Raw genomic sequence first — 56,526 nt, forward strand, 5'->3', positions numbered from 1 at the left:
GCCACCGCGACCGCGAAGGCACGCCCAGTGCAGTCCGTCGTGCTGGCATCGGGTGCGTCGCTCGACCAGCCGCGCTTCGTGCCGTGCGGGGACAAGCCCTTGGCCGCCGTGTTCGATGTCGATGAAACCGTGCTGCTCAATATCGGCTATGAATATCATGATGCGCGGTCGGGCAAAGGCTTTGACGAAGCGGCATGGGATGCGTGGGAGCGCACCGGCGCAGGCGCGGTCAGCCCGGTGCCTGGCGCGGTCGCGGCGCTGGCGCAATTGCGGGCGGCGGGCGTGACCGTGGTCTTCAACACCAATCGTTCTGCCGCCAACGCAGCGGCAACGGCGCAGGCGATCCGCACGGCTGGCCTTGGCGAGGCGGTGCATGGCGAGACGCTTTTTCTCAAAGGCGACGATGCGATGGGATCGGGCAAGGATGCCCGCCGCGCGACGATCGCGGCACGCTATTGCGTTATAGCGCTGGGCGGCGACCAACTCGGCGATTTTTCCGACTTGTTCAACGCCGGCCAGCAGGTCGCTGCCCGACGTGCGGCGACGGAAGCCACTTCGATTGCGGCCTTGTGGGGCAGGGGCTGGTTCGTCCTGCCGAACCCCGTCTATGGCAGCGGTCTCAAAGGCGGATTTGACGATGTTTTTCCAATGGATAAAAGGTGGGCCTTGCCCATCGATGGGGAGAAGAACTGATGCCCTGGACTCGTGACGAAATGGCCGCGCGCGCGGCGAAGGAACTCAAGGACGGCTTTTACGTCAACCTTGGCATCGGCATTCCGACGCTGGTGGCCAATCATATCCCCGTTGGCGTGGAAGTAACGCTCCAGTCCGAAAATGGCATGCTAGGAATCGGTCCCTTCCCGTTCGAGGGTGAGGAGGATGCGACCTGATCAACGCAGGTAAGCAGACGATCAGCGAATTGCCTCAGACCGCTTATTTCTCTTCTGCCGATAGTTTTGCGATGATCCGTGGCGGGCATATCGACTTGACCGTGCTGGGCGCGATGGAGGTTGCGGAAAACGGCGACATCGCTAACTGGATGATTCCGGGCAAGATGATCAAGGGCATGGGCGGCGCGATGGACCTGGTCGCTGGCGTCAAGAAGATCATCGTGGTCATGGAGCATACGTCCAAGAATGGTGATCCTAAGTTCATCCCGTCCTGTACCCTGCCGCTGACCGGCAAGAATGTGGTCGACATGATCGTGACGGATTTGTGCGTGTTCCGTCGTCGTGATCATGACAGCCCGTTCAAGCTCGTTGAACTGGCCCCGGGTGTTACGGCGGAGGACATCGCCGCCAAGACAACCGCGCATTTTATACAGTAAGGACGCCAGATGAGCCTGGATGGAACTTATGATGCAGGCAATCCCTTCGCCCTCATCATTGCGGGAAAAATCCCGGCGACCAAGCTGTATGAGGATGAGCATGTGCTTGCTTTCCTGGATATACAGCCGCAGTCAAAGGGGCATGCCTTGGTGATTTCCAAATGGTCCAAGGCGCGCAACATCTTGGAAATCGAACCTGATGCCTTGGCGCAGGTAATGGCAACGGTGCAGAATGTGGCTGTCGCCATCCGCAAGGCGTTCAATCCCGACGGCTTGCATATCGCCCAGTTCAATGGCGCTTCAGCCGGGCAGACGGTGTTCCATCTGCATGTCCATATCGTGCCGCGCTGGAATGGGCAGGCCGCCCGGTTTGCGGCTCATGGGCAGGGTGCGTTCGCCGATGGGCACGCGCTGGGAGCGCTTGCGGATGAGATTCGCGCGCAGCTTTGATGGCCAAGCCCTTGATCATTGGCGCGCGCTGATATGGTGCTGCGCCCCTTCAATGCACCTGGCGCGCGTCTAGCGCTGCGGTCGAAGCGTGCCAGCCCCAACCTTGTGGGCGGGGCGGGCGATAGCGAGATCATCCTTGATCTGTCGCGGTTGCTCTCGCGCTCCTTTCACCCAGCGCCGACCGGCATCGACCGGGTCGAATATGTGTATGCGCGTGAATTGCTGGAGCGGATGCCAGACCGGCTCTGCTTTGCCGCGGTGCATCCGGCGGGTGGCTATTATGGGCGGCTGAACAGCGCGGCGGTGCGCCAGTTCCTGGCCTCTACGGCGGCCAAATGGCGTAACCCCGGCTCATATGATGCGGCCGAGGGCAAGGCGGCCGCAATCCGCCATATGTTCGCCACGCGGCCACGCGCTGTACCCCGAGCGACCCGGCCGCGGATATACCTGCAGGTATCTCCGCATCATCTGGATGACCCGGCGCAGGTGGGCGCGATCTTGCGGGCCGAGGGCGCGAAATTCGTGACGCTTGTGCATGACGTGATCCCGCTCAGCCACCCCGAATTCGCCCGGCCGCAGGGCGCTGCCGAGCATTTGCGGCGGGTGCGGTCGATCGATGCCTTCGCGCATGGCATCATCGGCAACAGCCAAGCGACGATCGATGCATTGGCCCCGCACATGCGCAGGGGGCTGGAAGGACGGGCAATCCGTGTCGCGCATTTTGGCGCGGACAAGCCTGATGTTTTCGGAGCTTCATCGGAGGAGGTGCCAGACCGGCCCTATTTCGTCTATATTGCTACCATCGAGCCGCGTAAAAACCACTTGCTGCTGCTCAATATTTGGCGGCGGCTGATCGAGACGTTGGGCGACGAGGCACCCATGCTGGTACTGATCGGTCGGCGCGGCTGGGAAAATGAGAATGTCATCGACATGCTGGAGCGGGGCGAAGTGCTGCGCGGCCATGTCATCGAGGCGGGTGAGGTCTCCGACAATCGCATGCAGGCGTTGCTTGGCCATGCCCGCGCGATGTTGATGCCGTCCTTCATCGAGGGGTTCGGCATGCCGGTGGTCGAAGCGCTGGCGGCGGGCGTACCGGTGATCTGCAGCGACATCATCGCCCATCGGGAGGTGGGTGGTGATGCGCCCGATTATCTCGACCCCCTCGACGGGCTGGGCTGGATGCGGATGATCCGCGCCTATGGTGCCGAAAATTCGCCCGAACGCGCGGCGCAATGCGCACGCATCGCGCAATGGCGTGCGCCGACATGGCGCGACTATTTCGACGTGATTACGGGGCTGCTGGAAGAAGTGACAGAGTCTGTTTCTTGACCTTGGGTTGACCGCCGCGCATGGGTGAGCCGGTGAAGCCATCGCCATCGGATATGATAGAAGAAAACGGGACCCCGCCCTTTGGTTCGCCGCCATTCCTGCGGTCGCCGCCTTTTCCTGGCATTGCGCCATCGGTCGCTGCGATCAGCGAGCCGGCGACGCACGTTGATAGGGATATTTCCGATGATCTGTTCGACCTGATCCGCGATGCGCGCGTGGTGGGGCTTTCTGGGCGGGCTCTGAGGACCCCTGGACGCGGTTGGCACAGGCGCAGAGCGTCGAGGCGGGGATCGAGGACGAACTGGCGCTGGTCGCGGGGTTGCTTGAGGTGCCGGTGATTGGCCCGGACGGTGTGCGGATCAATCCCGACTTGCTTCGTGCAACTCTCAAGCACCGTATTGGCGCTGCGCATTATCGGGACTGTTTCACCGGCGAGCCGGTTGGCGCTGAGCATGCCGTTGCCCAGCTTGCCGATTGGCGACGGCATCTGGACGGCAATCAGGGTATTGCCGCTGCGACCGGTATGGCTTTTTGGAAGCGCGAGGCAATCCGCCATTTCTTATGGGACGGGCAGCGTTCGCCGCCTTTCCTGTCCCCACGGAGAGGGTTGCGACGCGCCCGCTATGGGCAGGGTGCATTGGCCATCTGGCCTTCGCGCGTGCCGCCGACGTTGGTGGCCCAAGCGCAGGCGCAGGGCGTGGCGCTGGCGCGCGTGGAGGATGGCTTTCTGCGCTCGCGCGGGCTGGGAGCGGCGCTACATCCGCCCGGGTCGATCGTCGTGGACCGCAGTGGCATCTATTATAATGCACTGGCTGCCAATGATTTGGAGACATTGCTGGCAACACAGGATTTCCCACCTGCTTTAGTGGAGCGTGCCGCGCGCCTGCGCGGGCGCATCTGTGCAAGTGGGGTGACGAAATATGGGCAGGACGCTGGGCAGATGCTCGACCTGCCTACCGGGCGACGCACGGTGTTGGCCATCGGCCAGGTCGATGATGACCTTTCGGTGCAGCTGGGCGGGGCGGGGGTGGCGGATAACCTCGATTTTCTCGCGCGAGTGCGGCGCGCCGAGCCGGATGCTTGGATCATCTATCGCCCGCATCCCGATGTGCAGGCCGGGCACCGCAAGGGGCATCTGGCCGATGCTACGGTGCTTGCCCATGCCAATGCCATCGATAGCGGCTCGCCGCTGATGGCGCTGGTGCAAGCGGTCGATGAAGTGCATGTGCTATCATCGCTGACCGGGTTCGAAGCGCTGATGCGTGGCTGCCGGGTGACGGTCCATGGGATGCCCTTTTATGCAGGATGGGGCTTGACCCGTGACCTTGCGGAGCCGGTTGGGCGGCGTGGTCGGCGATTGTTGCTGGACGAACTTGTGGCAGCCGCCCTGATTCTCTATCCACGCTATCTGGATCCGGTCACCCGGCTGCCTTGCGGACCCGAAGTGATGACGGATCGCCTGGCGAGCGGCACCATGGAACCAACGACATGGCTTATCAGGTTGCGTTCAGTGCAAGGGAAGTTGCGACGTTTTATGACTTTGACGGCTGAGTATGTCCATGGCTGACGCGCCGACCAAAACTTTCCTGTTTCTGCAAGGACCACATGGCCCCTATTTCGCGATGCTGGCCGAGGCCTTGCGGACGCGGGGCCATCATGCCTTGCGGATCAACATCAACGGTGGCGATAAGATCGACTGGCCGGGCGACGCGACGGACTATCGCGGTACATTTCGCAACTGGCCGCTATTCTTTGACGATTTTGTCGTCAATAATGGTGTCACGGATTTGATCCTCTATGGCGACTGCCGTCCTTATCATGCGTCAGCCCATGGCATGGCGCGGTTACGCGGGTTGCGCGTCCATGTCATGGAAGAGGGGTATATTCGGCCTGACTTCCTGACCCTGCAGGATGACGGGGTGAATGGCAATTCGACCCTGCCGCTCGACCCGCAATGGTATCTGGCCGAGGCGGAGCGCCTGTCGCCATATGAAGACGATCAGCAGTCGATCCCAGCGACCTTTAGGGTTCGTGCGCGCAATACCATGCGTAACGGAATCGCTTCAGCTTTGATGCGGCCCTATTTCCCTTATTATCAAACGCATCGTCCCCACAGCTTCCTGCTTGAGTCCATAGCCTGGTGCTATAAATTGTTGACGCGGCAGACCGAGACAAAGCGGTCGCTGTCGGTTTGGGAAGAGATTAAGGGCAAGCCCTATTTCACACTGCCGCTCCAACTCAATTCCGATTATCAGATCCGCATCCACTCGCCTTTCGGAAATATGCGGGCTGCGCTGCGCTTCGTGATCAAGAGTTTTGCACGGCATGCGCCCGAAGGCGTTTTCCTACTCGTGAAGCGTCATCCGCTGGACCCCGGCCTTGTCGCATGGCGGCAACTGACCCGCAGGATCGCCGCGCATTATGGCGTTGGAGACCGGGTATTATATCTGCCAGACTGGGACATTGCCGAGGTGGTCAGCAAGTCGCTGGGCGTCGTGACGGTGAATAGTACGGTGGGGACTTTAGCGCTCAACAGCGGCAAACCGGTCGTCGTGCTGGGCCATGCTGTGTATAAGGTGCCAGGCGTCGTCCACCAGAGCAGCCTGGATGATTTTTGGGCCGCCCCGCGTCAGCCGGACCTGAAGCTCTATGCGGCGTTCCGCCGCGTGTTGGTGGACCGCTGCCTAATTCGTGGCGGGTTGCTGAGCGATGAGGGGTTGGCACTGCTCGTGGCCAATGCGGTCGAGCGGCTGGAGAAGGATCCGTCCGAAGTCCTCGCTCTTCCGCGCTCGCCCCGCCGCCGTCAGCGCGCAATGAAAATAGTGCGCGGTGACGCCGCCTGATCTGAAGCAGCGGCGCTGCCGGCCAGTTAAACGCTGGAGAAGGGAAGTGTGGATGCCCGACGAGGATTCGAACCTCGATTAACGGAGTCAGAGTCCGTTGTCTTACCTTTAGACGATCGGGCATCAGGGAGGCCGTCAGGCCGCCGGAGACGCGCAGATAGGCGGGGTTTTTCGCGCGGTCAAGAGCTTCTCGATCGGACACGTCTACTTTTTGGGGGGGCGGTTGAAACCGCCAAAACCAGATGTTCAGGTCAAAGATGCGACATATATTGCCATTCGTCCCAAGCTGACTTCCGCTAAAAACTGCATGCCACGCACCGCTAACCAGCGGCAAATGGACCAATGCGTCAAGTAGCAGCGGTCCAGTACATCGCCGGCGCGCCCATACCCATGTCAGAGCGAAGGTAATTGGCAAATGGAGTGGACCAGGACTGCGCTTACCAAGAGCGAGAGGATGATGACCGACCAGTCGTCCGGCGACAGGGAGGCATCGACGCGGCCGCTTGATGCGGGATAGGGAGGCTGACATCGATGGGCCCGACGCCGTTGATGAACCCTGTCTTCCAGCGTTAGGATTTGCCCTTGAGTGCGGCAGCCAACGAGACCGTGGCGCTGCCACGTCGGGCAGGGGCGGCCTGGCTGGGGTCGGGTTTCCAGCCGGACAGATAGACGATCGCCATTTGTTCGGCCGTTCGTCCATCCGAGTCCGCCGCTTGCGCAAAATGGGCACCCGCGCGCATCAGCGTTTCGCGCGTCAGCACGGGCGGTGGCTCTGCCAATCGGTTGCCTGCGCCCATGCCGCGCAGATCATGCATCAGTCGCATCACGTCCCCATAGCGGACGTCGAGCGTCTCGCCATCGGCCACCGGCATCGCAAAGCCTGCGCGGCTGAGCAGATCACCCGCCGCGCGGACGTCGACCTGGGGATGGATGTGCTGACCGGGGCGGTCGCCTTCGCCCGCCAGTAGCGCGGCCTTTAGTCGGGGCAGACTTCCCGCGCCGGTGAGGGCGGCGAGCATCAGGCCGTCGGGCCTGAGGATGCGGCGCATCAGGATCAAGGCGCCGGGCAGGTCGTTGACGCTGTCGAGCGTACCGCAGGCGATGATGAGGTCGAAACTGTCATCGGCAAAGGGCAGGGCATCCTCGTCGCCCTGCACCCCGCTTGCGCCTCGTGCAGCAAGGAAGCCCGGATCCGCGCAGGCGACGCGCCTGCCCATCGCTTCCAGCGCCGCCTTCGCGCTACCGTCAGGGCAGCCGATCACCAGCGCTTCGGGCAGGTCGCGCTGCACGTCGGCCAGCCGGTCGAGCAATTCATCCAGCATGGCGCGATACAGAAAGTCGTGATCGGCAAAGCGAGCGATCATGCGGTCGCGGCCATGGGCACGGCGCGATCGGTCGAATATGTCGGGGGCGGTCATGGTGGGCCTTGTGCATCGGGCGGCGAGCGGGGACAAGCAGATGATGTCCGTCTTGCCGCTTCTCAAGGGCGCGATCCGTCCGTTAGTCGATTATGCGCTGCCACCCCGCTGCCCCGGCTGTGGCGCGATCGTGCAGGAGGATTTTGCCTTTTGCCTCGATTGCTGGGGCGGGATGGAATTGTTGGGCGAACCGTGTTGCGCGCGCTGCGGCCTGCCCTTTCCCCATGACATGGGGGAGGGAGCGGAGTGCGCGCGGTGCCTTGCCGATCCACCGCCCTTCGACAGCGCGCGGGCGGTGCTGGCCTATGGCGATGTCGCGCGCACCGTTGCGCTGCGACTCAAATATGGGCGGCGTATCGGCCTGGCGCGGCTGATTGCGCGACAGATGGTACGCCATGTGCCCGATAGTGGCGATGATCCGCCGCTGATCGTGCCAGTACCGCTGCATCGCTGGCGATTATGGGGGCGGGGGTTTAACCAGTCGGCGCTGATCGCCGATCATCTGGGCCGCCTAACCGGGTTGCAGGTCGAAAAACATCTGCTGCTGCGGACCCGGCGGACCCAGCCTTTGCGGGGCATGAACCCGGCGGCGCGGGCGAAGACGGTGCGTGGTGCTTTTGCGCTGACGGATGGGCATGGGGTGAAGGGCCAGCGCATCTTGTTGATCGACGATGTTCACACCAGCGGCGCGACAGCTGGAGCCTGCGCAAGGGTTCTACATCGTGGCGGGGCGAGTCATGTGCGTTTATTGTGCTGGGCACGGGCCTTGCCGCGCGACGCTGCGGATTGACAAAGCGGCGCGCACGCCCAATTTCGAACGCTAAGGAGTATGACAGGCATATGGCGAAGGTCGAAATCTATACCAAGGCATTTTGTGGCTATTGCGCGCGCGCCAAGGCGTTGTTCCGCGACAAGGGCGTCACGTTCGAAGAATATGATATCAGCATGGGCGGCCCCAAGCGCGAGGAAATGCTTGCGCGTAGCAATGGCGGGATGACCGTGCCGCAAATCTTCATCGACGGCGCGCATATTGGTGGCAGCGACGACATGGCGGCGCTCAACCGACAGGGCAAGCTCGACGCTTTGCTCGGCCTCTGACCGAAATGCGCGCCGCGCTGTTCCAGATGACCAGCGGGATCGACCCCGCCGCCAATGCTGCCGCGATCGTGGAGATGATCGCGCGCGCCAAGGGTGAGGGGGCAGACATGCTTTTCACGCCCGAAATGGCGGGCTATCTCGACCGCGATCGGACGCGCGCAGCGGCGACGTTGCGCTGTCAGGCGGACGATGGCGTGCTGGCAGCGGTCCGAGATGCTGCGGCGCGCGAAGGGCTGTGGGTGCATATCGGCTCGCTGCCGCTCAAGGACGAGCGCGCCGACGGCCGCTGGGCCAATCGTAGTTTCTTGATCGACGATACAGGTGCGATCCGCGCGACCTATGACAAGATCCATTTGTTCGATGTCGATCTGGCGACCGGGGAAAGCTGGCGCGAATCGTCGGTCTATGGGCCGGGGGAGCAAGTGGTCGCGGCCGATACGCCCTGGGGACGGATGGGCTTTTCGATCTGCTATGACATGCGCTTTCCAGATTTGTATCGCGCGCTTACCAATGCAGGGGCGACGATCCTGCTGGCACCGGCCGCCTTTACCGTGCCGACGGGACAGGCGCATTGGCATGTACTGTTGCGCGCGCGCGCGATTGAGGCGGGTTGTTTCATGATCGCGACAGCGCAGGTGGGGGACCATGCGGATGGCCGGACGACCTATGGCCATAGTCTGGTGGTTGATCCCTGGGGCGATGTGCTGCTCGACATGGGCGAGACGTCTGGGCTGGCGCTCGTCGATCTGGATCTGTCGCGGATCGAGGCGATGCGGGGGCGGGTGCCCGCCATTGCCAACCGCCGCCCGATCCCGGCGCAGGTGACGCTCGCATGATCGTGTTCGACCTCAAATGCGAAGGGCAGGGCCATGTATTCGAAGCCTGGTTCGGTTCCAGCGACGACTATGCCGACCAACAGGCGCGCGGCCTGATCGCCTGCCCGCTCTGCGGCGATGCGCGCGTGATGAAAGCGGTGATGGCCCCCGCCGTCGCGGCCAAGGGCAATAGCCGCGCCGTGATGGCGTCCGCCGAAGCCACGATCCCGGTGGTCGCCAACGGCGGCGACGAGGCCAAGATGCGGGCATTGGTCGATGCACTGGCCAAGGCGCAAAGCAAGGCGCTGGAGGGATCAACCTGGGTCGGCCGCGGCTTTGCCGAACAGGCGCGCGCCATGCATTATGGCGAGCAGGATCGCGCCAGCATCCATGGCGAAGTCGCGCCGCAGGAGGCCAAGGCGCTCATCGCCGAGGGCGTGGAGGTGGCGCCGCTACCCTTCCCCGTCATCCCGCCCGAAGCGAAGAATTGACCGCACCGTTCGCGCATAATAGAGCGACTTTGGTGTGCACCCGTAGCTCAGCAGGATAGAGCATTAGATTCCTAATCTAAGGGCCATGGGTTCGAATCCCGTCGGGTGCACCATATTGCTACAGCCATTTAAGTTTACGGAAGCGGGTGTAGAGCAGGCTGCAGATGACCGTGATCACCCCCAGCACGACAAAATACCCGTAGCGGGTTCGCAGTTCGGGCATATTGTTGAAATTCATGCCGTATATGCCCGCGATGGCGGTTGGTACTGCCAGGATCGCCGCCCAGGCGGCCAGTTGGCGCGTGATCGCACCGGTGCGTTGTTGTTCCAGTAAGTTGCTGAATTCAAACACCGACATTAAAATTTCGCGCAGGTCATCGACCATTGTCTGTACCCGGCGGACATGGTCGCGCACATCGCTGAAATATGGTTTCGCGTCCACATCAATACAGGGCAGGTCCAGCTTCACCAGCTTGTTCGCGACTTCATGCATCGGCGTCAGAATGCGTTGAAACCGCAATACCTGACGACGCAGGTTGAATATCCGAGTGATATCTTCGCGGCCAAGGAACTGATCGACGGTCTGCTGTTCCATCGCCAATACTTCGTCCTCAATGCCTTCGATGACCGGCAGATAGCCGTCGACGATGAAGTCGAGTACGGCATGCAGCACATAGTCCACGCCCTGGGCCAACCGGTCGGGCACCGCCTCCAGTTCCTGCCGCAGGGCACGATGGGCGCGGGCCGATCCATGGCGCACGCTGATGATATGGCTATGCCCTACGAAGATCGCGGTTTCGCCGTAGCAGATGCTGCCTTCCTCCACATGGGCGGTGCGTGCGACGATAAACAATTGGTCCCCATAGATGTCGATCTTGGGCAACTGGTTTGCCTTGATCGCATCTTCGATCGCTAGCGGGTGGAGATCGTAGCTGTGCCGGAGTGTTTCCATCTCCGCGGTTGTCGGTTCGGCCATGCCGATCCAGACAAATTCCGATTTGTCGTGCGCACAATCGATCTTTTCGTCGATCGTTACCGGGCGGACGCGGGCACCGTTGCGATACAGATAGGCGGCGATGACGGTCATGGTTGATCCTGCGTGTGGAGTCGGACTTGCCGATTAGCAGATGGCTATATTGCCGTCCTCCACGCAGCCTAAACCGTTCGTCGTTCGAGAGCCTCACTCGGTGCAATATTCTGCGGAACTATCGGCATCTGACTTCGCTCTGACACAGTCGAACGCGAAAGGAATGTATCGATGCGGGCGGCCAGGCCGGAATCATCGGGGCCATGCGCAGAGCGGAGCCACACCCTTGTCTATCCTGACTATTGATTTTGAAGCCTCCTGTCTGCCGCGCCATGGCCGTTCTTTCCCGATCGAGGTTGGCGTGGCGGTGGAAGGCTGGTCATGCAGTTGGCTGATTCGCCCCCATAATGATTGGGCCGATTGGACCTGGACGCAGGAAGCGCAGGCATTGCATGGCCTTGACCGGACGGCGATCGCGCAAAAGGGACTGGACGCCGATATCGTGCTGGCACTGCTAAGCGATGCGGCAGTCGGGCGGCGTGTGGTAGCTGACAGCCGAATCGATCAGCAATGGCTGGATACGCTAGCGGCCGCTGCGGGGCGGCCCACGCCTTTCGTAATCGAGCATGTCTCGACGATTGTGACGGAGCGGGGAACGACTGATATGCAGATACGTCAGGCTATGGCGGTGGCTGATCGCCGGTGTCCTACGCGCCATCGGGCAGGGACAGATGCCTTGTGGCTGGCAACAATGTTGGCGCACTTGCCCCTTGATGCCTCTGGGCGGCTGGAGCCAGTTTTGTCCGAATTATTGTCGGTCTGAGGCTGCGATGTCGCCTGCGCAATAATTTGTAACATTCGGCAAATTTCGGAGACATTCAGGCGATCTAAGCCCGGCGCTGATATACGGCTCTTGGGCGCGCCTGCCTGTTCGAGGAGATGCGCGAATGACGATCAACCAGGACTATCTTGGATGGTATGCTCCTTGAGCATGACCCCACCGCTGGTCCTGGTGACCGAAACGGAAGCTGCGCAGCAGCACGCAATCCGCATGCATTTGGAGGAGAGCGGTTTTCGCGTTGTGCCAAGTGGTGGTGCCACACAGATTTTTCATGCACTGGCGACCATGCCGGTCGGCGTGATCGTTCTGGATGCAGCGCTGCGTGGGCCGGACGGTATGGACCTGTGCCGCGACGTGCGCGCGCGAAGCGAAGTGCCGGTCATATTGGTGGGTGCCAATAGTTCGGAGGTTGATCGCGTCGTCGCCCTGGAACTTGGTGCCGACGATTATATCAACAAGCCCTATTCAGCGAGGGAATTAGCCGCCCGCCTGCGCGCCGTGCTCCGTAGGGGGCGGGGCGAGCGCGCCGTTGCTGCCGCGTCAGGCCAAGGTCTTTTTTCGACGGATGGACAGCGGACTTTGCCCGTCGGTCCCTGGTGAACCCGGCCGGGGAATCGATCGATCTGACGGCGGCGGAGTTCGCACTCCTTGGCGTATTGTTAGATCATCCTCAGATTGTGATCGCGCGGGGACGGTTGATGGAATTGGCGGGCGTACGCAACGCGCCCTCGTCCGATCGCAGCATCGACGTGCTGATCAGCCGTCTGCGCCGCAAGCTGCGTCATGGGTCCGAACCAGCACCAATTGTTACAGTGCGCCGCGTCGGATATATGTTCAGTTCGGCGGTAGAGCGGCGCTAAACATAAGAAATATAGTGATTTATTGCTATTATGACTGCATCGTAACGATTATGCTGTTCAGACATGTTTTTTAACAAAGCCGCTGCGACGCAGCAAAACGCGATCTCTATTGTGGGAAATGAGCCGGTCCGCCCCCCGACTGGCATAGCAATAGAAGGATAGTCCCTATGAACGAGCTTCTAGGTCGCGTCTTCAGCTTCGAAAAGCATGTGTTTCCTAACGAAAGCGCGCTTTACAATCGGCTGGCCAGCGACGGGCAAAGCCCCAAGGCACTGATGATTTCCTGCGCCGACTCGCGGATCGTGCCCGAACACATCATGCAAGCGCAGCCCGGTGACCTGTTCGTATGTCGCAATGCGGGCAACATCGTGCCTCCGCATGCAACGCAGAATGGCGGCGTAACTTCGACCGTCGAATATGCCGTGATGGTTCTGGGCGTGCGCGACATCATCGTGTGCGGCCATAGCGATTGCGGGGCGATGAAGGCGATGTCGACCAATGCCGACCTGACCAAGATGCCCAACGTTGCAGCTTGGCTTCGTCACGCTCACGCCGCGCAGCAGGTGTGCAGTGAAAGCTATCCCGATACGCTGACGGACGCGGAAAAGCTGCGGAACATGGCGCTCGAAAATGTCGTCGTTCAGTTGGCCCATCTGCGCACCCATCCGTCGGTTGCTTCGGGCATCGCGCGTGGCGACATCGCGCTGCATGGCTGGTATGTCGACATCCATGCCGGGCAGGTCCTGGGCCTTGACGGTGAGACCGGCCGCTTCCTGCCGCTCCGCGAGGATCAGCCGATGCCGATCGCGCTTCCCCATGCGCGTCGCCTGGCCGGTGATAGCGAATTTGCCCTGGCGGCGGAGTAAATCATGCTGAAAGCCTTTTCCGGCGGCACATTCGGCCGCGACTTCACGGCGTCCATCGTCGTCTTTCTGGTGGCAATGCCGCTTTGTATGGGCATTGCCATTGCATCCGGGGTTCCGCCGGAAAAGGGTCTGATTACCGGCATTATCGGCGGCATCGTCGTTGGCATGCTGGCGGGTTCCCCGCTCCAGGTCAGTGGTCCAGCCGCTGGCCTTGCTGTTATCGTCTTTGAAATTGTTCGCGAACAAGGCTTGTCCGCATTGGGGCCAATCCTCATTCTTGCCGGCGCAATTCAGGTCATTGCTGGTTTGATGCGCGTGGGAGGATGGTTTCGGGCGATCTCCCCGGCGGTCGTTCACGGTATGTTGGCCGGTATCGGCGTGCTGATCGTCGTCGGCCAGTTCCATGTTTTGTTCGATGATACGCCGCTTTCAAGCGGCCTAGCCAACCTGCTGGCGATGCCCGCGCAACTGTTTGGCCTGTCCACCGGAGACACGGTAACGGCCTTTACGGTCGGCATGGTCACGATCGGCGGCATGCTCGGCTGGGAAAAGTTCCGCCCGGCGTCGCTGAAGCTGGTTCCAGGTGCGCTTGTCGGAGTGCTGTTGGCAACATTGGTTGCCTTCTTCCTCGCCCTTCCTGTTGCGCGTGTCGTGGTGCCTGAATCAATTGTGGCGGCTGTGACATTGCCGGAGGCGGGACTGTTCGCAACGATGATGGATCCAGCGGTCATCACCATCGCCATTGCCATCGCCTTTATCGCCAGCGCCGAAACGCTGCTGTCGGCCGCTGCCGTGGACCGGATGCATGACGGTGTCCGCACCGACTATAACCGGGAACTCAGCGCTCAGGGTGTCGGCAACCTGCTTTGCGGCTTTGCCGGTGCGTTGCCCATGACCGGTGTTATCGTCCGCAGTTCGGCAAACGTACAGGCAGGCGCCAAGACTCGCATGTCGGCTGTGCTTCATGGCGTCTGGATCTTGGGCTTTGTGGCGTTGCTCCCTTGGTTGTTGCGGGAAATCCCGATGGCGGCCTTGGCTGGCATTCTGGTCGTGACCGGTGTGCGGTTGGTCAGCGTCGATCATGTCCGACACTTGCTTAATCGCTACGGCCCACTACCCGCCATTGTTTGGGCTGCGACGCTGATCTGTGTCGTGACTACCGATCTGCTGACCGGCGTCCTGGTTGGTATTGGCCTTTCGATGCTGGAACTCATCCCTCACCTCAGCCGTCTGCGCCTGAAGCTTGAAGATGAAAGCCGAGGCGACGCGCATGAAGTGGCGTTGCGTGGGAGTGCGACTTTCCTGACCCTGCCAAAATTGTCGGCCAAGCTCGATTCGCTGCCGAGTGGTGGACTGGTGATCCTTAACGTCGAGCGTTTGGGCCATATCGACCATACGACGGCGGAAATGGTTCGCGAATGGGTGGAACGGCGCCGTGGCAATGGTTCGCCCGTCGAATTGTTCGGCGCAACCGGACGGATGCGCCAACTGGTCGCCTGACCCCCCAAAAAATCAGGCGACACAAGGTGCCGTCGTGCCATTTCCCCCGGCACGGCGGCATTTTTCTGTCTTTTTATTGACATAATTCAGCAATAAACTGTGGTTCTGATGTCACGGTCTACGTCAGTATCTCGCATCTGCGAACAAAAGCTGTTTGACTGGCGAGCCAATATGAATAGGCAAAGGGCATCCGCCGACACTGGAAGCGCCAGCAACAGACTTTCGGGTTGCGTGGAAGCAGGACGGAACATTCTTTCGTAAAGGGGAATGTTCATGAAGTATAAGATCGCCTGTGCCGCCCTCGCGCTGATGACCAGCGTTCCGGCCTTTGCACAGGAAGCACCCACCAGCCCTGTCACCGTTTCCGGCAGCGTCGCGATGGTTTCTGACTATCGTTTCCGCGGTGTCTCCATGACGGACAAAGGTATGGCCATTCAAGGTGGCCTGACCGTGGCCCATGAATCTGGCGCTTATGCCGGTGCCTGGGGTTCCAATCTTTCGGGTTGGGGCACATTTGGCGGCGCGAACATGGAACTCGACCTGTTCGCCGGCTACGCTATTCCGCTCAATGAAACGACGACGCTCGATGTCGGTCTGACCTGGTATATGTATCCCAGCGGTCTCGACATCACTGATTTTGCGGAGCCCTATGTCAAGCTTTCGAGCCAACTCGGTCCAGTGAAAGGTTTGGTTGGCGTCGCTTATGCTCCCAAGCAGGAAGCGCTGGGCAACTGGTCTAATACGCCGCAGAGCCGTGTCGGCGACAAGGAAGACAATCTTTACGTCTGGGCCGATGTAAGCGGTTCGGTGCCGAATACGCCAGTCACCCTGAAAGCGCATTTGGGATATTCCAACGGTAACCCTGGCCTTGGCCCGAATGGCACGTCTCTGGCTCCGACCGGCAAATATATCGACTGGCTGGTCGGCGCAGATGTCGCCGTACCGGGCACGCCGCTAACCGTTGGTATTGCCTATGTCGATACCGACATTGCGCGCGTCGAGGAAAATTATCTTCGCCCGAATTTCTCGGATGCCGATGGTTCGTCGATTGCCCGCAGCCAGGTCGTTTTCTCGATTTCGGCCGCCTTCTAATACCGTCAAAGACACCGGGGCCAGTAATCGGTCCCGGTGTTTTCGCATCTGCGTACAGCGCATTTGCGCATGACAAATTGTTGCTGATGCGCTGGCGCGCGCCCAGCCCGTGCGATCCGGTTGACCCTAGAAACGGTCGGCCCTATCTCATCGCCATGACATCACGCGCATTGCAGCATTCATGACCGCTCCGTCGATCATTCTCGTCGAAGACGACCCGCCGCTCCGCACGCTGACCGCTCGCGCCTTGCAAGAGCACGGATATGAGGTGCGACCTGCCTCGTCCGGGCCGGAAATGTGGGTAGCGTTCGATGCTGGCCCCGTGGACCTGGTCGTGCTCGACGTCATGCTGCCTGGCACCAACGGCATCGATCTGTGCCGCCAGATCCGGCGGAAGAGCGATGTGCCCATTATCTTCATTAGCGCCAAGGGCAGCGAGACCGACCGGATCGTGGGCCTGGAATTGGGCGCGGACGATTATCTGCCCAAGCCTTTTGGTACTCGAGAACTGATTGCCCGCATCCGTGCTATCCTGCGCCGCGTAGGGCTTGAGCGTGGTCCCGACGAACATCGCGAGAATGAAGCCCGTTTCGACGGCTGGGTCGTCAATTTTCCACGTCGGGAGCTTCGCTCTCCTACCGGCGGGCTGGTGGATCTGACGGGTGCGGAATTCGACCTGCTCGGCAGTTTCCTTAGTCATCCCCAGCGCGTCATCGCCCGCGAACGTCTCATCGAACTGTCCCGCACGCGGATGGGTGACAGCAGCGATCGGAGTATTGATGTGCTGGTAAGCCGACTGCGCCGCAAATTATCGACGGAGGAGCGCGGCGCACCAATTACGACTGTGCGCGGCGTTGGCTATATGTTCAATGCAGAGGTCAGCCGCGCTTGAAGCGGCATATGCACGGATCGCTGGGGCTGGTTGGTCGCCTCTTCGCGATCCTGCTGCTGACAGTTACGCTGGAATTTGCTGTTGGTACGCTCATTTACGAGCGGGCCAGCCAGATATCGCTTCAGGATGACGAGGCGCGTCGGCTGGCCGAACATCTTGTTATTGCTCGCAAATTGCTGACCGAACAGCCGCCTGGTGAGCGTCGCGCCATGGGCGTTCGATTGACCACGGATCGCTACGACGTTCACTGGTCGGCCGCCTCGCCGCCGCCACCGCCACTGTCACCCGAACTGGAGCGTATGCGGCAGCAGATCGTTGCGTGGGAACCTACGCTGGAACGATCGCGTCTGTGGCTGCGCCTAACATCGCCCAGCCGTCATTCGGAAATCAACGGTGGATTGCAGCTGCCCGATGGCAGCTGGCTTTATTTCGGTATGCATCATAGCGGCGGCAAATGGGCCTTCACCATTGGTCGGATGGGCCTTGCGCTAATCCCCGTGCTGGCGCTGTTGATTGCAGGGTGGATATTGATCCGACGCACATTGGCACCCTTGCGTGAACTGACGCGCGCGACCGAGAAGATCGGCCTGGGTGCCGAAGTCATCTTGCCTGAAGCGGGGACCAGCGATGTCCGTGACCTGATCCGCGCATTCAATGCGATGCAGACCCGGATCCATCGCTTGATCAACGAACGCACTGAAACGCTGGCAGCGGTTGGCCATGACCTGCGCACCCCTCTTTCCCGCCTGCAACTGCGGTTGGAAACGGTACAACAAGACGATGTCCGTGAAGCTATGGACGGGGATCTGGAAGAGATGGGGGCTATGATCGAGTCGCTGCTCGATTTTCTGGGCGGTGAGAAAAATCCAGAACCCCTAGTGCGTGCGGATTTGGCGGTTACGATCACCACTGTGGTTGATGCGTTTCAGGATCATGGGCAGAATGTCGACTATCGCGGGCCGGATCATCTGGAGATGGAAATCCATGCGCTTTCGCTGCGTCGCGCCATCCGCAACCTTATAGAAAATGCGCTACACTATGGCCAGCGTGCCCGCGTCTCGCTGCTGCGGGTGGGGGACGAAGTGCTGATCCGTATCGACGATGACGGGCCGGGCATTCCGCGCGACCAGATCGGCGAAGTGCTCAAGCCGTTCGCCCGGCTCGATACCGCACGGCAACGCAATACCCGCGGACTGGGTCTAGGGCTGGCCATCGTCCAAAAAGCGGTGGAATTGGAGCGCGCGCAACTGACCCTTGTCAATCGACCCGAAGGAGGGTTGCGCGCGGAAATCTGTCTGCCCCGGCCAAAAAGTTCGCGACGCTAGCGCTGCTTTATCGTCCCGCGCAGCTATCTCCGTCGCCCGCGACCAGATCAAGACAGCGGCCGTCGATCTGATCTTTCCCGATTGATAGGCCGATCAATGCGGCCAGACTGGGCATGATGTCCACGGTTTCGACACCCGATGGTTGTTCGAAGCCCCGGATGCCTTTGCGCCAGAACAGGATAGGGACGCGGCGGTCGCTATCCCAGGGGCTGCCATGGGTAGCGACATATCCCATCACCGCCTGTTCGGGAATCGACATGACCCGTGGCTTGAGCAGGAGGAGCAGATCGCCCGACCGCGTCGGATCGAAGCTGGCACGTGCCTTCTGTATCAAAGTCCAGTTTTCGGGTGGACCGATAGGGGAAGGCGTGGCTGCGATTTCGGCCTTGGTAAAGGCAGCGGCGACCTGTGGATGTGCGCGCAACAGCCTGAGCGTTTCGTTCTCTACCTTGGCGCGCTGGGTAGGCGTCAGTCCCTTGTCGAAATAAAGGTCGCCCGATGGGCCATCGCCCCAGATTAGTGTCTGGCCTGCCAAGCCAGTGCGTTGCGCTATGGCGGCGTCGAGCGCCTTGGGCGTGAGCGCCATATCGACCCGGCTTTCCATCGGCATGGCGTTTAGACGATGTCGTTCGGGCAGGTCATGCCCGCCATGATCCGCTGTCAGCACCACGACATAGTCGATGCCATCCTTGTCCAGCCGGTCGAAAAACGCACCCAGTTCACGGTCCAGACGATCGACCTGGATACAGCTTTCCGTGCCTTCGGTGCCGTAGCTGTGGCCGATATAGTCGGTGGCCGACAGGCCAATGGATATGATGTCTGTCTGCGCCTGTTGGCCCAGTGCCATCGTCTCGATCGCAGCGGCGGCAAAGGCGAGCGTCATCGCATCCTGTTCTGGTGAGACACGGAAGCTCTTATAATCACCTGCGGCGCGCGCGAAACGGCCGGTACCCAAAGTACGGTTACCCGCGCGCACCGCAAAATCCTTGGCCACGCATTGGGCGGGCAGATCGAAACCGGGATTGGGTTGCGCCAGTTGCCGCACCATCGCCGCATTGACCTTGGCGACGAGCGGCGGGTTGGCGACGCCCTTGTAACTGACATAGCCCTGCGGTCCACCGAGCCACCAGACCTGGTCGGCGGTTGCCCCACCCATCATGATCGCGGCCCGATCCTTGCCTGAAATCGACACAACGCGCGTCGCGGGATTGGCGACCTTCATTCGTCCGCCCAATGTGGGCACCTTGAGATGCACCGGGGACGCGAGATAGGCGTCGCTGCTGCTGCCGGGCTGTGTTTCATCCTCGGCGCAGTAGATCGCCTTGTCCGGGCGGGCTGTGGTCAGGTCGAACCAGCTATTGGCGATGATGCCGGTGCGCGACGGGCGGCTGCCGGTCAGGATGGTGCTGTGGCCGGGGCACGTTTCCGTTGCGGCATGGCTTTGAAAGCCGTTGGGGAAGACTGCGCCTTGGGTCAGGCGCTTAAGGCCGCCGCTGTAATATTGGCGATATTCGCTGAACAGATCGGCGGAAAATTGATCGACGCTGATCGCGACGATCAGCTTTGGCGGCGCGGCGGGGGCAGCTAGTGCTGGCGTCTGCGCCGCAATCGGCATGGCGGTGGCCAACAGCAGGGCGGCGGCGACGTGTCTCAACATTTCCTGTACCTTCTCCAGCCTTGACGGCGAACCCCGCCGGACCTAGCCCGCTGTCACTCACTCGACCAGAGGCCCGATGCGGATTTTTCATGCCATATTGATGACGTTGGCGTTGCTGTTCGCCGCACCCGTCGCGCTGGCCCAGGGCGCATTCGGGAGCGGGGCACCGCATATCGCCGCGCGTCTTGTGGCCGAAAGCGCCGCGCCGGAGCCCGGCAAGGGCACGACCATCGCTTTTGCCATGACCCCGGAGGCGGGCTGGCACGGCTATTGGGAAAATCCGGGCGACGCCGGACTGGGGATGAGCGTCGAATGGACGCTGCCCAAGGGCGTCAGCGTCGGTGCGCTGCGCTATCCGGTGCCAGAAACATTGTTGATCTCCGGCCTGATGAACCATGTTTATGAAGGCCCCTATGGCCTATTGGCGAACCTGACCGTCGCGCCCGATGTCGCACGCGGCACACGCCTGCCGGTGCGGGTGAAGGCGCAATGGCTTGCCTGTACCGACAAGGTATGTGTGCCTGAAAGCGGCGAAATGGCGCTCGACCTGGTGGCGGGCGAGGGACAAGCCAGCGCTGCCGATCGCGCTCGGTTCGATGCCTGGCGCACGCATCTGCCCCGGCCTTTGGGCAGTATGGCGACCTATGCCATCGCCGACGGCAAGTTGCGCCTTTCGGTGCCCTTTCCGGCGGATGCGCAGGCGCGTGATGTCCATCTTTTTCCGCTGGCAGAAGGTCTTACCCGCTACGCCGCACCGCAGAGCGTTGCTCGTGATGGTGACAGACTGCTCATCGAGACCGATGCGGGCGAAGGCGGCAAGGGCGGGAACGTGCAGGCCGTGCTGAGAACCGGCGATCATGTCGGCTTCCTGTTGACGGCACAGCCCGGCGCGGTTGCCGCATCGCCGGGCGGGGAGCAGGCGGGGGCGATCCTTGCCGCACTCGGTGGGGCCTTGCTCGGCGGCTTGTTGCTTAACATCATGCCCTGCGTCTTTCCGATCCTGGGCCTCAAGGTCATGAAGCTGGCCAAGGCAGGGGGTGATGAGCGCGTGGTCCGGCGGGAGGCGTTGGCCTATACGGCGGGTGTGATCATGACCTGTCTTGCTCTGGGCGGAGCTTTGCTCGCCTTGCGTGCAGCGGGAACGGCGGCGGGCTGGGCGTTCCAGCTGCAGGATCCGCGTATCATCCTCGGCCTGTTGCTGCTGGTGACGCTGATCGCCTTCAATCTGGCGGGCCTGTTCGATTTCCGCGCCATTGGTGGCGGCGATCAGCTGGCGGGCAAAGGGGGCTTGGTTGGCTCGTTCTGGACCGGCGCGCTGGTGGCCTTCGTCGCGACGCCGTGCACCGGCCCGTTCATGGCGGCTGCCATGGGCGCGGCGCTGTTGCTGCCGCTAGCCGCCGCGCTGGCGGTTTTCGCCGGGTTGGGACTAGGGCTGGCGCTGCCCTTCCTGCTGCTCGCCTATCTTCCCGCCCTGCGACGGCGTTTGCCCAAGCCCGGCGCATGGATGGGCCGCCTGCAGAAAACCCTCGCCATCCCGATGTTTTTGACCGCGCTTGGCCTCGCCTGGCTTTTGGGCCAACAGCGTGGCGTTTCGGGTATGACCATTGGGTTGGGGGCGGCGCTCACATTGGCGCTGTTACTCTGGTGGCTTGGCATGCGGCAGCGCGCCGGCCGGGGCGGTGGACTGGTTACCGCCTTGCTCGGCGTGGGATTGCTCGTCGGCGCGGTGTTCACCTTGCCAACGCAGGCCCCTGCCGCAGTAGCAAGTTCCAATCATATCGCCTTCGATGCGGCAAAACTCGCTAGCCTGCGCGCAGCTAACAAGCCGGTCTTCCTCTATTTCACCGCTGATTGGTGCCTGACCTGTAAGGCGAATGAAGCCGCAGCCATCGACCGGGCCGAAACCCGCGGCGCGTTCGAGCAGGCCGACGTAACGGTGATGGTCGGCGACTGGACCAATGCCGATCCCGCCATAACCCGTTTCCTTGAAGCGCAAGGCCGTTCGGGCGTGCCGCTCTACCTTTGGTATGCGCCGGGGCGGGAGGCGCGAATACTACCGCAATTGCTGAGCGTCGCGACGCTAACCGACTTGGTACGGTGATGGCCAAGATGCGCGCCGACCAATTGCTCGTCGATCTGGGCCTGGCCGAAAGCCGTGCCCGCGCGCAGGCGCTGATCCTGGCAGGCCATGTCTTTTTAGGTGATCGCAAAGTCGAGAAGGCAGGCCAGCAAGTCGCCCCCGACGCTGCGATCGACGTGCGCGGTCGAGACCATCCCTGGGTGTCGCGCGGGGGGATCAAGCTTGCCCATGCGCTTGACGCATTCGGTATCGATGTGACGGGGCAGGTCGCGATGGATGTCGGCAGTTCGACTGGCGGCTTTACCGATGTGCTGCTGACTCATGGCGCAGCAAGGGTTTATGCGGTCGATAGCGGCACCAACCAGCTTGCCTGGAAATTACGCTCGGACGATCGCGTGATCGTTCATGAGCAGACCAGCGCGCGCATCCTGACCGAGACGCATATCCCCGAGCCTGTCGATTGCATCGTCTGCGACGCGAGCTTCATAGCCTTGTCCAAGGTGCTGGAACGGCCAATGACCTTCGCCCGCCACGGCGCGTTGCTGGTGGCGCTGATTAAGCCCCAGTTCGAGGCTGGCCGTGCCGAAGTGGGCAAGGGGGGTGTGGTGCGTGACCCGGCCATTCATGATCGGGTGTGCGCGGAGGTTCGCACATGGATTGATGCGCAGGGCTGGACTGTTATCGGCCTGACACAAAGCCCGATTACGGGGCCTCAAGGCAATATCGAATTTCTGATCTACGCCCGGCTTGGTGGATAAACGCCCCATGTTCGTTTCTCGCCAGTAAGTTCATTCAGCGGCAAAAGGTCATGTTGTGCCGCTTGCAAAGGCCCGTTAGCCCCCCGTCATGCGAATTTTCCTTCCCCTTGTCTTTACAGCGCTTTGCTTGGCCGGTTGCGGCGGGGAAAAGGCGCAGGCACCCCGCGCGGTCCCGTTGATCGAGGCGGCACCGGTTGCCACGGCGACCTTTACCGATCGGCTGGAGGCAGTCGGGACCGCGCTTGCCAATGAACAGGTGGTCCTGTCCGCGCCCGTCACGGAGCGGATCACATCGATCAATTTTGCCGATGGCGAATATGTCAAAAATGGGCAGGTGATTGCGACATTGGCAGTCGGCCAGGAGAAGGCCGAACTGGCCGCTGCCGAGGCGCAGGCATTGCAGGCGCGGCAGCAACTTGATCGCGTCCAATCGCTCAAGACGCGCGGCTTTGCGACGGCGTCCTCGCTGGACCAGCAACTCGCTCTCGCCAATGCCGCCCGCGCCAGCGCCGATCAGGCACGCGCATCGATCGGCGACCGGGTGATCCGCGCGCCTTTCGCTGGATGGGCAAGTTTGCGGACGGTTTCGCCCGGGTCGATCGTATCGGCGGGCACGGCCATCGCTACGGTTAGTGATGTATCGCGCATCAAACTGGATTTCACCATACCAGAAACGCGCTTGTCTTCGATCCAGGCCGGACAGCCGATCAAAGCCATATCCGCGGCTTGGCCCGACCGGCCCTATAATGGCACGATCGCGACGATCGATCCGGTCATCGACCCGGCGACCCGCGCAGTGCGGGTCCGCGCCATATTGCCCAATCCCGATCGGACGCTGAAACCCGGCATGCTGCTGACCGTCAGCGTCGCGTCGCGCCAGCGCCAGTCGCTCGCGTTGCCGGAACTGGCGATCGTCGGCGATGGCGAAGACCGTTTCGTCTTTGTCTTGGGTGATCGCAAAGTGAAGCGGATTAAGGTTGAAACCGGCATTCGCCAGGATGGCAAGGTTGAGATATTGAGCGGCCTCAAAGCCGGGCAGCAGGTGGTGACCGAAGGTGTCGTGAAGTTGAGCGACGGGATCACGGTCCGTCTGGCCGGCGATAAGCCAGCGCCTTCGTCCAAACGCGCAGGCTAACGCCAGTCATGCAACTGTCCGACCTGTCCGTCCGCCGCCCGGTTTTCGCCGCCGTTATCGCGATATTGCTCTGCATCGTCGGGGTCGTTGGTTATCTTAGCCTGTCGGTGCGCGAATATCCCGACACTGATCCACCGATCGTTTCAGTGGAAACCGCCTATACTGGTGCCGCCGCTTCGGTCGTCGAAACCCGTATAACCCAATTGATCGAGGATGCGGTTGCGGGCGTGCAGGGGATCAGGACGATCACCTCTCGGTCGCAGGACGGCACGTCGGACATCAGTATCGAATTTGATCCGTCGCGCGATATCGATACGGCAGCGAACGACGTTCGGGATCGCGTTGGATCGGTGGTGGAGGATCTGCCTGAAGATGCGCTGGCCCCAGAAATCCGCAAGGTCGATGCTGATGCCCGACCGATTCTGTATCTCGCTTTCTCCCGCCCCGGATGGACGTCGATTCAGCTAAGCGATTATATCGACCGCAACGTCGCGGACCGATTTTCCGCCATTGACGGCGTTGCGCGCGTCACCATCGGTGGCGAAGCGCGTCCTTCGACCCGCGTATGGTTGGATGCCGAACGGCTTGCGGCTTTCAGCCTCACCCCCGCTGACATCGAAAACGCGCTGCGTGCGCAGAATGTCGAGCTACCGGCGGGACGATTCGAATCCAAGGATCAGAACCAGACTTTGCGGGTCGAACGTGCCTTTGCCACGGCAGAAGAGTTCGACCGGCTTGTGGTTGGGCGGGGTGCTGATGGGTATCAGGTCAAGCTAGGGGATGTCGCGCGGATCGAGGAAAGCGCCGAAAATCCCTATAATAGTTTTCGCTCAAATGCGGGCACGGCGGTTGGTCTGGGAATCGTGCGCCAGTCGGGAGCCAACACGCTGGACGTCGCCGATAAGGCCAAGGCGCTGGTGGAGCAATTGCGGCCGACCTTGCCCGAAGGGATGCGCGTTGCCATCGGATCGGACGAGTCGCTTTTCATCAGCCGAGCGATCGAGAATGTCTATGACACGCTGATCGAAGCCGCCTTGCTCGTCATCCTGGTAATCTTCCTGTTTTTGGGGTCGGTCCGGGCGACGATCATACCAGCCATCACCGTGCCGATCTGCTTGCTATCAACGTGCGCGGTGATGTGGCTGTTGGGCCTGTCGATCAACCTGTTGACGCTGCTTGCCTTTGTGTTGGCGATCGGCTTGGTCGTTGACGACGCGATCGTCGTGCTGGAAAATGTGTATCACCGTATCGAGCAGGGTGAGGATCCGCTCGTCGCGGCTTATCTTGGCACACGGCAGGTCGGCTTTGCCATTATTTCAACGACGCTGGTCGTTTGCGCCGTGTTCGTCCCGGTTATGTTCCTCGCGGGGCAGACTGGCCTCCTGTTTCGCGAACTGGCGGTTGCGATGGTCGCCGCGATCGCTTTTTCCGGCTTCATATCGCTCAGCCTTGCACCGATGCTTTGCTCCAAATTGCTCAACAATGCGGAACGCGGGCGCTTGGCACGCTGGATCGACGCCCGTTTCCAGCGGTTAGAAAATGGCTATAGCAAATCGCTGGACCGGGTGTTGAACAAGCCGTTGATCCCACTGATCGGGGTCGGCTTGTTTCTCGCCTGTGCGGCATTTTTCTTTACCTTATTGCCCAGCGAACTTGCCCCGGCCGAAGATACCGGCGTCGTCGAAAGCCAGATCAGCGCGCCAGAAGGCACCGGCTATGAGCGAATGCTAAGCTATATGCGCAAGATCGAGGACGAATTGGCCCCGCTGCGCGAGGATGGTACGCTTCAGAACCTTATTATCCGCACTCCCAGCGGCTTTGGCACGACCGACGATTTTAACGGCGGCAACGTCATTGCCTTTCTGCGCCCCTGGGAAGATCGCACGATTACGACGGCGGAGGTTGCGACGATCATCAATAAGGTGATCGCCAACCAGTCCGGTGTGCGCGGAAACGCCTCGCCACGGTCCGGCCTGGGGAGAGGGCGTGGCCTGCCTGTCAATCTCGTGCTCGCCGGGTCGACCTATGAGGGGCTTGTTGCGGCCCGCGACCGGATCACCGCGGCGGCTGACAACTATCCCGGTCTCATCAATCTCGACAGCGACTATAAAGAAACAAAGCCGCAGATGCGGATCGAGACCAATTTGCAACGGGCGGGCGATCTGGGCATTTCAGTCAACGACATCAGCCAGGCTTTGCAAAGCCTGCTCGGATCGCGCCGCGTGACGACCTATGTCGATCGCGGTGAAGAGTATCGAGTTATCGTTCAGGCAGAGGATGAGGGGCGAGAATCCCTGGCCGATCTTGAGCGCATCAATGTCCGCACCCGTACCGGCGCGCTGGTGCCTTTATCGTCCGTAGTGACGGTGCGGGAAGTCGCTGGACCACGCCAGCTCAACCGCTTCAACAAGCTGCGCGCCATCACTCTGACCGCAGCGCTCGCACCCGGAACATCGCTCGGCGACGCGCTGGCATTCCTGGAAAATGAAGCACGGCAGGCACCTGAAGTGCTGGCCATCGGCTATCGCGGCGAAAGCCAGTCGTTGCGCGAGACGGGTGGGTCCATCTGGCTGATCTTCGGGCTTACCATCGTGATCGTCTTTCTGTTGCTTGCAGCCCAGTTTGAAAGTTTCATCCATCCCGGCGTGATCATCGCCACCGTGCCTTTGGCGGTGGCAGGCGGGGTGATCGGGCTGATCCTCACGGGCGGCACGATCAATCTCTATAGCCAGATCGGAATTGTCATGCTGGTGGGGCTGGCCGCAAAGAATGGCATTCTGATCGTCGAATTCGCCAATCAGTTGCGCGATGAAGGCATGGAGGTGGGGCAGGCTATTCGGGAGGCGGCGACCCGCCGTCTGCGGCCCATTCTGATGACCTCGATCGCGACGGTCATTGGCGCAGTGCCGCTGGTCATCCGCGGCGGGGCAGGGGCGGCGGCGCGCCAGTCGATCGGCGTCGTGATCGTATCGGGTGTCAGCCTGGCCACCCTAATCACATTGTTCTTGATTCCGATCTTCTATTCGCGCGTTGCCAAGCGCACGGTTTCCCCGCAAACCGTCGGCCGCAAGCTGGATTCGGCGCTGAAGGATTCGCCTGAACCGGCGGAATGACGTTTTTTTATGGAGAAGCGTTGCCGATGAACGAGATCGCGTCCCCAGGCCAGTTGCGCCTCGCTTATCTGCGTTGGGCATTGCTTACCGTTCCAGTCATCGTAGTTTTGGGCTTTCTGTCGGGGCGGCTGGCCAATAGCGGCTATGGCAACCGGTGGTTCGACGCGCTCGAAAAGCCCGCGCTTATGCCGCCGGGGTGGCTGTTCGGCGTTGCCTGGACGATCCTCTACGTGCTGATGGCCCTGGCGCTGGCGATTGTTCTCCATGCGCGCGGTGCCAAGGGGCGTGGACCGGCAATTGCGTTGTTCCTGCTTCAATTGCTCATGAACCTCGCTTGGTCACCGCTGTTTTTTCGCGCACATCAGGTCGGCAGCGCGCTTATGCTGATAGTGGCGCTTATCATCGTCGTGGCGATAACGACCTGGCTGTTCGGCCGGGTACGGCGTATCGCAGGCCTGCTCCTGCTGCCCTATCTTGCCTGGCTCGCCTTCGCCTCATTCCTCAATTATGAGATTGGGCGGCTCAATCCCGACGCCGAGACCCTTGTCGCACCGGCGCTCAGCACCCAGATATGATTTTTGGCGCGGGTTCCATCGCGCGCCGCAAAGGACATGAGCAATGCAGAGCGAAAACCGCTTTTTCGACGATCTGGCCAAGCTGGTGAACGGCGCTGCCGGGACGGTGGCGGGCATGAGCCGCGAGTTCGAGACCAACGCTCGCGAAAAGGCGAAGGAATGGATCGGCGGCATGGAGTTCGTGTCGCGCGAGGAATTTGATGCGGTCAAGGCCATGGCCGCCGCCGCGCGCGAAGAGGTCGAATTGCTGAAAGCCCGGCTCGACGCGCTGGAGGGGCGGACGTCTGAACCCGTTACCAAGACAGTCAAGGCGAGCAAGCCCAAGGGAAGCGACGCGAACTGATCCTGTCTGTCCTTTCGCCGCATGCGGTGATAAGGCGCGCCGATGATGGATAGTGACGAGTTTGAACATGGCGGTCAGGAGGCCGCCCCGATCGATATGCTGGCGGCCTTTTATGAGGCCCATGGCTGGAGCTACGAGCAGGTTAGCGAGGATGAGATCGTCGCCAATACCCAAGGGTCGTGGGCGCAATATGAACTGCGTGGCATCTGGCGCGACGAGGACCAGGTCTTGCAGTTGCTGGCTATGCCTGACATCCGCGTTACCGATGAGAAGCGCGGCGTCATTTATGAAACGCTGGGCCTGATCAACGAACAGCTCTGGCTCGGCCATTTCGAACTCTGGTCGTCCAGCGGAATCATTCTCTTCCGCCATGGTGCGTTGCTAGGGGCGGGTGGAACGCTCACGCTCGATCAAGCACAATTGCTGGTTGAAACCGCTATCGACGAATGCGAGCGCTTCTATCCGGTGTTTCAGTTCGTATTATGGGGCGGAAAATCGCCGTCGGAGGCGATATCCGCCAGCCTGATCGAAACCCGCGGCGAAGCCTGAGTTATCACCAATGACGATTTGGCCTGACCATCTCTTTCTCGTTGGCTGCGGCAATATGGCGGGGCAGATGCTGTCGCGCTGGCTCGTTTGCGGGCTCGATCCGGCAAAGGTCATGGTGCTGCGGCCGAGCGGCAAGCCGGTCGCCGACGGTGTGCGCGTGGTGACCGACTATCCGGCCGCACTGCCCGCCGGGACGACTGTGTTGCTGGGCATGAAGCCCTATCAGATTGGCGATGTGGCGGCAGCGCTTGCACCGCTTTGCAAGGGTGACACGAGGATCATGTCGATTCTGGCGGGGACGCTTTTGGGAGACCTGCGCGCGCGTTTTCCGCAGGTTCGGGATGTGGTGCGCGCGATGCCCAATCTGCCGGTGGGGTTGGGTAAGGGCGTGACCGCGCTTTTTACGGATGCCCGGACTGAACCGGCCGCAAGAGACGCCGTCAATGGGTTGATCTGTCCGCTGGGCCTTGCTGAATGGGTGGAGGACGAAGCGCTATTCAATCAAGTAACGGCCCTGTCCGGCTGTGGCCCTGCGTTCGTTTTCCGCTTCATCGATGCACTGGCACGCGCCGGGGAGACACTGGGCATTCCCGCTGATCAGGCAGCGCGGATGGCTCTGGCGACGGTACAGGGGGCAGCGAGCATGGCCGCGGGCGCAAGCGACAGCCCGGCCCTGCTGGCCGATCGGGTGGCCAGTCCCGGCGGCATGACGCGGGAGGGGATGAACGTCCTCGATGCTGACGATCGGCTGCTCAGTCTGCTAATCGACACATTGACGGCAGCACGGGATCGCGGCGAAGCGATGGCGCGGGGGGAATAGGCCGGTTCCGGCACGGGATGATTTGCGCTAGGAGCGTGCCTTCCCTGTCTGGAGCCTTGCCATGTTGTCCGCCGATACCCCGATCCTGCTGCTGACCACCGGCGGCACGATCGACAAAGTCTATTTCGACGCGCTGTCCGACTATCAGGTGGGCGAGACTGTGATGGCCAAGCTGCTGGACGTGGCACGGGTCAAGCGACCCTTTCGTATCGAGGAGGTTACCCGCAAGGACAGCCTGGAACTGGATGATCGCGATCGGGCGCTGATCTACGCCCGGGTGGCGGCTGCCGCGGAAAAGCATATCATTATTACGCATGGCACCGACACGATGACGGATACGGCCAAGGCGCTGGCGGGCATCGAAGGCAAGACGATCGTGCTCGTCGGCGCGCTCGCGCCCGCGCGCTTTGGCGAGAGCGATGCGAGCTTCAATCTCGGCATGGCTTTTGCCACGGCGCAGGTGGCGGAAGCGGGCGTCTATATCACCATGAGCGGTTCGGTGTTCCGGGCCGACCATGTGATAAAGGACCGGGCGAAGGGCGCGTTCGTGCCGCTACCATGAAAAAGGGGCGCTCCGGCCATGCCGAGCGCCCCTTTTTACTTTAGGCCTATGCTTGCCGGACGAAGGCGCGTCAGCCTTCGACCTTGACATATTTGGGCGCGGCTTCGTTGAGGATCGCGAGGATCTTCTTGAGCGCGGTGGGCTCGTCGGTTTCTTCCATCGCAGCCAGTTCGCGGGCGAGGCGGCTGGAGGCGGCTTCGAAAATCTGACGCTCGGAATAGCTTTGTTCGGGCTGGTCATCGGCGCGGAACAGGTCGCGGGTCACTTCGGCGATCGACACCAGGTCACCCGAATTGATCTTCGCTTCATATTCCTGGGCACGGCGCGACCACATGGTGCGCTTGACTTTGGGCTTGCCCTTGAGGGTTTCCATCGACTCTTCGAGCGTCTTGTTCGAAGACAGCTTGCGCATACCGACGCCTTCGGCCTTGTTGGTCGGTACGCGGAGCGTCATGCGCTCTTTTTCGAAACGGAGCACATAGAGCTCCAAATCCATACCGGCGATCTGCTCTTTTTGCAGTTCAATTACACGACCGACACCGTGCTTGGGATAAACGACATAATCACCAACGTCAAAGGACAGCGCTTTGGCAGCCATTTGCAACCTTTCCAATTCAACCGGGGAACGGGGCCGACGCAGGACGCATGCGATAGGGGTCACATGCCGGGAGGACCGCGGCGTCACCGTCAAGACATGAAGCAATTACTCCAGGGGCGAGCGCATATGCCCGTCCGTTACGATGCTATTTAGCAGATTCGTAACAAAATTACCACCCCCGGACATAAACGCCGGGCGCGCGGTGTAAAATGGGATGGTTAGCAGCGCCGAATGGGCGCTGCCATCAGCTGCCTGTACCAGGTTCGGGCGAAAAGAACTGCTCCAGCTTTTTCTCGACGCCCTTCATCGCGTCTGCGTCGGTAGGGGCATCGCCCTTGACGGTAATGTTGGGCCATTCGGCCGAATATTTGGTATTCAGCTCCAGCCATTTTTCCAGGCCATTTTCGGTATCGGGCAGGATCGCTTCGGCTGGGCATTCGGGCTCGCACACGCCGCAATCGATACATTCGCTCGGGTTGATGACCAGCATATTCTCACCCTCGTAGAAACAATCCACGGGGCAGACCTCGACGCAATCCATATATTTGCAGCGGATGCAGTTGTCGGTCACGACATAGGTCATTGTCTGGTCACTCTTGGTTGGAAAAGCGCGGTCCTGCTATGCGCAGGCACGTCCAAGGTCAATGAGGATAATGTTGCCGGGGGTTTAGGGCCGGTTTGCAGCGGCGCGTCTGGAAAGTTCACACCGTCGCTGAGATGGATTGGGCAGGAATGCATGCGGCGAAGTTCACACCGTTGCAGAGGTTCGAAAATCAGGGCGCACCGTCGGCTTCTGCCGGTGGCTCCGTGGGAGTTATGCGGGGTGGAGGGATGTCAGCTGGCGCGGGTTCATCAATCGGAAGGCGGATCTGGCTGCCGCCGATATTGACGGTCATCCCGCCATCATCGACGCCCACCCCGACATTGCCAAGGCCGGTTTCCACCGTGATGTTGGCGATGGCGTTGACGAGATCGGCGTCCTGGGTTTCTTCCGGCGCATCTTCGACGGGTTCGTTGATCGCGCCGCTCATGAAATTGCGCCAGATGCGCGCAGGCATGCCACCGCCCGCCGCGCCGCCGGGGAGCGGTTTGTTGTCGTCATTGCCGACCCAGACAGCGGTGACCAAGCCGCCCGCATAGCCCACGAAAATGGCGTCGCGACTGTCCTGCGTCGTGCCCGTCTTGCCGAAGGTGCTGGTACGCAGCGCCGCCGCGCTGCCCGTGCCGCGATTGGCGGCGGAGGAGAGGAGATCACGGATCATCGCCAGTTCGTCGTCATCGAAGGACCGCTGGCGCTCCATGATCCGGTCGAACCAGCCCCGTTCTTCGGGCGGCAGGCCATGGGCGAGGACGGGATAGGCTCCGGCTGCGACCGCCGCATAGGCTTCGGCCAGTTCGATCAGCGGAATTTCGGACGTGCCGAGCGCGAGGCTGAGATCCTCGGTCAAGGGCGCGGTGATACCCAGGTCGCGCGCGACCTTGATGACGGCATCGACGCCGACCTTTTGCGTCAGGCGGATGGCGGCGACATTGCTCGACGCGGCGAAGGCCTGGCGCAGGCTGATGCGGCCGCGATATTTGCCACCATGGTTGGCCGGGCGATAGCTGCCGGTGGTGATCGGCGTGTCGTCAATCATGTCCTCGGGCGTCATCCCGGCGCGGAAAGCCGCGAGATAGACGAACAGCTTGAAGGTCGATCCGGGCTGGCGCTTGGCCTGCACCGCGCGGTTGAAGGCGCTTTTGCCGTAATTTTTGCCGCCCACCATAGCGACGACGCTGCCGTCGGGCTTCATCGCGACGAGTGCGGCCTGCGCGCCGCCCAGGGGCGCACGGCGGACAGCGGCTTCGGCGAGGCGCTGGATACGCCAGTCGAGCGTCGTTTCGATCTTTTGCTCGCCATAGACGGCACCGGCCCGATCGCGCGCCTGGGGCAGCACCCAGTCGGCGAAATAGGTGCCGGTGGTGGCGTCGGGCACATCGTGGACATTGAGGCGGGCGGGGGGCAGGGCGTTGCGCTCGCCCTGGGTCAGATAGCCCGCATCGACCATCGCCTGCGTGACCAAGGCGGCGCGGGCGCGAGCGCCTTTGAGGTTGCTGGTAGGGGCAAGGCGCGAGGGTGCCTTGAGCAGGCCCGCCAGCATCGCGGCCTGCGGGACAGTGAGGCGGTCGGGCGAGCGGTTGAAATAATGGCGGGCGGCACCGCGCAGGCCATAGACATTATCGCCGAAATAGACGTTCGACAGATAGCGTTCCATGATCTGATCCTTGGTCAGCCAGGCCTCCAGCCAGAGCGCGATCATGGCCTCGCGCGCCTTGCGCCCCATGGTGCGGTCGCTGGACAGGAAGACGCCTTTGGCGAGTTGCTGGGTGATCGTGCTGCCCCCCTGCGACGAGCCGTCCGACCAGAGATTATGCCAAGCCGCGCGCGCGATGCCGCGTGGATCGATGCCCCAATGGCTGGCGAAGCGGCGATCCTCAATCGCCATGAAGGCCTGGGGCACGTGGGCGGGGAGCTCTGCCATCGTCACCGGCGTGTCGATCACCGCGCCGCGCCGGGCGATGAGGTGGCCGTCTGCCGACATCAGGCTGAGGCTGGGCGGAGCGATCGGCTTGAGCGATTGCGACAGCGGGGCAGTGACCGCGAGCCAGGCGATAGCGATCATCAGCAGGGCGAGGCCCGCTGCCATGATCCAGCCCATGATCTGCAGCCGCCGTCGCCAAGGCGTGGGTGGCGCAAAGGCGCTGGGCGGGCCGGCACCGAATTCGCGGGGCGGCGCTGGCGGATCGGCAGGGGCGGACTCGGTCATCGGTGCAGCCATGCTGTGTTATTAAAGTGATACAGTCAAGTCTGTCCCGTGGCGGGACAGGCGGAAATCAGCGCGCAAAAGCGATAGCCCAAAAGGTAAATAATGCGTTAACTTGCCATCATGAGAAACCGAATCCTCGTCCTCACCACCGAATCGGCCCGCCATCCCTTTCGCCAGCGGCTGCCCGCCCATGTGCTGCGCGTCATGGACAAAGCACCCAAGACGAAGGCGCGGGCGGTGGACGATGACAGCGACTGGAAGCTGTTCGGTTTGAGCTTCTGCGCCTTCTTCACCGCTTTCTATAGCTTCATTTCCTGAGCCGCTGAAGGCCATGCCAGGCTGGACACCGGCGTGTGCCGGTGTTCCGCCTTGGTCAATGGCACAACGGGCCGTCGCAGGCCTTGTGCAGTTTCCACGCCATCGCCGCGCAAGGCAGGGTGAGAACCGCGACGAGCAGCAATTGCATCACCACCGACATGCCAGCGATGCTGAGGCCGATCGCGCACAGCGATCCGATCACCATCGCGCCGGAATTGACGATATTATTGGCTGCTACGGTACGCGCGGCTTCGCATTTTTCCACCGTGGTGGTGAGGAAAGCGTAGAGCGGCACGACGAACATGCCCCCGAAGGTCGCAACGCCGAGCAGGCAAAGCGAAAGCGGAATGGCCAATTGATGCGCCATGAAGTCGCTCAACGAGAGCATCTGGCCATCGGGCGCGGGTGGCCACATGGCGCAGACAAAGTGGAAGGCCACGATGCACAGCCCCATGCCGATAACCGAGGCAGGCGCATATTTGGCCGAAACATGCCCCTGAAGCAGGCGGTTGATCGCGATCGAGCCGATGGCGATGCCGATCGAGAAGATGGCGAGGAACAGGCTGGCGACTGATTTGTCGGCGGTCAGGACATTCTTCACCAGTGGCGGAAACTGGATGAACAGGATCGAGCCGACCGCCCAGAAAAGGCTGATCGACATGATCGCCAGGAAGAGCCGACGGATATGCATCGTCCCGCGCACCAGCGCGATCGAGGAGCGAAGGATATGATAGTCGATCGGCTGCGCCTGAAGCATTGACGGCGCCGAGGGGACGGCGCGTCCGGCGATATAACCAATTAGCGCGGTGATGATGATGCAGACGGCCGCGACCTCCACCGGGATGAGGCCCGCGAGAATCGTGCCAGCGAGAATCGCGATATAGGTGCCCGCTTCGACCAGGCCGGTGCCGCCCAGCACTTCGTCGTCATGAAGATGTTGAGGCAGGATCGCATATTTGATCGGGCCGAAGAAGGTGGAGTGGATACCCATGGCAAACAAGGCGGCGAGCAGCAGCGGTATGGCGAGCGTATGGACGCCTATGCCGCTCCAGATCAGGCCCAGGCCAACGGCACCGACGAGCATGATGAGGATTTCAGCCGCTTTGACGTAGCGGATGATGACCGCCTTGTCGCGCTGATCGGCCAGTTGCCCCGAGAGCGCGGAGAGCAGGAAAAAGGGCAGGATGAACAGCCCCGTCGCCAACGCGCTGAACCAGGTTTCGGACCGTTCGTCATTATAGACTGATAGACGACGAACAGCACCATCGCGTTCTTGAACAGATTGTCGTTGAACGCGCCGAGGAGCTGGGTGACGAACAGCGGCAGGAAGCGGCGCTTGTTCAAGAGCCTGAGAGAGGCTTGCATGGATAGGGGCGTCTTCTTTCCCGTTAGCGACCGGGGCGGGGTCTAGCCGTTGGCGACGTCCCTGTCCAATGCCCCTTGCGTGGAGATCGACATGCCGTCTCGCTTGTGCGTCGCGTCCGACTGTGGCAGGCGGCAGCTATGCTGACGCTGCCCAATCTGCTCACGCTTTCGCGTATCGTCACGGTGCCGTTGCTCGTCGCGCTGCTTTGGCCAGCGGAAATGGGCGCGCGCTGGACTACCGGCTATGCACTGGCCTTCGTGCTCTACTGTCTGATGGGCGTAACCGACTATTTCGACGGCTATCTGGCGCGCGCGCAGGGCACGGTATCGAAACTGGGCGTGTTCCTCGATCCCATCGCCGACAAGATCATGGTCGCCGCCGTCATCCTGATGCTGAGCGCGACGCGCGACATCACCGGGCCGCATATCATTGCCGCGATGGTCATTTTGCTGCGCGAGATCGCGGTGTCGGGGTTGCGCGAATTTCTGGCCGGGTTGCAAGTGTCGATGCCGGTGTCGCAGCTCGCCAAGTGGAAGACGACCTGTCAGATCGTGGCGCTGGGCGCGCTGATCCTGGCGGGGGCGGTGCCGCATTTCGCCTTTGTGCAGATGGTCGGCATCGTAACCTTGTGGGCGGCCGCCATTTTGACGCTGATCACGGGTTGGGATTATCTGCGCGTCGGCATTCGGCATATGGACTGAGGCGATGGCGATGCTGACCATCGTCTACTTTGCCTGGGTGCGCGAGGCCATCGGGCGTGATGAGGAGCAGGTCGATCGACCGGGGCCGGCTATGACGGTTGCAGGTTTGGTGGCGACATTGGCGGCGAGGGGCGGCGGCTACGCCGAAGCGCTGGGCGATCCGGCGCGGCTGCGCGCGGCGGTCGATCAGCGATTCGTGCCGATGGACACTATGATCGGTGACGCGAAGGAAGTGGCGCTGTTCCCGCCAGTGACCGGCGGATGAAGCGGGTCGCGATCCAGGCGGACGATTTCGATGTGGGCTGCGAACTGGCGGCGCTCGAAGCCTTGGGCGGCGGCGGGGTGGCGAGCTTTACCGGCGTGGTGCGCGGCGGCGACGGGCTGGTCGCGCTGGAACTGGAACATTATCCGGCAATGACGCAGGCGCAGGTTGGGCGGATCGTCGATGAGGCGATGGGGCGCTGGCCGCTGCTGGGCGTGAGCGTCATCCACCGCTACGGACGGCTGGAGCCGGGCGCGCGGATCGTGTTCGTCGGCACGGCGTCGCGCCATCGCACCGCGGCGCTGGAAAGCTGCGCCTTCCTGATCGACTGGATGAAGTCCGATGCGCCCTTCTGGAAGAAGGAGCATTTTGCGGGCGGTGCGACGCAATGGGTGGCAGCGCGCGACGAGGATGCGGTGAAAGCGCAGGGCTGGGACAGTTAGGCGGCTTCGGGCAGGCGGCAGTTGAGTGCGGCGGCGTCGCGGAGGATTTCGGAAAGCAAGTGAAATTCCTTTTCGCGCGGGCTGTTCTTGCGCCAGACCAAGGCGATGTCGCGCCAGGCGCGTTCGGATTTGAGCGGGCGGGCGGCGATGCGGGTATGTTCCAATATGCCCGCCGCGATCGCCATTTCGGGGATCATGGTGACGCCCAGGCCATTATCGACCATCTGGATGAGGGTGTGGAGCGAAGTGCCCATCATCGTCGCGCTGGCGCGCAGTTCGGGGCGGTTGCAGGCGGCGAGCGCATGATCCTTGAGGCAATGGCCATCTTCCAGCAGCAATAATTTGCTTTCGTCGATCATGTCCGGGCCGATCCAGTCCGGCGGATCGATCGGTTCGTCATGCGGGAAGGCGACATAGAGCCGGTCCTGGAACAGGATTTCGCTGTCGAGTTCGCCGGTCGGAAAGGGCAACGCCATCAGCACGCAATCGACATTGCCGTGGCGCAGCGATTCGATGCCGGCCTGGGTCGTTTCCTCGCGCAGATAGAGTTTGAGTTCGGGCCGGTCGGCGCGCAGCCGAGGGAGGAGGCGGGGGAGCAGGAAGGGAGCGATGGTGGGAATGACGCTCATGCGCAATTCGCCAGTCAGCGGCTTGCCCGATGCCTCGGCGATGGCGGAGAGTTCCTCCGCCTCCCGCAGGACGCGGTGGGCTTTGGCGACGATGCGGTCGCCCAGCGCCGTGAAGCGGACGACGCGGCGGGTGCGCTCCACCAAGGTCACGCCGACCAACGATTCCAGTTCCCGGATGCCTGCCGACAGGGTGGATTGGGTGACGTAGCAGCTTTCGGCGGCCTTGCCGAAATGCCCCTGTTCCTTGAGCGCGACAAGATATTGCAGCTGTTTGAGGGTGGGCAGGTAACTGGACATTTATCGGCTTCCTCGATCAGAAACCCGAATATAAGTTCCTTAGCCGATAAATCCAAGCCATTTGGCGACGCCAAAGAGCGACGTCAGGGTCAGAATGATCCCTACCGCCGTGAAGAGGACGCGGGGGGCGACGCGGCGAGCGAGGATCGCGCCGAAGGGAGCCGCCACCACGCCGCCGATCAGCAATCCGACCGTATAGGTGGTGAAGGTTTCCCAGCCGAGATGGAATAGGAAGGTGATGCTGATCGAGAGAGTCAGGATGAATTCGACGCTGTTCACCGTGCCGATGGTATGGCGCGGGCTGGCCCCTTGCAGCAGCAAGTTGGACGTGACGACCGGCCCCCAGCCACCGCCACCGGTCGCGTCCATGAAGCCGCCGACCAGACCCAGCGGGGCTACCCATTTGGGATCGCGCGCCTTGGGCGGCAGGTGAAAGCCCCGCCAGATAAGATAGACGCCGATCGATGCGAGATAGACCTGGACGAAGGGCTTGATAATCGCCCCGTCGATATTGGAGAGGAGATAGGCACCGGCCACGCCGCCGACGATGCCAGGAATGATGAGGCGTGCGAACAATCGCCAATCGACATTCTTGTGCAGGATATGGCTGATCGCCGACACGCCGGTCGTGAAGGTTTCGGCGGCGTGGACGCTGGCCGAGGCACGGCTGGGGGGCACGCCAAGCGCCAGCAGCAGGGTGCTGGAAATCACGCCATAGGCCATGCCGAGCGCGCCATCGATCATCTGCGCGCCGAATCCGATCAGGATGAAGGGCAAAATGTCGCCGAAATTGGCGATGAAGGCGTCGATCATCTCTGTCCCCTGATCCTATTCTCTACCATAATGATAGGCATATCGGCGGAGGTAAAGCAAGTTCCCGTTTGGCGGCCGATACCGGCTCTTTCGGGCGTCACTGGAAAAAAGGGTGGCCCTCCTCTATATTGGGGAAAGACTAGTTTTTATCAGGCAGGGGCGCGTCGATGCTGCGCAATCTTATTTCCTATCTGGATTCGGTGAAAAGCCGCGATCCTGCGCCCCGCTCCCGCGCGGAAATCCTGCTCTATCCGGGCGTCTGGTCGCTGGCCTATCATCGCGTGGCGCATCGCCTCTATGGTGCGCGACTCTATTTTCTCGCGCGCCTGGTCAACCATCTGTCGCGCTTCCTGACGGGTAACGACATTCACCCCGGCGCGAAGATCGGCAAACGCTTCTTCATCGACCATGGTTTTACCGTGATCGGCGAGACGGCGGAGATCGGCGACGATGTGACGCTTTACCAGAATGTGACGTTGGGCGGGACCGATCCTGCCAACGGCATTGCGGGCAAGCGGCACCCGACGCTGGGCGACGGCGTGATCATCGGATCGGGCGCGCAGGTGTTGGGGCCGGTGACCGTCGGCGCGCGGGCGCGCGTCGGCGCCAATGCCGTTGTCACCAAGAATGTGGCCGAAGGCGCGACCATGGTCGGCATTCCGGCGCGTGCCATGTTGGTGGATGTCACGGCCTATCAGCGCGATTTCATGCCCTATGGCACGCCCTGTTCCGACTGTTTCGATCCGGAAAAGCAGAAATTGGAACTGCTTCAGTGCGAAGTCGAACAGTTGCAGAAGCGGTTGGCCGAATTGATGGTCGAAAAGCAGCGGCCGTCCCTGCCGGATGAAGCCACGCTGTTTCAGGAGCGCGACCGGGCCTGATGACCAATGTGACGCCGTTTCCCCATCCAGGAACGGGGCCGGGCGAGCGCCAGATAGGGTTCGAACGGCTGGAGTTGCAGCGGATCATGGATCTGTACGGCCGAATGGTCGCGGCCGGGCATTGGCGCGACTATGCGATGGACATGGGGCGGGACGCCGCCATCTTCAGCGCCTTTCGTCGTACCGCCGAGCGACCCGAATATCGCATCGAGAAACACCCCGCGCTGCGCCATCGCCAAGGCATGTGGGTGCTGGTGGGAGAGGGCGGCCAAATCCTCAAGCGCGGACAGGATTTGCAGAATGTGCTGGCCCCGGTCGAGCGGAAATTGCTGCGGGTCGTGGAGGGGTAAGGCGGAAGTCAGTGGAGCGCCCGCCCGTTGCGCTGGCCCACCCCGCTGGCGGGAGGGGGATGGATTAAGCGTAGGGGAGGCGGTTGGTCAGGGACGGCGGCAAGGCGCCCACCACCAGCATGCGGGCATGGTGCCAGAGCGCCGAGAGCAGCAGCAGCGACGAACCGATCACCAGCGCCGTGAAGGCGGCTGATAGTTCGACCGCGCCAGCCTGCTTGAACAGGGCGTAGAGGGCGAAGAGGACATAGGCGAGGCTGGACACAAGCAGCGCGCGCCGGTCGACCGCCAGGCCGACCAGACCGAAGGCGATGTAGAGCAGGATCACCACGACCGCTTTGCCGATGCTGATGTCGTCGCCCCGGAACACGCCGAGTAGGTTGAACAGCGAATGGGCGATCATCGGCGCGGCGGTCAGGTGCAGCCAGAAGGCTACATCGGCGCGGCGCGTGGTGCGTGTTCGATCGCTCATGTCCCAGCGCATGGCGAGCGCGAAGATGGCAAGGCCACCGACCAGCAGCAGCAGATAGGCCAGCCTGATATCGCCGGGGAAGGCAGCAAGGACGAGGCCTGCGACGACGCCAGCGGCGGAGGCCGCGCCCGCCGCGACCGTGATCGGCACCATGAAGCGCCGCCAGTGCATCCAGGCGGCCAGCGCGCTGAAGGCCGCGACGCCCGATATGATCAGCGAAGTCTCTCGGTCACCGGCGTCAGGAAATAGCTGTCCCGCCAAAGCGCCCAGCGCGAAGGCACCCCGCCGACAAAGCCCGCGAGCAGGAGAATGGAGGGCAGCGCCATGCGCCGTTGCCGGGTGAAATATTCCGCGAGACCCCAACTGACCGCCGCGACCAGCGCGCCCGACATGACGGAAGGGTGGTGTTCCGCCGCGCCGAGTCGCACGCTGTTGCCGAGCCAGCCGACCGCGACGAGCAGGATGATACCGGCTATGGCGACGAAGATGTCGTTGAAGCCGGTCAGCAGGCGGAAATTTTCTTCATCGACAACGGGGCTGGCGCGCAACTGTGCGACATGATCGCGCAGCGCCTGTGCAGCCTGCGGAGACAGGACGCCTGCCGTAACGGCATCCTGCAAGTCGCCTTCGCTATACATCGTCCAGTTCCCACATCGGTTTCTGAGCGATGGACCTACCACAACTGTATTATTCTATCAACACAGTTCCTTTTGCGCTTTTTCGGGACGCTGCGCGATGATAGCGCGGTGGGGTAAAACAGAGAGGAAAGCCCGTCCATGTCCCTGCCGTCTGCGCTCGAAGGCCGCCTGTCGCTGCCCCTGATCGGATCGCCGATGTTCATCATATCGCAGCCCGAACTGGTGATCGCCCAGTGTCGTGCTGGAATTGTCGGCGCTTTCCCTTCGCTTAACGCGCGACCTTCTGGTGTATTCGAAAGCTGGTTGCAGCGGTTGGGTACGGAACTGACGGCGGCAGATGCGCCGTTCGCGGTCAATCTGATTGTCCACAAGAGCAATAGCCGATTGGACGAAGATCTGGACCTGTGCGTCAAATATCAGGTGCCGGTCATCATCACGTCGCTCGGCGCGCAGGAGCGGGTGAATGCGGCGGTGCATAGCTATGGCGGTATCGTGCTGCACGATGTCATCAACAACCGGTTCGCAAGGAAGGCGATCGAGAAGGGCGCTGACGGCCTGATCGCGGTCGCGGCGGGGGCAGGCGGCCATGCCGGTACGCTATCGCCCTTTGCCCTGGTGCAGGAAATCCGCGCCTGGTTCGACGGGCCGCTGGCGCTGTCGGGGTCGATCGCGACTGGACGCGCGATCGCGGCGGCGCGGATGATGGGGGCGGATCTTGGCTATATGGGGTCGCCCTTCATCGCCACGACCGAGGCCAATGCGGAGGCGGGCTATAAGCAGATGATCGTGGACAGCAGCGCAGGCGACATCGTTTATTCCGACGTGTTCACCGGCGTCCATGGCAATTATCTGCGGCCCAGCATCGTCGCATCGGGCATGGACCCCGACAATCTGCCCAAGGCGACCGACATGGACTTTGCCAGCATGACCGGTGGCGGCAAGAAGGCGTGGCGTGACGTATGGGGGTGTGGCCAGGGGATCGGCGCGATCGACCAGGTGCAGCCCGCCGCCGACTTCATCGCGCAGTTGAAGACGCAATATCGGTCGGCGATCGATGGTTTTACCTCATAGGAAGGCGCGCAGCTCTTCGATGAAGCGGTTGAACTGGTCATGATGCAGCCAGTGGCCGGCATCAGGAAATTTGACCAGGCGGGCATCGGCGAAATGCGCCATCCGGCCGTCCTTTGCCGGATTGGAGGCCCAGCTATCCTGCCCCAGGCACAGGAGGGTCGGACAGGTGATGCGCGACCAGAAATCGGGCAGGTCCGCGTCCGAGCCAGCCTGCGGCGCGGCGCTGCTGAGATAAGGGTCGAACTTCCAGCTGAAGCTGCCATCCTCATTCCGGTTGACGCCATGGATGGTGAGGTGAAGCGCCTGTTCGACCGAGAGTTGCTCGTTGCGTTCGCGCATACGGCCGATCGCGGCCTCGATCGTGGGATAGCGTCTGGGTGTGCGGCGGGCGTTGGCGCGGCGCGTGTCGATCCATTGCCGCCAGATGTCGAGGGCAGGCTCCTCGGCCTTCTCCTTCAGCCGGTCAGGCGACAGGCCAAGCCCTTCGATCGCAACGACGCGCTGCACCTTGTCCGGGAACAGTCCGGCGTAGCGCAGGGCGATCGACCCGCCGAGCGAATGACCAACGATGGTGACGGGCGCACGATCGAGCAGATCGACGAGTTGGGCCAGGTCATAGACAAAATTAGCCATCATATAGGAGGCGTCCAGCGACCAGGCGCTATCGCCATGGCCGCGCAGGTCCGGCGCGATGACATGATAATCCTTCGCCAGCGCGCGCGCTGTCCAGTCCCAGCTGCGTCCATGATCGAAGCCGCCATGGACCAGGATCACCACCGGCGCGGCGCTATTGCCCCAATCCAGATAGTGGAGCCGGGTACGCAGCGATGTGAAGAAATGCGAAGTCGGGGTCAGGGCGGTGGGCGTGTCCATGCAGTCCTGCTGGCCGGAGGGGAAGGTTGGGCGTTTGCCACCCCCCTTTGGCGAACTCCATCCTGCTTGCAAGGGCGGAGCGACTAAACTCTTGTGATTTTCCCATGTTTCGGCGCTGTTGGTGGTAGGCCGGCCGGTTACAGATCGCTTATTCGCCCTCCGTCGGCGGCACGACGTGGGCAATGCGCGCAAGGGCGGCCGCGTGACCTGCCGTGGCCACGATCCGTGCCAGTTCGGCCTGACGGAAGGGTTTGTCGAGGCGGGGGCGGCGGCTGGCATGGGGCGGTAGTTCGGCAAAGCCGGTGATGATGATGACCGGAAGTGCCGGCCGTATCCGGTCGATCGTGTCGGCAAGCTGCGCGCCCGTCATGCCCGGCATCGCATGATCCGTCACCACCAGATCCACATCCCCCTGTTCGAGCATGCGCAAGGCTTCGGCGGCGTTGCACGCTTGAAAGACGGTATGGCCCAGATCCTCCAACATGCCCGCCGTGTTCGTCAGCACCAGTGCGTCATCGTCCACAGCGAGGATGACCAGTGGGACGCTTAGGCTATCGCTGTAATCGACGGGGGCCATGGCTTGGGCGGCGGGGCTGGCCTGCGACACCGGTAGCCAGAGCGAGACTGTCGTACCTTCGCCGGGTTCGCTGGTGATGGTGAGCGATCCGCCGCATTGCTGGACGAAGCCATGGACCATGGAGAGGCCAAGGCCCGTACCCTTGCCAACGCCCTTCGTGGTAAAAAAGGGTTCGCGCGCGCGCTCGATCGTGGCGGCGTCCATGCCCTCGCCCTTGTCGGCGACGGTGAGTTCGACATAGGCACCGGGCGCAAGGTCGGGTCGGTCGCCGGGCTCGATCGTCCAATTTTGTGCCGCGATGATGATGTGGCCGCCATTGGGCATGGCATCGCGCGCATTGACCGCCAGGTTCAGGACGGCGAGTTCAAGTTGCACCGGGTCTGCATGAACGCTCGCGAGCGACAGGGGGAAGCGCGTTTCGATGTCGATGGCACCGCCCATCGTGCTTTGCAGCAGTTCGGCCATGCCGAGCACCAGCGCCACTGCATCTACGCTTTGCAGTTTCAATTCCTGCTTGCGGGCAAACGCCAACATGCGTTGCGTCAGGGTGGCACCACGTTCGGCCGCGGCCATCGCATTGTCGAGATAGCGGCTTATGTCCGCGCCGCTCGCCATGCGTTGCCGTGCCAAGTCGAGGCTGCCGACGATGACGGCGAGCAGATTGTTGAAATCATGTGCCACGCCCCCGGTCAGCTTGCCGATCGCGTCCATCTTCTGCGTCTGGATGATGGCATCACGCGCCGCGTCGAGCGCCTGCTGCGATTCGCGCCGTTCAGTCAGGTCGCGGGTGACCTTGGCAAAGCCGAGCAGGTGGCCATGCGGATCACGAATGCAATCAATGACGACATTGGCCCAGAAGCGCGATCCATCCTTGCGGATACGCCAACCTTCCGCCTCGAACCGGCCTTCGCTTTTAGCCGTGTGCAAAGCACGCGAAGGCAGGCCCGCCATCCGATCCTCCTCGGAATAGAAGCGCGCAAAATTCTGGCCGACGATTTCCTGCGCCTTATAGCCCTTGAAGCGTTCGGCTCCCATGTTCCAGCTGGTGACGGTGCCCACCGGATCGAGCATATAGATGGCATAATCGGTGACGCTTTCCACCAGCAGGCGAAACCGCTCCTCGCTAGTGCGAAGCGCTTCCTGCGCGGCGCGGCGTTCGGTCAGGTCGCGGGTGACTTTGGCAAAGCCCAGTAGTTGGCCGTTCTGCGTGTCGCGGATCGGATCGATGACGACATTGCCCCAAAAGCGCGAGCCGTCCTTCCGGACGCGCCAGCCTTCGGCTTCGAACCGGCCGTCATGGTAGGCGGTGTATAGGGCGAGCGCGGGAATGTCCGTCGCTTGGTCCTCGGGCGTGTAGAAGCGCGAGAAATGTTGGCCGATAATCTCGTCAGCCGTATAGCCCTTGAACTGTTGCGCGCCCGCGTTCCAGCTAATCACCACGCCGTCGATATCGAGCATGTAGATCGCATAATCCGTCACGCTCTGAACCAACAGTTCAAAGCGGTTGCCCGTATAGCCGGATAGACCCTTATTCATTCCGTTCCCGATCAGGACGTCACCATGATGGCGTCATCCTTTTGCCTTCAGGCAAACGTCAAAAGCATGGTCTTCGTTCCCCATCGGTGGAAACGTGCCGCACGCCAGCGCAACGGCTTGACTTGCGCGGTTGCTCTGCGCCACCACGCCCCGGCATTGATGGGTTTGACAGGACAGGATGTGGGCATGGGCGCGGGTGTGACGGTCACGGTGATTGGCGAAGCGATGCTCGAACTGAGCCGGGGGGCGAGCGACAGCTGGAACCTGCGTTATGGCGGGGACGTGATCAACACCGCGGTGCATCTGGCCCGATCGGGCGACACGGTGCGGCTGGCGAGCGCGATGGGCAGCGACCCGATGAGCGCCGACCTGTGCGCGGCATGGGAAGCCGAGGGTGTGGATACCTCGCTGGTGCTGCGCGCTGCCGATCGGCTGCCGGGCCTCTATGCGATCGAGACCGATGCGAGCGGCGAGCGCAGCTTCCATTATTGGCGCAGCGATGCGGCGGCGCGGCGGATGTTCGTATTGCCCGGCAGCGCGGCAATGGTCGAGGCGGCGGCGCAGTCGGACTTGCTCTATTTCTCGCTGATCACACTGGCCATCCTGCCCGATGAGGGGCGAGAGGCGTTGCTGGACCTGTGCGCGGCGGTGCGGGCACGCGGCGGCAAGGTCGCCTTCGATGGCAATTACCGCGCGCGCTTGTGGGACGATGCCGCCACTGCGCGGCACTGGCGCGACCGGGCGATCGCGCTCGCCGATATCGGCCTGCCGACTCTGGCGGACGAGGTCGAGATGGGCGAGGCGGATGATGCGCAGGATGCCGCGACCCGTTGGGGGGCAGGCGCGGGGCGGGAGATCATCGTCAAGCTGGGAGGCGATGGCTGCCTGGTCGATGGTCAGGTCGTCCCCATTCCCCGCTCGCTGGACGTGATCGATTCGAGCGGCGCGGGCGATGCCTTCAACGGCGGCTATCTGCACGCGCGACTGGGCGGCGCGACGCCATTGGATGCTGCGCTGGCCGGGCATCGGCTGGCCGGGTGGAATATCGGCCGCCGTGGCGCGATCCCGGCAAAGGACGCCGACGCGCCTTACTAAGCTAATGGGGTGGGTGGAGCGGGTGAGGGGAACCGCGAATTACCTCGATATTCAAGGAATTTAGCCGTTTTCTTGCACATCGATTTTTAGAATACCCCCAATCATACCCCCAATTGCTTTGGTTACGGTGAACACTGTTTAGATCCAGCAGGCCGCTACTGCCGCTCATAGTCCGACGACCAGTTATAGCCGATATTTACCCATTAGGCAGATTGACGTCGGATTTGTCTGTTATGCTACTCTTGCGTCGCAATTGACGGCTGGAGCATCACCGGGATAGCCGCCTTGTAGCCGCTAATACAATGCACGCCTTTGACGTCGACGAAGAAGACATGCGGCGGCTAAATCTACAACCCCAAGACCGCTGCTGTCTCATTGGTCTAGTTTACCCCGACGTCATTCAGTATGCACGCTGGCGGCAAACCTCAACCGATACGAAGCCCACCGCTTGGCAAAACGATGGACTAATTGTGACTTTGGGGTTTTACCGTACAGCCGAGTGGATGCAAAAATCGTGTCTCATAGATTTGGGTCGAAGCTTTCAACCGGCCGGAAGTCAAGGATAGGGTGTAATGTTAGACGCGAGATTCCAATGCAATTTATGCGGTGCGCACAATGTTTTCAGCCCTGATGGCGACTGGCGGGAGACGCCATCCTGTTCCACCTGCGGATCGTCCGTCAGGGTTCGGCAATTGGTCTATTGCCTGACGACGAATCTGTTCGGATCGGCACGGTCACTGCCTGGCTTCAAAGCTAGTCAAATTCGCGGTATCGGGTTGAGCGATCCGGACATTCTTGCTGACCGACTTGGCGTATCGTTCAATTATACTAACACTTTCTACCACACCGATCCTAGACTCGACATTTGCAATCCCGGAACAGAGTGGATTTCGACCAACGATTTCATCATTTCCAGCGACGTGTTCGAACACGTTCCTTCACCGGTACAGCACGCATTCAATGGAGCATTCGCAGTGTTGCGTCCTGGTGGCGTAATTGTGCTGACGGTGCCCTTCGATGAACGAACCGACACCACCGAGCATTTTCCAAACGTTCGCGATTTCAAGCTGCTAGACTTCGATGCCGAATGGTTGCTCGTAGGGCGGACAAATGCGGGCGGCTATGAATTGCACGACGGCCTGGTCTTTCATGGGGGGCCCGGAACGACGGTGGAGATGCGTTTCTTTTCGCGCCAATCCGTGATTGAGCATTTGGCGGCTGCTGGTTTCGTCGACATTTCCGTGTTCGATCAGTCGGTGCCCGCTTACGGCATTTTTCCGCCACATCATGAGGGGTTGCCGATCACCGCGCGCAAGCCGAGGTGACGGCGTCATGGCTGGGGGGTGCTCCCTGCGCTTGGTTCCAGCTAATATCCCGCAGAGGCAGCGCTTGCTGCTGCACCGTACACCATTTATAGGGTTGTACGGGCACATTGAGGCGAGTGAACAATGACTGCGAAACCCATAAGGCCGCGATTTCCAATCGCATTTAGATCGTTTCACGGTGCAAGGCTAAAGTTATGGCACGTGCTCAATCTTGCGGGATCGCGGCTTGGTTTCAAAGACCAGAGCATCGCCAATGAACGGGCAGCCCAGTTTTATCTGGACGCCCCTCCGCTTCAAAATCGCGTTGATGATTTGGAAGCGCGCTTGAGGGCCCTTACAGATGAAAAAAAGCGATTGGAAGAAAGTCTTGCCCGGCGCGATACTGAAATTTCGGCTGTTTCAAAGCTGTTACACGCAAGTGAACTGGCTGAGCAACGACAAAAAAATGATATAGATTGGCTGGTCTCGCTCAGCGTTTTATTTCTACGTAGGCCCGCTTGGTGGTTTATGCTTATACCTCCAATACAGCGTAAGCTCTTTCACAAGAGAATACTTAGAAAAAATCTGTTTGACGCTAAGCGTTATGTTTCACGTTACCCAGACGTAGCAAATTCTGGACAGGATCCTTTATTCCATTACGTTCGTCATGGAATGCGGGAAGGGCGGGTGAATGACCTTCGTTCTCAAGAGTGAGGCGGAGTAATTGCTGAATGACCGTTTTCGAACGGGTGCCGTGCCTCTGGTCGGAAAACCAATCGGCAGCACTACGCTTTAGAGCTTTGTTGTAACTTGCCGACATTCGAGCGGTCTTGTCGGCTCCACTGCATTCTTAGCCCTTACTGAGAGGGGCGATCACCCCGATGCCGCGCGAGCTTCTTCGGCTGCACGCTACTTATACAGGAGGTCTAGCTAATGAAGTTGAAGTTCAGTCAAGAGCAAATAGATATTGTCAGAAAATGGAGCCAGTTCGATAGCGCTTGGTACCGGCATGAATATCCTGACGTGAAAATATCTACTATGGATCCGGCCTACCACTATCTTTGGTTGGGACAAAGGATTGGTCGACGCCCGTCTGCTAACTTTGATGCGTTTACTGGCCGAGCGTTGAAACCTGACGAACTTCTGAATCTCATAAAAGGTCATCCAGTAAAAACTGGATACGAGCGAATTAAATTTGAGGTAGACTATAGGCGAGTGCATGGAAAGCATGCGCACGCGGACCTGATCAATTTAGGCGAGGCCGAAAATGCGCCAAAATCACAATCAATTGCTATTCAAGTGCATGTTTATTATGCAAACTTAATTGAAGAGATAGCGATATCCTTAAACCGAATGCCAGTTAAATTTGACCTTTATATTTCGGTACCTGATGAATCAACGCGTCAAGAGGCGCTTGTCGGATTTTCTAGAATTGCAAAGTTAGATCGTGTCGACGTTCGTATTGTTCCAAACAGGGGGCGCGATATTGCGCCGTTCGTCGTAGAGTTTGGTCCGCTACTTGCCACCTACGACGTTGTAGCGCATTTGCATACCAAGAAATCTCTATACAATAAAGGGGCTACGGACGGCTGGCGTCAGTACATCATCGATGGGCTATTTCCGTCAAAGAAGCGCATCAACTATATTTTGAATGAACTCAAGGACTCTCGCTACGGAATTATATATCCTCAAAGCTTTTATAATTTACCCTACATGGCACATACTTGGTTAGCAAACAAAGGTGTTGCTCAGGCGTGGTCGAGTCGGTTTGGCTTAAAAAATATACCTGATAATTATTTTGACTTTCCCGCAGGCTCGATGTTCTGGGCTCGGACAGATGCCATACTGCCGATTCTAAGCGCCGACCTCGAATGGGAGGATTTTCCCTTGGAGGAGGGTCAGACGGATGGTACGCTAGCGCACTGCATTGAGCGCATGTTCGGCGTGGTGGCCGTTTCGCGCAATTTTAAACACGGAGTTATCGCCGATCAAGGCTGTCCTAGCCCGGAAAATTCACCTAGGGTTGGCGGATGTGGCATAACACTATGATTTAACGTATGATTTGGTTGCTAAAGCCGATCACCGTTATTTCTGGAGAGCGACACCCGCCATGGACGATCCTACGCTGCCCCTGGCCGGTTTGTCACCTGTTTCGGGCAAGCGTGTAGACGCCAGGTTCGACGGCGGCCAGCTCTCCTCAGATGGCGGTCTGGTGCTGCTGCGTGAAGTTGAGGAGCGCCTTGGTGTTGCTGATCGGCTTGCGGCCTGCATCAAGGATCCGCGCGCGCCCGATCGTATTACTCACAGCCTGGCCGACATGATCCGGTTTCGCCTGATGATGATCGCGGCGGGCTATGAAGATGGCAACGACGCCGCCAGCCTGCGCCATGATCCAATGTTCCAGATGGCGCTGGACGTGGCTCCTTCGGGTCACGCCTTGTGCTCGCAGCCGACGATCTCAAGGCTGGAGAACCTGCCCGACACGCGCGCGTTGCTGGGAATGGGGCGGGCACTGGTCGACCAATATTGCGGCTCCTTCGGTACCGTGCCCAAACGGATCATCCTGGACATTGATGATACCTTTGACGCTGTCCATGGCGGCCAGCAACTGCGCTTGTTCAACGCTCATCACGATGAATATGGCTTCCAGCCCATTGTCGTGTTCGATGGCGAGGGACGCTTCATCACCGCCGTGCTGCGCCCGGCCAAACGGCCCGGTGGCAAGGAAATCAGGGCTTTCCTGCGTCGGCTGCTGCGCGCGATCCGCAGCCATTGGCCCAGAACGCAAATCCTGCTGCGCGGCGACAGCCATTATTGCTGCCCCGAAGTGATCGACTGGTGCCGGGCGGGCGGGCACGATTTCATTCTGGGCGTGGCGCCCACATCAACTCTGCGCCGCCACATCACCGATCTGGAAGCCAGCACAAAGGCACGGTTTGAGGCCGCACCCGGTGATGGCAAGACCCGCCGCTTCAAATCCTTCCATGACGGCGCCAGAAGCTGGAGCCGTGTCGAGCGCATCATCGCCCGCATCGAGGTTGGCGAGCAGGGCGCGGACACGCGCTTTATCGTCACCAATCTCAAAAAGGGCTCACCGCGCTGGCTGTATGAACAGGTCTATTGCCGACGCGGCCAGGCGGAAAACCACATCAAATCCTGGAAAACCCACCTCGCCGCTGACCGTACATCCTGCACCAGAGCCACCGCCAACCAGTTTCGCCTGTTCCTCCACGCCGGGGCCTACTGGCTGATGTGGGGCCTGCGCGCCGCCATGCCCAAGCGCTCCATTTGGCGCACTGCGCAGTTCGACACCCTGCGTCTGCGCCTCATCAAGATCGCCGCACGCGTCACAGAATTGAAAACGATGATCCGCATCCAATGGCCCACACCGTGCCCACACCAGAAGATCGTTCAGGTCGCGCTCGACCGGATACCCCGTCTGATCACCTGAGCGCGGGCAAAGCCCGTCAAATCGAACTCGTCCCCGTCACCCGCAAGCTTCAACACACGAACATCACCCCCGGGAAGGGCGTGATCCCCTGCGACTGTTGAAGGTTCAAACCGTCAATCCTGCGCTACGGCACCAAGTCACATGAATTTTCCGGGCTAGAAAGATGTGATGACGCTGCGGGCGATGGATCCTCCTTTGAGTTCCTCATAGGCCTCATTGATGTCGGCCAAGTTGATCTCGCGCGAAATCAGATCGTCCAGGTTGAGTTTTCCTTCCAGATAGAGCCGGGCATACATCGGTATGTCATGCTTGATATTGGATGACCCCATATAAACGCCGCGCAGATCGACCTGATTGGTCAGCAGATCGACCGTCACATTGACGTCGATTGTGCTGGTCGGCGCGTGGACCCCGATCAGATAGGCGCCGCCACCCTTGCGAACCATCTTGATTGCCTGTTCAGACGTCGCCTTGATGCCGACCACTTCGAACGCATGGTCCACGCCGCCGGGGATCAGCGCTTGGAGCGCGGCAACGCTGTCGCCCGCCGACGCATCGATGAAATCAGTGGCCCCGAACCGGCGCGCCAGTTCCTCCTTCTTGGGCTGCCTGTCGATCGCCACGATCCGCGCGGCCCCGGCCAGTTGCGCGCCCGAAATCACGTTCAGCCCGACCCCGCCGATGCCGATGACCGCAACCGTATCGCCCGGACGGACCGACGCGGTGTTGATCGCCGCACCCGCGCCGGTGATCGTGCCGCACCCCAGCAGCGACGCTTGGGCGAAGGGCAGTTCCTTGGGCACGATGGCCAGCTGATTTTCATGCACCAGCGCGCGTTCGGCAAAGGCACCGGTGCCGAACACCTGCGCCACCCCCTCTCCGTTGCGGGTCAGGCGGTGGGCGTGTTCAGGGTCGTCGCGCAGCGTTTCTTCGGGATGAGTGCATTGATAGGTCTTGCCTCCGATACAGGCACGACAATGGCCGCAAAACTGGATCAGCGATCCCACCACATGATCACCCACGGCAAATTCGCGCACTTCCGGGCCGATCGCCAGGACGACCCCGGCCAGTTCATGCCCCAATAGGGCGGGCAGCGGCACGCCGAAATCCTGTTCGGCAAAATGCAGGTCGGAATGGCACAGGCCCGACGCCTTGACCTCAACCAGAACCTCACGCCCGCGCGGCGTGTCAATGTCGATATTCTCGATCTGGAACGTGCCATCGAGCGCGTTGAGTATCGCGGCTTTCATCATAATCTCCTTGGGGGAAAGGTCAAACGGGGTGAGAGGGGGTCAGGCAATCGATCAGCGCGGTCATGTCATCGACCTGCTCCATGTCGCGGCACAGCGCGATGAGCCGGTCGAGCTTGGCCTGCGGCAACGCTATCGCTGCAAAGGGCGCGCAGCGGGCCAGCTTGTCGGCCAGGTCGTCCCACGTCATCGGGTTGCGGCTATGCCCCTTTACATAGGGGGTCACGTGGCCGAACCGCCGACCGTCCTGCATCGTGATGGCAACGCTGAACCCTTCGAACTGGTCGGTGTGATCGGGATCGCACAGGATATGCACCCGCTGCATCAGCGCGCGGCGGGCATCGTCCATGATCAGATCGGCGTGCAGATCCTGAAGGAAAAAGCCGCCGGTCATGGCTGCCGTCGCAATCGTATAGGGCGCGCTGAACATGGCCTGCGCCACGGTGCGCGGGTTCCATTTTGCGTCGGCAGGTTCGAAAGTCATGCGCGAACTGTTGCTGCCGACACAATCGATCCGGTCGATGTCGCGCCAGTCCAGCCCTTCGCCCTGCATGATCGCCGCGGTGCTGGCGATGAAGCTGTGCGTGAACTTGCACGCCGAATAGGGTTTCATCGAAAGCCCCTCGGCCAGTTGCCAGCGCGTGCCCAGCCCGTCGGTCAGCAATTCGGGCCGCACATCGTCCCACGCGATATGGCGCAATATGCCGCTCGGTACGCCCTGAAAGATACCGCGCGGAGCCGTGACCCCGCGCCGCGTCAGCAACGCAGCCTTGACTGCGGTATCGCCCGCAAAACTATGCTGGACCCGCGCCATCTGCGTGCCTTCGGAATATTTATTATATTCCGACATGCCATGGACAGTATAGGCCATGCCCATCGCATTCCATGTCTCGTCCGCATCCAGCCCCAGGATACGCGCGACCGATGCCGCCGCGCATAGCGGGCCGTTCCATTCGCCCGGCATCCCCCAATTTGTGTGATAACGGACAAGGTTCAGCGCCGCGCTCGCACGCACGCCCACTTCCGCGCCGGTCACATAAGCGGTCAGGAAATCGCGCCCGCTAACCGGCCCCGGCGCGATGCCCAGGACCGACAGCATCGCCGGGACATTCCATTCGGTAACATGGCCGCCGGTTTCATGAACATCGCCCATGTCGATGGCGCGGGCCATCACGCCATTGGCGAACGCGGCCATGGGCGCAGGCACCGCATGGCCATGCACCAGCACCCGCGCCTGCGGCGCTCCTCCCCATTCCGCTACCTGATCGGCGATGGCGGGCGCGACTTCCCAGCCGGATCCTGCGACCGTTACGGCCAGCGTATCCAGGATCGCACGCTTGGCCAGGTCGATGACGTCGGCGGGAATACCCTCATAGCGGGTATGCGCCACCATCTGCGCCAACAATCCTGCGGGATCATCCTGTGGCAGGACGGGGTTTTCATGCTTCATCGGGTCATCATCTCCGCAATGTCGGGCAATGCGCGCCGGTCAGGGTCAAGCCCGGTCGCCGCGAACCATGTCCGCTCGCGCGTCGCCTGCCTCTCGCCATAGGCCAGCACCGCGTCCCATAGTTCGGAGGCCAGCGGAAACTGGCCATCCTCGCCCAAGATGATACGGTCGATGAGGCCGCCCAGCGCCACGATGCCACGCTCCACTGCCGCCAGATCGCGCCCCTCTATCGCCTTCGCCGACACGATCGCCGCCGCCAGTTCATCGGCGTAGAACGGGTCGACCGACGGCTGCATCGCCTTGGCCAGCGCGATCATCGCGTGAAACGACCCGCCCTCGAACGCGGCAGCCCAGCGCCATTGTTCGCCGATCATCCGCAAATGGCCGATACACAGGTTGATCTGGTCCCTGGCGAGCCGTTCGCGCGGGGTCAGCGCGGGCAGGATGACCTGCTCCAGCGCCTTTATGACATTGGCGATGCGCAGATCGATACTGGGTAACATCGCTCAAGCCCTCCGTATCAACTGTATGATGTCGTTCAGAAATACGGCCCCGGCAGACCCCAGCCAGGTCAACACGACCTCCTGATGATTATTGCTGGCAACCGATGCGCGCATCGCCTGCCCCAGGTCCATGACCGCGCATTTATAGGCGTTGAGCACCTCGTAATAATGTAGCCGGACCGGATCGATCCGGTTACCTGATGCCGTTTGATAGCGGGTGATGAAATCTTCGCGCGTCAGCAGGCCGCTGACCAGAAAGCGGCCATCATCGCCCCATGCGCCAAACAGTTTCTGCATGGTCCAGGCGATATCTTCATGGAAATCGCCGATATGGGCGAGTTCCCAATCCAGAACGGCAGTGAACTGGCCGCTGGGTTCCTCGAACATGAAATTGCCCATGCGCAAATCGCCATGAACCAGCATCGACGCGTCGCACACCGGCGCATGTTCGCGCAGCCAGCGTTCGGCCAGCGTCACCACCGGCACCGGCTCGACCAGGCAGTCCCACCACACCTGCGACCACCAGTTCACCTGCCAGATCGCCGCCTGATTGCTGCCCCCGCACGGTGCATCGAAATAGCGCAGATGCGCGCGCGACCAGTCGAAACGGTGCGTCTTGGCCAGCGCGTCGATATATTGTGGTGCCAGCCGATCGATCAAACTGCCCAGACGTCCGCCCATGCCCGACACGCCCGCCGCGCCGCCTTCGCTGGGCTGAGTCACGCCGCGCACAAATTCCAGAATGACGGCGGGCTGCCCCAGCAGGTCGCCATCGGCGTCGAACCAGCGCACCGGCGCGACCGGCATATGGTGGCCCATGATCCGCTGGATCTCCCCCTCCCGTCCCCGGCAGGTCTGGGCGATCGCCTCCAGCGGGTCCATGCGCAGCACCAGCCGTTCAGGATGCACGCTGGCCCTGTGGTGCAGGGTGAAGGCAAACTGTTCCTTGGACGCGCCGCCCGACATGCGTTCGACATCGCTGATCGCGATCTCCTCCAACCCCTTGGCCGCAAAGAAGCCGGTGAGCATCGCGGTGACCTGCGCATCGGACTTGGGGCGATAGGGACCGGTAGAGCGCAAGCGGACGGTGCGTTCCAATATGTGCCGGATGCGCGACTCCATCTCGGAGCGATCCCATATGTCCACGTCGCTGTCGCGAACGCGCCGGGTTTTCATGGCGGCCTCCTCCATCACCAGGCGAAACGCTCGACATAGGGTTTGGCGAATTTCAGATAGTCGCGGTTCCAGCAGAATTCGCACCAGCCGGTGCCTTTTTCGCTATCGATCGTCACCGTCACGACGGATTCGTTCAGCAACACTACCGGGTCGAGGTCGAGCTGATATTTGGCGAATGCCTGGCAATCGACGAATACCGAACGGCCGTCAGTGTCGGTCACTGTCACCCGGAACCGATCGTGCATCATGTCGGCATCATAATCGATCGCATAGTCGATGCCCTCGACGTGCCGCATGACGCCATCCTTGAAAAGATATCCGCGCGTTTCGACCTTGCCGAACGACATCATTTCGAAAAAATGCACCGAGACGTTCGCGGTGGTCGCGTGAAACCATTTATAATGCTGGTTCAGACCCCAGACGCGCGGTCCCCAGCTATGGTCGCGGATCATGAAATCCTTGAGCGGATAGTCGCGCCCATCAACGCGCAGATTGCCCTTGATGATGCCATGCTGCTCGGTGCGATCGTCGCCATAATAGGGCGGATTGCCCTTGGGATGGGAACTAAAGGCGTAGGGCGGGTGCATGGCGGTCCATTGCCCTTCGAACTGGATGCGATCGCTGACCCAGCCCAGGTCGATCGTCTTGAACGGTTCGCGCACGGCCATCAGCAACGGGCCAAAGCGCCAGTCGTCGAAATCCATGTCGTCGGACACCATCTGTTCGACATCTTCCTCGATCGGCGCTGGCAGGCCGGGTCCGAACAGGTGTAGCCGCCCCTTGGCATGGCCGTTGGCGCGTACCGTGGGATAATAGAATCCGGCAATGCCATATTGTGGCAGCACGAACTGGTGCGTGGCCGATTCCCGGCCATCTTCGTTCAGCCTGTGCCGGTAGGCGTTCCTGACAGGGAAATCCGCAAAACTCTGGGTTATGTCCGGCATCGCAAGCAACTCCCTCCATGGCCTGTCATTATCGTCAGTCGGCGGCGGTCAGCATCGCCTCTATGTCGGGCAAGTCGCCCTGGTCGGGGTCCAGCTGGTTGGCCTTGAACCAGGTCCGTTCGCGCCGGGCGTGGCGCAGCGCATAATCCAGCACCGCGTCGATTGCGGCTTGCGAAAGGGGCAGATGCTCCGCCCCGCCCAATATGGCCGCATCCACGGCATGGCCCAAGGCGATGCTGGCCTGCTCGAGCGCAGCGATGCTGGTGCGGTCACACGCCTGCGCCACGGCCAGCGCGGTTTCCAGCGGTGCGCCGATCGACGCGGGCGCATCGCTGGCCAATGCGCGGGCCAGCGCGATCAGTTCGTCCAGCGACAGCGCTTCGTAACGCAACGCCGATTTCCATTGCTGGCTCATCATGTGCAACTGGCCGACGACCAGCATAGCCTGATCGCGTGCCAGCCGTTGTTCGCGCGGCAAGGCGGGCAGGATCACCTGTTCCAGCGCCTTCATCATATTGGCAATACGCAGGTCGATATTGGGCAGCATGGATCAGGCCTCCCGAATGAGCGTGACGAGTTGTTCCAGGAAGACGGCCCCTGCCGAACCCAGCCATGTCAGGATGATGTCCTGGTGATTATTGCTTTCGGTGGCCGCCCGCATCGCTTGACCCAAGTCAATCACCGCGCATTTATAGGCGTTCAGCACTTCATAATAGCGCAGCTTGACCGGGTCGATCCGGTTGCCCGACGCGATTTCATAGGCACGCAGAAATTCATCCCGCGCGATCAGCCCGCACACCAGAAAAATGCCATCGTCGGTCCATGTGCCAAACAGGCGCTGGATGGCCCAGGCAATATCTTCGTGAAAATCACCGATATGCGCCAGTTCCCAGTCCAGCACGGCGGTAAATTTGCCGCTTGGCTCCTCGAACATGAAATTGCCCAGCCGCAGGTCGCT

52 protein-coding genes, 2 tRNA genes and 5 pseudogenes (2 of these 59 running past the window's edge) are annotated in these 56,526 nt (G+C 61.3%); 39 read left to right on the plus strand and 20 right to left on the minus strand.

Annotated features, from left to right (window positions below; translation table 11 throughout):
- From BF95_RS03875 to BF95_RS03900, 6 genes and pseudogenes are all read left to right on the plus strand, one after another.
- A protein-coding gene (locus BF95_RS03875; protein WP_043149503.1) for a 5'-nucleotidase, lipoprotein e(P4) family crosses the window boundary here: on the plus strand, positions 1-693 show its 3' portion. It extends 150 nt beyond the left edge of the window; the window shows 693 of its 843 coding nt (coding positions 151-843); its start codon lies off the left edge, out of view; the stop codon is at positions 691-693.
- A pseudogene (locus BF95_RS03880) lies at positions 693-1,327 on the plus strand (CoA transferase subunit B). The gene BF95_RS03875 and the pseudogene BF95_RS03880 overlap by 1 nt, the downstream one beginning before the upstream one ends.
- A 9-nt stretch (positions 1,328-1,336) precedes the next feature.
- Positions 1,337-1,777, plus strand: coding sequence for an HIT family protein (locus tag BF95_RS03885; RefSeq protein ID WP_043149506.1), 441 nt, complete (start codon positions 1,337-1,339; stop codon positions 1,775-1,777).
- Between the two features lie 33 nt (positions 1,778-1,810).
- The gene (locus tag BF95_RS03890) at positions 1,811-3,106 is read left to right on the plus strand and encodes a glycosyltransferase family 4 protein (protein WP_043149596.1); all 1,296 of its coding nucleotides are present in this window, start codon (positions 1,811-1,813) and stop codon (positions 3,104-3,106) included.
- 53 nt (positions 3,107-3,159) lie between these two features.
- A pseudogene (locus BF95_RS03895) lies at positions 3,160-4,673 on the plus strand (capsular polysaccharide export protein, LipB/KpsS family).
- Positions 4,666-5,949 carry a capsule biosynthesis protein gene (locus BF95_RS03900; protein ID WP_043149507.1) on the plus strand — a complete coding sequence of 428 codons (1,284 nt, stop codon included), beginning with the start codon at positions 4,666-4,668 and terminating at the stop codon, positions 5,947-5,949. The pseudogene BF95_RS03895 and the gene BF95_RS03900 overlap by 8 nt, the downstream one beginning before the upstream one ends.
- A 49-nt stretch (positions 5,950-5,998) precedes the next feature.
- Here the strand turns inward: BF95_RS03900 and BF95_RS03905 are convergent.
- A tRNA-Gln gene (locus BF95_RS03905) sits at positions 5,999-6,072 on the minus strand.
- Positions 6,073-6,518: 446 nt separating this feature from the next.
- Positions 6,519-7,367 (minus strand): class I SAM-dependent methyltransferase, encoded by an 849-nt coding sequence (locus tag BF95_RS03915; protein WP_043149510.1) that lies wholly within the window; start codon positions 7,365-7,367, stop codon positions 6,519-6,521.
- 40 nt (positions 7,368-7,407) lie between these two features.
- On the opposite strand from BF95_RS03915, the gene BF95_RS03920 reads away from it, so the two are divergent.
- From BF95_RS03920 to BF95_RS03940, 5 genes are all read left to right on the plus strand, one after another.
- On the plus strand, positions 7,408-8,157 hold the full coding sequence (locus tag BF95_RS03920; protein ID WP_043149599.1) for a ComF family protein: 750 nt from the start codon (positions 7,408-7,410) through the stop codon (positions 8,155-8,157).
- Positions 8,158-8,207: 50 nt separating this feature from the next.
- A complete protein-coding gene (grxC, locus tag BF95_RS03925; protein ID WP_043149511.1) occupies positions 8,208-8,465 on the plus strand; it encodes a glutaredoxin 3 in 258 nt (85 codons plus the stop codon).
- 5 nt (positions 8,466-8,470) lie between these two features.
- A complete protein-coding gene (locus BF95_RS03930) occupies positions 8,471-9,301 on the plus strand; it encodes a carbon-nitrogen hydrolase family protein (protein ID WP_043149513.1) in 831 nt (276 codons plus the stop codon).
- Positions 9,298-9,771, plus strand: a complete 474-nt coding sequence (locus BF95_RS03935; protein WP_043149516.1) for a DUF1178 family protein — start codon at positions 9,298-9,300, stop codon at positions 9,769-9,771. Before BF95_RS03930 ends, BF95_RS03935 begins: the two co-directional genes overlap by 4 nt.
- Positions 9,772-9,807: 36 nt before the next feature.
- Positions 9,808-9,884: transfer RNA gene (locus tag BF95_RS03940), tRNA-Arg, on the plus strand.
- A gap of 5 nt (positions 9,885-9,889) precedes the next feature.
- Here the strand turns inward: BF95_RS03940 and BF95_RS03945 are convergent.
- The gene (locus BF95_RS03945; protein WP_043149517.1) at positions 9,890-10,858 is read right to left on the minus strand and encodes a magnesium and cobalt transport protein CorA; all 969 of its coding nucleotides are present in this window, start codon (positions 10,856-10,858) and stop codon (positions 9,890-9,892) included.
- A 226-nt stretch (positions 10,859-11,084) separates the two neighbouring features.
- On the opposite strand from BF95_RS03945, the gene BF95_RS03950 reads away from it, so the two are divergent.
- The 7 genes and pseudogenes from BF95_RS03950 to BF95_RS03980 all read left to right on the plus strand — a co-directional run bounded on the left by BF95_RS03950 (position 11,085) and on the right by BF95_RS03980 (position 18,174).
- Positions 11,085-11,621 (plus strand): hypothetical protein, encoded by a 537-nt coding sequence (locus tag BF95_RS03950; RefSeq protein WP_043149518.1) that lies wholly within the window; start codon positions 11,085-11,087, stop codon positions 11,619-11,621.
- Positions 11,622-11,789: 168 nt separating this feature from the next.
- Positions 11,790-12,499: pseudogene (locus BF95_RS03955) on the plus strand (response regulator transcription factor).
- A gap of 167 nt (positions 12,500-12,666) precedes the next feature.
- Entirely contained in the window at positions 12,667-13,365 is a 699-nt protein-coding gene (locus BF95_RS03960) for a carbonic anhydrase (RefSeq protein ID WP_043149520.1), read from the plus strand.
- Between the two features lie 3 nt (positions 13,366-13,368).
- Positions 13,369-14,865, plus strand: a complete 1,497-nt coding sequence (locus BF95_RS03965) for a SulP family inorganic anion transporter (RefSeq protein WP_043149522.1) — start codon at positions 13,369-13,371, stop codon at positions 14,863-14,865.
- A 267-nt stretch (positions 14,866-15,132) separates the two neighbouring features.
- Complete coding sequence (locus BF95_RS03970; protein ID WP_043149524.1) at positions 15,133-15,957, plus strand: TorF family putative porin; 825 nt, start codon at positions 15,133-15,135, stop codon at positions 15,955-15,957.
- A gap of 181 nt (positions 15,958-16,138) precedes the next feature.
- Entirely contained in the window at positions 16,139-16,849 is a 711-nt protein-coding gene (locus BF95_RS03975) for a response regulator transcription factor (RefSeq protein ID WP_043149525.1), read from the plus strand.
- Between the two features lie 8 nt (positions 16,850-16,857).
- The gene (locus BF95_RS03980) at positions 16,858-18,174 is read left to right on the plus strand and encodes an ATP-binding protein (protein ID WP_235209554.1); all 1,317 of its coding nucleotides are present in this window, start codon (positions 16,858-16,860) and stop codon (positions 18,172-18,174) included.
- A 7-nt stretch (positions 18,175-18,181) separates the two neighbouring features.
- Here BF95_RS03980 and BF95_RS03985 read toward each other — a convergent pair whose 3' ends face one another.
- Positions 18,182-19,831 carry an alkaline phosphatase family protein gene (locus tag BF95_RS03985; RefSeq protein WP_043149529.1) on the minus strand — a complete coding sequence of 550 codons (1,650 nt, stop codon included), beginning with the start codon at positions 19,829-19,831 and terminating at the stop codon, positions 18,182-18,184.
- Positions 19,832-19,907: 76 nt separating this feature from the next.
- Between BF95_RS03985 and BF95_RS03990 the strand changes: the two genes are divergently transcribed.
- The 9 genes from BF95_RS03990 to BF95_RS04030 all read left to right on the plus strand — a co-directional run bounded on the left by BF95_RS03990 (position 19,908) and on the right by BF95_RS04030 (position 29,766).
- Entirely contained in the window at positions 19,908-21,932 is a 2,025-nt protein-coding gene (locus BF95_RS03990; protein WP_043149530.1) for a protein-disulfide reductase DsbD family protein, read from the plus strand.
- Complete coding sequence (locus BF95_RS03995; RefSeq protein WP_043149533.1) at positions 21,932-22,669, plus strand: TlyA family RNA methyltransferase; 738 nt, start codon at positions 21,932-21,934, stop codon at positions 22,667-22,669. Before BF95_RS03990 ends, BF95_RS03995 begins: the two co-directional genes overlap by 1 nt.
- Positions 22,670-22,757: 88 nt before the next feature.
- Positions 22,758-23,804 carry an efflux RND transporter periplasmic adaptor subunit gene (locus tag BF95_RS04000; protein WP_043149534.1) on the plus strand — a complete coding sequence of 349 codons (1,047 nt, stop codon included), beginning with the start codon at positions 22,758-22,760 and terminating at the stop codon, positions 23,802-23,804.
- A gap of 8 nt (positions 23,805-23,812) precedes the next feature.
- Positions 23,813-26,917, plus strand: coding sequence for an efflux RND transporter permease subunit (locus BF95_RS04005; RefSeq protein WP_043149536.1), 3,105 nt, complete (start codon positions 23,813-23,815; stop codon positions 26,915-26,917).
- Positions 26,918-26,943: 26 nt separating this feature from the next.
- The gene (locus BF95_RS04010) at positions 26,944-27,492 is read left to right on the plus strand and encodes a TspO/MBR family protein (RefSeq protein ID WP_043149600.1); all 549 of its coding nucleotides are present in this window, start codon (positions 26,944-26,946) and stop codon (positions 27,490-27,492) included.
- 43 nt (positions 27,493-27,535) lie between these two features.
- Positions 27,536-27,835, plus strand: a complete 300-nt coding sequence (locus BF95_RS04015) for an accessory factor UbiK family protein (RefSeq protein ID WP_043149537.1) — start codon at positions 27,536-27,538, stop codon at positions 27,833-27,835.
- A gap of 42 nt (positions 27,836-27,877) precedes the next feature.
- Entirely contained in the window at positions 27,878-28,384 is a 507-nt protein-coding gene (locus BF95_RS04020) for a YbjN domain-containing protein (protein WP_043149538.1), read from the plus strand.
- A 10-nt stretch (positions 28,385-28,394) separates the two neighbouring features.
- Entirely contained in the window at positions 28,395-29,204 is an 810-nt protein-coding gene (locus BF95_RS04025; protein ID WP_043149540.1) for a pyrroline-5-carboxylate reductase family protein, read from the plus strand.
- Positions 29,205-29,265: 61 nt separating this feature from the next.
- A complete protein-coding gene (locus BF95_RS04030; protein ID WP_043149542.1) occupies positions 29,266-29,766 on the plus strand; it encodes an asparaginase domain-containing protein in 501 nt (166 codons plus the stop codon).
- Positions 29,767-29,836: 70 nt separating this feature from the next.
- Here the strand turns inward: BF95_RS04030 and BF95_RS04035 are convergent, their stop codons facing one another.
- The 3 genes from BF95_RS04035 to BF95_RS04045 form a co-directional block, all read right to left on the minus strand.
- On the minus strand, positions 29,837-30,364 hold the full coding sequence (locus tag BF95_RS04035; RefSeq protein WP_043149543.1) for a CarD family transcriptional regulator: 528 nt from the start codon (positions 30,362-30,364) through the stop codon (positions 29,837-29,839).
- Between the two features lie 244 nt (positions 30,365-30,608).
- The gene (gene fdxA, locus BF95_RS04040; protein WP_043149544.1) at positions 30,609-30,947 is read right to left on the minus strand and encodes a ferredoxin FdxA; all 339 of its coding nucleotides are present in this window, start codon (positions 30,945-30,947) and stop codon (positions 30,609-30,611) included.
- 190 nt (positions 30,948-31,137) lie between these two features.
- Entirely contained in the window at positions 31,138-33,183 is a 2,046-nt protein-coding gene (locus BF95_RS04045; protein ID WP_043149546.1) for a transglycosylase domain-containing protein, read from the minus strand.
- Positions 33,184-33,291: 108 nt separating this feature from the next.
- Here BF95_RS04045 and BF95_RS04050 point away from each other — a divergent pair, with 108 nt between their 5' ends.
- Positions 33,292-33,489 carry a hypothetical protein gene (locus BF95_RS04050; protein ID WP_043149548.1) on the plus strand — a complete coding sequence of 66 codons (198 nt, stop codon included), beginning with the start codon at positions 33,292-33,294 and terminating at the stop codon, positions 33,487-33,489.
- Positions 33,490-33,544: 55 nt separating this feature from the next.
- Here BF95_RS04050 and BF95_RS04055 read toward each other — a convergent pair.
- Positions 33,545-34,854: pseudogene (locus BF95_RS04055) on the minus strand (MFS transporter).
- Between the two features lie 138 nt (positions 34,855-34,992).
- On the opposite strand from BF95_RS04055, the gene pgsA reads away from it, so the two are divergent.
- From pgsA to BF95_RS04070, 3 genes are read left to right on the plus strand one after another with little or no spacing between them, the layout of a single operon-like run.
- Positions 34,993-35,556, plus strand: coding sequence for a CDP-diacylglycerol--glycerol-3-phosphate 3-phosphatidyltransferase (pgsA, locus tag BF95_RS04060; RefSeq protein WP_043149550.1), 564 nt, complete (start codon positions 34,993-34,995; stop codon positions 35,554-35,556).
- 10 nt (positions 35,557-35,566) lie between these two features.
- The gene (gene moaD / locus BF95_RS04065; protein ID WP_043149601.1) at positions 35,567-35,821 is read left to right on the plus strand and encodes a molybdopterin converting factor subunit 1; all 255 of its coding nucleotides are present in this window, start codon (positions 35,567-35,569) and stop codon (positions 35,819-35,821) included.
- Positions 35,818-36,261, plus strand: coding sequence for a molybdenum cofactor biosynthesis protein MoaE (locus BF95_RS04070; protein WP_043149551.1), 444 nt, complete (start codon positions 35,818-35,820; stop codon positions 36,259-36,261). The genes moaD and BF95_RS04070 overlap by 4 nt, the downstream gene beginning before the upstream one ends.
- Here the strand turns inward: BF95_RS04070 and BF95_RS04075 are convergent.
- Positions 36,258-37,187, minus strand: a complete 930-nt coding sequence (locus BF95_RS04075; RefSeq protein ID WP_043149552.1) for a hydrogen peroxide-inducible genes activator — start codon at positions 37,185-37,187, stop codon at positions 36,258-36,260. The genes BF95_RS04070 and BF95_RS04075 overlap by 4 nt on opposite strands.
- Before the next feature lie 39 nt (positions 37,188-37,226).
- A complete protein-coding gene (locus BF95_RS04080) occupies positions 37,227-38,000 on the minus strand; it encodes a sulfite exporter TauE/SafE family protein (RefSeq protein WP_043149553.1) in 774 nt (257 codons plus the stop codon).
- Between the two features lie 167 nt (positions 38,001-38,167).
- On the opposite strand from BF95_RS04080, the gene epsC reads away from it, so the two are divergent.
- Together epsC and BF95_RS04090 are read left to right on the plus strand one after the other, a co-directional pair.
- Positions 38,168-38,881, plus strand: coding sequence for a serine O-acetyltransferase EpsC (gene epsC / locus BF95_RS04085; RefSeq protein WP_043149555.1), 714 nt, complete (start codon positions 38,168-38,170; stop codon positions 38,879-38,881).
- Positions 38,881-39,231 carry a DUF2794 domain-containing protein gene (locus tag BF95_RS04090; protein WP_043149557.1) on the plus strand — a complete coding sequence of 117 codons (351 nt, stop codon included), beginning with the start codon at positions 38,881-38,883 and terminating at the stop codon, positions 39,229-39,231. Before epsC ends, BF95_RS04090 begins: the two co-directional genes overlap by 1 nt.
- Before the next feature lie 64 nt (positions 39,232-39,295).
- On the opposite strand, the pseudogene BF95_RS04095 reads toward BF95_RS04090, so the two are convergent.
- Positions 39,296-40,338 (minus strand): annotated as a pseudogene (locus tag BF95_RS04095) (hypothetical protein).
- Between the two features lie 138 nt (positions 40,339-40,476).
- Between BF95_RS04095 and BF95_RS04100 the strand changes: the two are divergent.
- On the plus strand, positions 40,477-41,409 hold the full coding sequence (locus BF95_RS04100; protein ID WP_043149558.1) for an NAD(P)H-dependent flavin oxidoreductase: 933 nt from the start codon (positions 40,477-40,479) through the stop codon (positions 41,407-41,409).
- On the opposite strand, the gene BF95_RS04105 is transcribed toward BF95_RS04100, so the two are convergent.
- On the minus strand, positions 41,404-42,282 hold the full coding sequence (locus BF95_RS04105; protein WP_043149560.1) for an alpha/beta fold hydrolase: 879 nt from the start codon (positions 42,280-42,282) through the stop codon (positions 41,404-41,406). The genes BF95_RS04100 and BF95_RS04105 overlap by 6 nt on opposite strands.
- Positions 42,283-42,430: 148 nt before the next feature.
- On the minus strand, positions 42,431-44,395 hold the full coding sequence (locus tag BF95_RS04110; protein WP_043149561.1) for a hybrid sensor histidine kinase/response regulator: 1,965 nt from the start codon (positions 44,393-44,395) through the stop codon (positions 42,431-42,433).
- A gap of 186 nt (positions 44,396-44,581) precedes the next feature.
- On the opposite strand from BF95_RS04110, the gene BF95_RS04115 reads away from it, so the two are divergent.
- The 5 genes from BF95_RS04115 to BF95_RS04125 all read left to right on the plus strand — a co-directional run bounded on the left by BF95_RS04115 (position 44,582) and on the right by BF95_RS04125 (position 50,245).
- Positions 44,582-45,490 (plus strand): sugar kinase, encoded by a 909-nt coding sequence (locus BF95_RS04115; protein WP_043149563.1) that lies wholly within the window; start codon positions 44,582-44,584, stop codon positions 45,488-45,490.
- A gap of 692 nt (positions 45,491-46,182) precedes the next feature.
- Complete coding sequence (locus BF95_RS27225) at positions 46,183-46,815, plus strand: class I SAM-dependent methyltransferase (protein ID WP_161774215.1); 633 nt, start codon at positions 46,183-46,185, stop codon at positions 46,813-46,815.
- 201 nt (positions 46,816-47,016) lie between these two features.
- Positions 47,017-47,508: a hypothetical protein gene (locus BF95_RS27230; RefSeq protein WP_152542549.1), complete on the plus strand. Its 492-nt coding sequence runs from the start codon at positions 47,017-47,019 to the stop codon at positions 47,506-47,508.
- Between the two features lie 219 nt (positions 47,509-47,727).
- Complete coding sequence (locus BF95_RS26075; protein WP_081764027.1) at positions 47,728-48,843, plus strand: rhamnan synthesis F family protein; 1,116 nt, start codon at positions 47,728-47,730, stop codon at positions 48,841-48,843.
- A gap of 61 nt (positions 48,844-48,904) precedes the next feature.
- Positions 48,905-50,245, plus strand: coding sequence for an IS1380 family transposase (locus tag BF95_RS04125; protein ID WP_043149566.1), 1,341 nt, complete (start codon positions 48,905-48,907; stop codon positions 50,243-50,245).
- A 155-nt stretch (positions 50,246-50,400) separates the two neighbouring features.
- Here the strand turns inward: BF95_RS04125 and BF95_RS04130 are convergent, their stop codons facing one another.
- The 7 genes in view from BF95_RS04130 to BF95_RS25470 are tightly spaced (at most 34 nt apart) and all read right to left on the minus strand, a layout consistent with a single transcriptional unit that may run on beyond the window.
- Positions 50,401-51,495, minus strand: coding sequence for a Zn-dependent alcohol dehydrogenase (locus tag BF95_RS04130; RefSeq protein WP_043149602.1), 1,095 nt, complete (start codon positions 51,493-51,495; stop codon positions 50,401-50,403).
- A 22-nt stretch (positions 51,496-51,517) separates the two neighbouring features.
- Entirely contained in the window at positions 51,518-52,945 is a 1,428-nt protein-coding gene (locus tag BF95_RS04135) for an MmgE/PrpD family protein (RefSeq protein WP_043149567.1), read from the minus strand.
- A complete protein-coding gene (locus BF95_RS04140; protein ID WP_043149569.1) occupies positions 52,942-53,448 on the minus strand; it encodes a hypothetical protein in 507 nt (168 codons plus the stop codon). Before BF95_RS04140 ends, BF95_RS04135 begins: the two co-directional genes overlap by 4 nt.
- A gap of 3 nt (positions 53,449-53,451) precedes the next feature.
- A complete protein-coding gene (locus BF95_RS04145; RefSeq protein ID WP_043149603.1) occupies positions 53,452-54,624 on the minus strand; it encodes a phosphotransferase family protein in 1,173 nt (390 codons plus the stop codon).
- A gap of 14 nt (positions 54,625-54,638) precedes the next feature.
- Positions 54,639-55,568: a DUF7064 domain-containing protein gene (locus BF95_RS04150; protein ID WP_043149571.1), complete on the minus strand. Its 930-nt coding sequence runs from the start codon at positions 55,566-55,568 to the stop codon at positions 54,639-54,641.
- Positions 55,569-55,602: 34 nt separating this feature from the next.
- Positions 55,603-56,115 carry a hypothetical protein gene (locus BF95_RS04155; RefSeq protein WP_043149572.1) on the minus strand — a complete coding sequence of 171 codons (513 nt, stop codon included), beginning with the start codon at positions 56,113-56,115 and terminating at the stop codon, positions 55,603-55,605.
- Positions 56,116-56,118: 3 nt separating this feature from the next.
- A protein-coding gene (locus tag BF95_RS25470) for a phosphotransferase (RefSeq protein ID WP_327195404.1) crosses the window boundary here: on the minus strand, positions 56,119-56,526 show its 3' portion. The gene runs 189 nt beyond the window's last position; only the last 408 of its 597 coding nucleotides appear in the window; its start codon lies off the right edge, out of view — the gene reads right to left on this strand; its stop codon occupies positions 56,119-56,121.

It is taken from the genome of Sphingobium sp. Ant17 (assembly GCF_000588875.1).
Taxonomy (GTDB): domain Bacteria; phylum Pseudomonadota; class Alphaproteobacteria; order Sphingomonadales; family Sphingomonadaceae; genus Sphingobium.

Excerpts from the sequence above, each read along its gene's own strand:
- BF95_RS03885 (WP_043149506.1), top strand. The coding sequence starts at position 1,337 with ATGAGCCTGGATGGAACTTATGATGCAGGCAATCCCTTCGCCCTCATC.
- BF95_RS03890 (WP_043149596.1), top strand. The coding sequence starts at position 1,811 with ATGGTGCTGCGCCCCTTCAATGCACCTGGCGCGCGTCTAGCGCTGCGG.
- BF95_RS03900 (WP_043149507.1), top strand. The coding sequence starts at position 4,666 with ATGGCTGACGCGCCGACCAAAACTTTCCTGTTTCTGCAAGGACCACAT.
- BF95_RS03915 (WP_043149510.1), bottom strand. The coding sequence starts at position 7,367 with ATGACCGCCCCCGACATATTCGACCGATCGCGCCGTGCCCATGGCCGC.
- BF95_RS03920 (WP_043149599.1), top strand. The coding sequence starts at position 7,408 with ATGATGTCCGTCTTGCCGCTTCTCAAGGGCGCGATCCGTCCGTTAGTC.
- grxC (WP_043149511.1), top strand. The coding sequence starts at position 8,208 with ATGGCGAAGGTCGAAATCTATACCAAGGCATTTTGTGGCTATTGCGCG.
- BF95_RS03930 (WP_043149513.1), top strand. The coding sequence starts at position 8,471 with ATGCGCGCCGCGCTGTTCCAGATGACCAGCGGGATCGACCCCGCCGCC.
- BF95_RS03935 (WP_043149516.1), top strand. The coding sequence starts at position 9,298 with ATGATCGTGTTCGACCTCAAATGCGAAGGGCAGGGCCATGTATTCGAA.
- BF95_RS03945 (WP_043149517.1), bottom strand. The coding sequence starts at position 10,858 with ATGACCGTCATCGCCGCCTATCTGTATCGCAACGGTGCCCGCGTCCGC.
- BF95_RS03960 (WP_043149520.1), top strand. The coding sequence starts at position 12,667 with ATGAACGAGCTTCTAGGTCGCGTCTTCAGCTTCGAAAAGCATGTGTTT.
- BF95_RS03965 (WP_043149522.1), top strand. The coding sequence starts at position 13,369 with ATGCTGAAAGCCTTTTCCGGCGGCACATTCGGCCGCGACTTCACGGCG.
- BF95_RS03970 (WP_043149524.1), top strand. The coding sequence starts at position 15,133 with ATGTTCATGAAGTATAAGATCGCCTGTGCCGCCCTCGCGCTGATGACC.
- BF95_RS03975 (WP_043149525.1), top strand. The coding sequence starts at position 16,139 with ATGACCGCTCCGTCGATCATTCTCGTCGAAGACGACCCGCCGCTCCGC.
- BF95_RS03980 (WP_235209554.1), top strand. The coding sequence starts at position 16,858 with ATGCACGGATCGCTGGGGCTGGTTGGTCGCCTCTTCGCGATCCTGCTG.
- BF95_RS03985 (WP_043149529.1), bottom strand. The coding sequence starts at position 19,831 with ATGTTGAGACACGTCGCCGCCGCCCTGCTGTTGGCCACCGCCATGCCG.
- BF95_RS03990 (WP_043149530.1), top strand. The coding sequence starts at position 19,908 with ATGCGGATTTTTCATGCCATATTGATGACGTTGGCGTTGCTGTTCGCC.
- BF95_RS03995 (WP_043149533.1), top strand. The coding sequence starts at position 21,932 with ATGGCCAAGATGCGCGCCGACCAATTGCTCGTCGATCTGGGCCTGGCC.
- BF95_RS04000 (WP_043149534.1), top strand. The coding sequence starts at position 22,758 with ATGCGAATTTTCCTTCCCCTTGTCTTTACAGCGCTTTGCTTGGCCGGT.
- BF95_RS04005 (WP_043149536.1), top strand. The coding sequence starts at position 23,813 with ATGCAACTGTCCGACCTGTCCGTCCGCCGCCCGGTTTTCGCCGCCGTT.
- BF95_RS04010 (WP_043149600.1), top strand. The coding sequence starts at position 26,944 with ATGAACGAGATCGCGTCCCCAGGCCAGTTGCGCCTCGCTTATCTGCGT.
- BF95_RS04015 (WP_043149537.1), top strand. The coding sequence starts at position 27,536 with ATGCAGAGCGAAAACCGCTTTTTCGACGATCTGGCCAAGCTGGTGAAC.
- BF95_RS04020 (WP_043149538.1), top strand. The coding sequence starts at position 27,878 with ATGATGGATAGTGACGAGTTTGAACATGGCGGTCAGGAGGCCGCCCCG.
- BF95_RS04025 (WP_043149540.1), top strand. The coding sequence starts at position 28,395 with ATGACGATTTGGCCTGACCATCTCTTTCTCGTTGGCTGCGGCAATATG.
- BF95_RS04030 (WP_043149542.1), top strand. The coding sequence starts at position 29,266 with ATGTTGTCCGCCGATACCCCGATCCTGCTGCTGACCACCGGCGGCACG.
- BF95_RS04035 (WP_043149543.1), bottom strand. The coding sequence starts at position 30,364 with ATGGCTGCCAAAGCGCTGTCCTTTGACGTTGGTGATTATGTCGTTTAT.
- fdxA (WP_043149544.1), bottom strand. The coding sequence starts at position 30,947 with ATGACCTATGTCGTGACCGACAACTGCATCCGCTGCAAATATATGGAT.
- BF95_RS04045 (WP_043149546.1), bottom strand. The coding sequence starts at position 33,183 with ATGGCTGCACCGATGACCGAGTCCGCCCCTGCCGATCCGCCAGCGCCG.
- BF95_RS04050 (WP_043149548.1), top strand. The coding sequence starts at position 33,292 with ATGAGAAACCGAATCCTCGTCCTCACCACCGAATCGGCCCGCCATCCC.
- pgsA (WP_043149550.1), top strand. The coding sequence starts at position 34,993 with ATGCTGACGCTGCCCAATCTGCTCACGCTTTCGCGTATCGTCACGGTG.
- moaD (WP_043149601.1), top strand. The coding sequence starts at position 35,567 with ATGCTGACCATCGTCTACTTTGCCTGGGTGCGCGAGGCCATCGGGCGT.
- BF95_RS04070 (WP_043149551.1), top strand. The coding sequence starts at position 35,818 with ATGAAGCGGGTCGCGATCCAGGCGGACGATTTCGATGTGGGCTGCGAA.
- BF95_RS04075 (WP_043149552.1), bottom strand. The coding sequence starts at position 37,187 with ATGTCCAGTTACCTGCCCACCCTCAAACAGCTGCAATATCTTGTCGCG.
- BF95_RS04080 (WP_043149553.1), bottom strand. The coding sequence starts at position 38,000 with ATGATCGACGCCTTCATCGCCAATTTCGGCGACATTTTGCCCTTCATC.
- epsC (WP_043149555.1), top strand. The coding sequence starts at position 38,168 with ATGCTGCGCAATCTTATTTCCTATCTGGATTCGGTGAAAAGCCGCGAT.
- BF95_RS04090 (WP_043149557.1), top strand. The coding sequence starts at position 38,881 with ATGACCAATGTGACGCCGTTTCCCCATCCAGGAACGGGGCCGGGCGAG.
- BF95_RS04100 (WP_043149558.1), top strand. The coding sequence starts at position 40,477 with ATGTCCCTGCCGTCTGCGCTCGAAGGCCGCCTGTCGCTGCCCCTGATC.
- BF95_RS04105 (WP_043149560.1), bottom strand. The coding sequence starts at position 42,282 with ATGGACACGCCCACCGCCCTGACCCCGACTTCGCATTTCTTCACATCG.
- BF95_RS04110 (WP_043149561.1), bottom strand. The coding sequence starts at position 44,395 with ATGAATAAGGGTCTATCCGGCTATACGGGCAACCGCTTTGAACTGTTG.
- BF95_RS04115 (WP_043149563.1), top strand. The coding sequence starts at position 44,582 with ATGGGCGCGGGTGTGACGGTCACGGTGATTGGCGAAGCGATGCTCGAA.
- BF95_RS26075 (WP_081764027.1), top strand. The coding sequence starts at position 47,728 with ATGAAGTTGAAGTTCAGTCAAGAGCAAATAGATATTGTCAGAAAATGG.
- BF95_RS04125 (WP_043149566.1), top strand. The coding sequence starts at position 48,905 with ATGGACGATCCTACGCTGCCCCTGGCCGGTTTGTCACCTGTTTCGGGC.
- BF95_RS04130 (WP_043149602.1), bottom strand. The coding sequence starts at position 51,495 with ATGAAAGCCGCGATACTCAACGCGCTCGATGGCACGTTCCAGATCGAG.
- BF95_RS04135 (WP_043149567.1), bottom strand. The coding sequence starts at position 52,945 with ATGAAGCATGAAAACCCCGTCCTGCCACAGGATGATCCCGCAGGATTG.
- BF95_RS04140 (WP_043149569.1), bottom strand. The coding sequence starts at position 53,448 with ATGTTACCCAGTATCGATCTGCGCATCGCCAATGTCATAAAGGCGCTG.
- BF95_RS04145 (WP_043149603.1), bottom strand. The coding sequence starts at position 54,624 with ATGAAAACCCGGCGCGTTCGCGACAGCGACGTGGACATATGGGATCGC.
- BF95_RS04150 (WP_043149571.1), bottom strand. The coding sequence starts at position 55,568 with ATGCCGGACATAACCCAGAGTTTTGCGGATTTCCCTGTCAGGAACGCC.
- BF95_RS04155 (WP_043149572.1), bottom strand. The coding sequence starts at position 56,115 with ATGCTGCCCAATATCGACCTGCGTATTGCCAATATGATGAAGGCGCTG.